Origin of the sequence: Streptococcus sp. HMSC076H09, assembly GCF_001811765.1 — a bacterium.
Lineage (GTDB): Bacteria > Bacillota > Bacilli > Lactobacillales > Streptococcaceae > Streptococcus > Streptococcus agalactiae.
Genome location: NZ_KV806590.1, coordinates 1 through 52,377 on the forward strand (window position 1 = coordinate 1; position 52,377 = coordinate 52,377).

Sequence of the window (52,377 nt, forward strand, 5' to 3'; positions counted from 1 at the left end):
AGACAACTAAGTGAATGCGATCAAATTGTGACATTATATCTTCTTTCTAAGGAGGTTACGGTTAGCTCCTAAAACCGATTATTTAAATAATTATTTTTCAAGTATGTCAAGACCGTTTTTGCCTGCTACTATAACTTTATTAACCATACTATTAAATAAACCATGTTCAACAACACCAACTGTATGGTCAAGTTCATTCGCTAACTGCTTTGGATCCTCTATTTTTTTCAAATCTAGGTCGATAATGTAGTTCCCCATATCAGTGATAAAGCGGTCACCTTCTGTTTCACGGAAAGAAGGACAATAACCTTTTGATTTAAAAACCCGAAAAAGACGCTCAGAACCATATCTAACAACCTCAACAGGCAATTTAAATGCACCTAACGTTTCAACAAGTTTGCTCTCATCGACAACCCAGATATATTCTTTAGTTGGAGTAGCTACTATTTTTTCCATGAGCAGCGCACCACCGCCACCCTTGATACCATTAAAATCAGGGTCTACTTCATCTGCTCCATCCACAGTGACATCAATGACATCAATATCATCTGCTGATTTCAACGGAATACCTAATCCTCTTGCCTGCTCAGTCGTACGGTTTGACGTTGTAACGCCTACGACTTGCAATCCCTCTTCTTTGACACGGCGTCCAATTTCTTCAACAAAAAAATATGCTGTAGAACCTGTCCCTAAACCTACAATCATACCGTTTTTAACGTATTTTGCAGCGGTCACTCCAGCAAGTTTTTTTAGTTCGTCCATATTTTCCCCTTTTAAGTTAATGTTATCTAATATTTTTGATAAGTCTATTCAAAACACTATCTCAAGACACATTATACCATTTTTTAAGTGATTTTTGAAAACATTTTCTTTGTTCTTTATGCATTTTAGTTAGTAGCGATAGTCAAATTCTTTATTTTTAATAATCTATTGCTAACGCACTTATATCACCTAAAATAAGTGTTCAAACAAAAAAGATGAGTTTCTTAGCTCATCTTTTTATGCATATAAGTTTTTTAGCGTTTGAATATCAACTTCTTGAATGCCATAATGCGAACCTTTTGACTGCATAACGGAATGTTGTTGATCATTATGTCCTAGACCTAAAGCGTGTCCTAATTCATGTTCGACTGTATTAACAATCCTAGTGTGGTCATAACCAAACTGTTTATTCTTAAGGTAAAATGTGTTTAATTTAACTGTTACCTTTGAAATACGATTAGTTAAAGCATTTTTCTCGGTTTCAGCTACACCCGCAGCTTGTGTTTTAGCATCTGAGTAATCCTTAGCAATAATATCAGCATTAGGATTGTCTGTTGTTTGTAACACAAAAGCACCTGTTGCATTCCAATTGGAGATTGCTTGCTTGTAAGCAGAGACCAACTCAGAATCTCTAGTTGCTATATAGATAGTTGCCTGATTTTTATCCCATCTGGTATTTTCTGAATGATGAACACTATCCGTAGCTAGATTAGTAAAGGAATTTTTGAGCTGATTAGTGTCAGCAAAATTTAAAAATGTTTTTCCTGTCTGAATAATGTCACTAAGTTGATTAGCAAATTCTGATTGACTGTGATTCGCATAGTAATACAAGCCAAATAAAATAATCGCAATAACAAGAACTGTCTTGAATATTCCCCAAATGATATTCCAAATCAATCTAAAGATAAACTTTGGAATAGCAAATATCATTCTAAATAGTGTTCTCATTTTTTATCTCACCTTCTGTGTCTAATTTCCCAAAACTTAATGATTTAGTATAACAAGACTTTACTTGGATTTCAACGATTTAGCTAATACTACGAAAGGCGCTCTTCTTTGACATAATCAATAGGGAGCCATTCTAAGACTTTTTCTAATTGCTGATTCCAGTAATACCATTCATGTTTACCATGATCATTGAAATAGTCAATAGTTAAACCTAATTGACGAAGTTCATCAATTGCGACTTCATTAGCTTCAAAAAGAAAATCTTCATAACCACACCATGCATAAAATTTAGTCTTCATATCAAAAGACTCAACGCAACGCCTTAGTGAATGACGCTCTATGTTATCAGTGTTATTCAAATCACCAAAAATTCCCGACCAATAGTTAATGTTATCGTTGCCATTATTGAATAATAAATCAAAGTCAAAAGAAAGTGCACCTGACAAAGAGGCAGCATGAGAAAAACGATTAGTCAGTAGAGCTATTTTATATGCTCCATATCCCCCCATAGATAATCCAGCAATGAAATTTTTCTCTCTCTTATCAGACATATTAGGAAAGAAACGTTTCAAAACTTTTGGTAACTCGATAGCTATTGCATCAAAATAATCCAACCCATACTTTGTGTTGGTATACCATGCTAAGTCTGTTGATGGCATCACGACGATAAGATTAGTATGACGTAAAAGACGCTCTATATTTGTGCGTTTTTGCCAAGAATTCTCATTTCCCCCCATTCCATGGAGAAGATACAAAACAGGAATGTCACAATCATCAATTTTATCATCAGATATCTCAAAAGCATCTGGGTAAATAACATTGACTTGACGTTCCGTTCCTAGTACCTTAGAGTGATATTCAATATTAAAAAATGCCATAAAAACCTCCATTCTAGCAAGAAAGGCTACCAAAATTTGGTAACCTCTTAACACTATCAACGAACTTCCATAACCACAGGAAGGATTGCTGGGCGACGTTTCGTTTGGTCAAATAAGAACTTGCTGACCTCATCACGCACTTTCCCTTTAAGTTCACCCCAGTCAAATGTATCTTTGCTTAAGTAATCTTCTACCGTTGTATTAACTAATTCTGCGCTCTCACGCAAAATATCTCTGCTTTTTTTCACATACACAAAACCACGCGTATTAACACGAGCTTTAGAAATGATTTTCTTTTCTTTTTTGCTGACAGTTATAACAACAATAAAAATTCCATCTTCAGATAATACCTTGCGGTCACGAAGTACAATATTACCAACGTCACCAATAGCATTTCCATCAATCATAACATCTCCAGCAGGAACAGATCCACTATGGAAGAAGCCATCTTTTTCAAGAACCATGATGTCACCACGCTTCACAATATAAATATCATCTGCTGACATTCCTACCTCTTGAGCTAAGCCCGCATGTGCTGACAAATCCCTATACTCTCCTTGAATTGGGAAAAGGTATTTAGGTTTCAATAGATTCATTAATAATTGTAATTCGCGACCATTTGCATGACCTGATACGCGCAAATTCTGTGTTATCAATTTAACTGAGCCACCAGCTTTATAAATCAGATTTTCAACACGCGCTACAACTGCCTCTTTTGCAATACTTGGTGTTGTTACGATAAATACTAAATCACCATCTTTAATTTGAACATAACGATGACGTCCGATTGCCATTTTTTGGAGACCATTTATCGGCTCTCCCATACGTCCAGTTTCAAGGATTAATAATTCGTTATCTTCGTAACGTGTCATATCTTTAGGTTTGATAATCATATTTTCATCAGCAATATGAATGCGTTTCATACGAATGGCCGTACGAACAATATTTTCAATATCAAAACCAGTCAAAACTACTCGACGACCGTTTTCTGCCGCTGCATCAAAGACTTGTTGAATACGAATGAGATTACTTGCAACTGCTGCTACGATGACTCTACCTTCTGCGTCTTCAATAACGCTCTTAATTTCATCACCGACCTCATATTCGCTAGCAACTTGGTCATTGCTTGTAGCATTTGCAGAATCTGATAAAAGTGCTAAAACACCATCACGACCAATTTCAGCTAAACGTGCCAGATCTGTTTGGTAATATTTCCTTGCAGCTTGATCAAATTTAAAGTCACCTGTGTAAACGATATTTCCCTCTTTTGTCCCAATAACGATTCCCATTGACTCTGGAATTGAATGAGTCGTTTTAAAGAACGAAATCACCGCATCTTGAAATTCAATTTCCGTTTCACTATCAATCACATGGAAATTATTGAATTTCTTGACTGCTGTACTATTTTTAACGAATAACTTAGCTAATTCAATTGTGAGAGGTGAACCAAACACAGGTGCTTTGACTTCGGCGATAATATAAGGCAATGCACCAATAGCATCCGCATGTCCATGGGTTAAGAAAATCCCCTGAACACGTTTTTTATTTTCAATTAAGTAATCAAGATTTGGAATAACAACATCAACACCCAGTTGTTCATTTTCAGGATATTTGAGTCCAGCATCCAAAACAAAGATAGAATCATTGACTTCTACTACATATAGGTTTTTTCCGTTTTCACGAACACCTCCAAGAGCCATGATTTTTATGTCGCTCATAATGAGTTTTCTCCTTAAATTTTGTTAATTCTTTTTTATAAAGCAGACAAGAAATTGTCCAATTATTATCATTAGTAATTGATTTATCGGTAACTTTTCTTGGGTTTGAAGAAAAACCTTATTAATCAATAATAGGAATATGAATTAAAGAGTGTGTCCTTACTTTCATTCCATTTGTACTTACGGTCCTTGTCTCTACAAGTCGATTTACAGCATTATTAGTATATCATATTTTGAAAATAATTTCTTGCAAAGTGTATAGAAAAAGAAGTGAAACACTCCCATTTCACTTCTTTTTAATCAAATAATTGATAATAGTCAGCTATAGCCATCTCGTTTTTTTGTGCCTGATTTAAATCTCTGACAATCTTGCCATCTTTCATTACTAATATACGATTTCCATATTTGAGAGCATCTTCCATATGATGTGTAATCATTAAGGCAGTCAACGAATCTTGTTTGATAAACTCATCAGTCAAGCCCATAAGCGAAACACTTGTTCTAGGATCAAGCGCTGCTGTGTGTTCGTCCAATAATAACAGATTTGGTTTTTTCAAAGTTGCCATTAATAAACTAAGTGCTTGTCTTTGTCCACCTGATAATAAACCTGTAGGTGTCTCTAAATGGCGATCAAGTCCATTACCAGTTCTAGCAATCAATTTTTGAAATTCTTCGGTATAGTTAGTAATCTTTCTAGGAACTAACGGTCTCTTTTCACCTCGAAATTTAGCAACTAATAAATTTTCAGCAACTGTCATCCTAGGTGCTGTTCCCATTTTCGGATCTTGAAATACCCGTGATAAATATTTAGCTCGTTTTTCTGCTGGTAAAATAGTAACATCTTGTCCCATGATGTAAATATTTCCACCGCTTAACATCAAGGTACCTGCAATTACATTAAAAAGCGTTGATTTTCCAGCTCCATTTCCACCCAATATTGTAATGAAGTCATATTCATAAATACTCAAATTAACATGGTCTAATATCGTTTTCATTTCTGCTAAACCATTACTGACTTGTACGGTTGCTTCTTTTAACTCTATGATTTTCATCACCATTATAAGCGTACTCCTTTCAAAATCTTCGTTTTTAGGACAGGAACCATTAAACAAATTCCAAGCACTATTGCACTAAATAATTTTAGGTAATTCGTATTAAATCCTAAGGCGATTACTGCCGTTATTAAAAATTGATAAAGAATAGAACCCACCACTATAGCAATTAAACGTTCAAAGAGAGTTAAACCAGTAGAGTAAAGTACCTCTCCAATAATAATACTAGCTAACCCAATAACAATAACACCTATACCTTTTGATACATCAGCATATCCATCTTGTTGACTTACTAAAGCTCCTGATAAAGCAATTAAGCCATTTGATACAATTAAGCCAAGCATTTCCATTTTGTCGGTATCAATGCCGAAGCTCTTTGCCATATCAGGGTTGTCTCCTGTTGCAATATAAGCTTGCCCCAAGCGTGTATAGAGAAAATAAATTAAGGCAGAAATCACCAAGAGAATAGCTATCAAACCTAATACGAGAAGATTTAAATCATTTGAAAACGGAAGAAAATCTTTCAATGTTTGAATCTCATTTAAACCTAGATTTGCTCTTTTCATAACCATTAGCATAATGGAGTGGCATGAGGTCATTACTAAAATTCCTGCTAAAATCGTCGGTATCTTTCCTTTAGTATAAAGTAAACCAGTAACAAATCCCGCTAACATCCCTGATAGCATGCCTAGAATCGTCGCCAAAATAGGATTAACCCCCTGATTCATTAAGGTAACACAAACCGCTCCCCCTAGAGGGAAGGAGCCCTCTGTTGTCATGTCTGGAAATTTTAAGATTCTAAAGGTTAAGTATATCCCTAATCCTAATATCCCCCATAATAAACCTTGTGAAACTGATGAAATAATCATAAAACCCTCTTTCTAATCGTCAACCTTAACGGTAATTTCTGCCTGTTTCATAATCTTCTTAGGAATTTTAATTCCTAAGTGTTTGGCTGCTTTCAAATTGAGGCTTGGCTTCCCTGTATCAATAACTTTGACTGGTACATCTTTAACCGGCTTCCCTCTTAGGACTTTAATGGCCTGTTTTGCAGTTTCTAACCCTAAGCCATATTGACTCTGCGCTACTGATGCTATACTTCCTTGTTCAACCATAGTATCAACACTGGAATACACAGGTATATTAGCTTGGTTTGCTGCTACGATAACTGTTCTAAAAGCACTCGCAATAGTATTATCTTGTGGAACAAAGACAGCGTCTACTTTTTTGGTCATGACTGACATACTTGTCTTAATTTCATTTGTAGATGGTACAGAATATTTAAGAACTTCTAGTCCTGCTTTTTGAGCATATTTTGTAAACTCAGTTACTTGTGACACAGAATTATCTTCGCTACTAGCATAAAGAATTCCTATACGTTTAACATTGGGAGTTATATCCTTGATTAATTGCACAGTTTGCTTGGTCGGAACAACGTTTGATAATCCTGTAACATTAGTTGTTGGTTTCTTCATATTCGTTACTAACTTGGCCCCTAAAGGATCAGAAACAGCTCCCATGATTATAGGAGTATCCTTAGTCGAAGCTGCTAAACCTTGTGCTGATGGTGTCGCAATTCCAATCAAAATATCATTGTGATGATTAACTAATTGTTTACTCATCGCTTGAATTTTACTTTGATCAGCTTCGGCGTTTAAAACGGTTAATTTAACTTTTTTCCCTTTATATCCTTCTTGAGCTAGACCATCTTCAACTCCCTTTTCAATAGCATCCAAAGCATCATGGGTTACATACTGTAAAATACCAATTTTAACAACTTGCTTTTCTGATAAATTAAGATGTTTTTCTGATTTGTTATAAAATAATTCCCCAACCACTAATATGGTCAATAGAATTAGCGTAGCTATCAGTCCTTTATTTTTCATATTTTCTCCTCACTTTAATAATACTCTGACTTTCTGGAGTTTAGCGCAAAAGAAAAAGCGCCTGATAAATAACTTACCTTGCGCTCTCTATTGTTAGACTAGACCAGCGCATAGATACTTTTTTGAAGTACTCCAAAAAGTCGTATCTATGCACCCATAAACACAACTTTATCTACGCCAGTTTTGCCAATTGGTAAATAATGTTTTAGTCATTTACTAGTCATCCTTTCTCATGATTTTTTCTATAATTATATACTATATTCTGAAAATTGCAAGCCTTTTGCGTTATAAAAAATATTTTTAGCTCAGCCTATGGTATAATAAATAAACTATAATTTTTAGAATAAGGGGGACGCCATGTCTTTTGATGGATTTTTTTTACATCACCTCACAAATGAATTACAAGAACAGATTGAAAAAGGACGTATCCAAAAAGTTAACCAACCTTTTGACCATGAATTGGTATTAACAATACGCAATAATCGTCGCAACTATAAACTACTCCTATCTGCTCACCCTGTATTTGGACGTATCCAAACTACCGAAGCAAATTTCCAAAATCCTCAAAATCCAAATACTTTTACAATGATCATGAGAAAGTATTTGCAAGGTGCAGTGATTGAAACCATTCAACAAATTGAAAATGACCGTATATTAGAAATCATCGTGTCTAATAAAAACGAAATCGGTGATCACATTAAAGCAACACTTGTTGTTGAAATCATGGGAAAACACAGTAACATTATCTTGATTGATAAAAATGAACATAAAATTATTGAATCAATTAAGCATGTTGGTTTCTCACAAAACTCCTATCGTACTATCCTTCCTGGTTCGACTTACATTGCCCCACCCAAAACAAAAGCAATCAATCCTTTTGATATTTCTGATCAAACTCTATTTGAGCTGCTTCAAACCAATGATCTAAGCCCTAAAAACCTCCAACAGCTCTTCCAAGGTTTAGGACGCGATACTGCGCTAGAATTATCTCACTGTTTGAAAGACAATAAACTTAACGATTTTCGTCAATTCTTTTCGAGAGAATATTATCCCAGCCTAACAGAAAAATCCTTTTCCGCTGTCCAATTCTCAAGCAGTCACGAAACATTTCAGTCTCTTGGACAATTGTTAGATTATTACTACCAAGAGAAGGCTGAAAAAGATCGCATAGCACAGCAAGCTAGTGACCTCATCCACCGTGTTCAAAGTGAGTTAGAGAAAAATATCAAAAAACTAGCTAAGCAACAAGACGAACTTCTAGCTACTGAAAATGCAGAGGAGTTTCGCCAAAAAGGAGAGCTTCTAACTACCTATCTCTCTATGGTACCAAATAATCAAGATGTCGTTGTGCTTGATAATTATTACACCAACCAAACCATTGAGATTTCACTTGATCGAGCTTTAACACCCAACCAAAATGCCCAACGCTACTTTAAAAAATATCAAAAATTAAAAGAAGCTGTAAAACATTTAAAAGGAATTATTTCAGATACGGAAAATACAATCACCTACCTTGAATCTGTTGAAACATCGCTAAATCATGCTTCTATGGAAGATATCAATGATATTCGTGAAGAACTTGTTGAAACTGTATTTATTAAGCGACGCGCACATGATAAACAACATAAGCGCAAAAAACCTGAACAATATTTAGCATCCGATGGCAAGACTATTATTCTGGTGGGACGTAATAATCTCCAAAATGACGAGTTAACATTTAAAATAGCTCGTAAAGGGGAGTTGTGGTTTCATGCCAAGGATATCCCCGGAAGTCATGTGTTAATTCGGGATAACCTCAATCCAAGTGACGAGGTTAAGACAGATGCCGCCGAGTTAGCTGCTTATTACTCTAAAGCTCGTCTCTCCAATCTTGTTCAAGTAGACATGATTGAAGCAAAAAAACTCAATAAACCAAGTGGTACTAAGCCAGGTTTTGTAACTTACACTGGTCAAAAAACCTTACGAGTCACTCCCACACAAGAAAAAATAGATAGCCTTAAACTAAAAAAATAGACTGGGACATATCCCTGTCTATTTTTAGTGTTATTAATTATTTATAGGTATTCTTATTCACTTAAATCAATATCTTCTCTAAGCTTTTGTAGGTCAAAGTTAGCTTCCAAAAATTCTTGATCTTGAGTTGGGAAACATTGGTCAAGTTGGTCAACCTTCCCAATTTCAACTTTTCCTTGTGTGAGCGAGTAATCCATAACATGCCCACCGAAAGTTAAATCGTCTGAAATAAAGTGGACATGGAACCCTTTTACCCCCACACCATGAAATAATTCCGGCGTCCAAATCCCAACCAACGTACCAGATACATTCTCTCTGGTAAATTCTGGCTGATTAGATGCAATATCTGCAAAACGTTTATGTTGTGGAGATTTTGGAATCATACGAACGTGCATTCTTGAAAACGTTCCTTTGATTTTTAAAGACTTAAAGAGATTTTGACCTTCAAAGTTTTTTAGAATCATCTCTTCCAAATCCTTATTATCTGTCTCAGCATTGATATCAAATTGTTTTTGGATATAGTGTGGTAAAACCGCTGCATAGGGTACTGTCACATCATCTGATAATTGGATAATCTCTGCTTTACCATCTGTACCAATAGCTTGATAAGCTTTCCCATCCAATACAATCAATTCACCATCAATCATATGAACAGTACCGATTCCTAAGTCACCGTGAGTTAATAATTCTCCGATAGTTAGACTGCCTTTGTACAATCCTGCCATCAGTGAACTCAAGGTGCTGTATTGAAATAATTTAACTGTTTCTGACATATTAGACCTCGTCTTAGTAGAACTCGTCAGGTAAGATTGTTTCACCTAGTGTCACGTTATCTTTATAGTCGATAGGCACATCAATCAACACTGGTCCATTTTCAGCATCGATTAGAGCTTGTTTGAGTGTTTCTTCAAAACTGTCTTTGCTGTCTACACGGTAACCTTTAGCACCGAAACTTTCAGCGTATTTTACAAAATCAACTGGTCCAAAGTCAACACCTGAAGAACGCCCATACTTCATTTCTTCCTGGAATTCAACCATGTTATATTTTCCATCGTTCCAAATAATGTGAACAATTGGTAGATGAAGACGAACTGCAGTTTCTAACTCTTGAGCTGAGAATAAGAAGCCACCATCACCAGAAACTGAAATAACTTTTGTGTTGGGACGCAAAAGAGCCGCAGAAATTGCCCAAGGTAGAGCAACTCCTAATGTTTGCATTCCGTTTGAGAAGAGCAAGTGACGCGCTTCATATGATTTAAAGTAGCGAGCCATCCAAATATAATGACTCCCCACATCAACTGTAACAGTCATATCATCGGTGGTATTTTCTTGGAGTACATCAATGAGATCAAGAGGATGAACAAGTCCATGAGCTGAGTCACGATCAAATTTAACATCGCTAACATTTTCAATGTTATTACGAAGCCCTTTCAAATACTCTTTTGAACCTTCAGGCAATTCATATCCTTTAATAGCTGGTAAAAGTAAATCAAGTGTATGTGCCATGTCTCCAATCAGTTCTCGCTCGGGTTGGAAATACGTATCAATTTCTGCTTGTTCAACGTCAATAACAATAATACGAGCAGAAATTTCAGCATTCCAGTTACGCGCTTCATATTCAATAGGGTCATACCCGATAGCAATAACTAGGTCTGCACGCTTCAAAAGCATATCTCCAGGTTGATTACGGAAGAGGCCTACACGACCAAAGAATGTTTCATCCTCGAGCTCACGTGACACAATACCCGCACCTTGGAAAGTTTCTACTACTGGTAGTTTAACAGCATCAAGAAGTCGACGTACGGCAGCAGTTACTCCCTCTGAAGATGCGCCATTTCCTAATAACAGTACCGGTAAAACAGCATTGTTAATAGCTTGCGCTAAATAATTAATATCTAAAACAGATGCCGAACCCAATTTAGGTGCACTAAGAGGTTTGATTGCTTTTACTGAGACTGGACTGTCTGTAACGTCTTGAGGAATAGAGATAAAACTTGCTCCTGGTTTACCAGATTTAGCAAGACGATAGGCGTTTGCAACAGTTTCTGACAAAGTATTAGGGTCATGAACCTCAGCAGAATATTTTGTAATAGGTTCTAGCATAGCAACGTTATTCATTGATTGATGAGCACGTTTCAATAAATCTCCTCGCTTAACCTGTCCACCAATTGCAAGAACAGCATCACCTTCATCTGTCGCAGTAACTAACCCTGTTGCCAAGTTCGAGATCCCAGGTCCACTAGTTGCAATAACAACTCCTGGTTCTCCCGTAATACGCCCGACAGCCTGAGCCATAAAAGTCGCGTTCTGCTCATGACGAGCAACAATTAACTCTGGACCTTTATCTTCTAGAGTGTCAAATACGCGGTCAATCTTAGCTCCTGGGATACCAAAAACATATTTGACATCATGATTAATGAGGCTATCGACAATTAAGTCAGCCCCATATTGATTATGTGATTCTGTCATTTTATCTCCCTCTTTTCACAAGAATGGTTCAATTATATCACAGTTTTTACATCAGATTGTGAAAATTTACTTGTGAATTTTTTATTTTTTTCTGTAAGTGTTTTCCTATTTAAATGTTATTCACCCATTCTGACATCTCTATATCATCTGGAACTAATTTTAAATAAGCCTTTCCTACTTCTTGTGCCTTATCAAGGTAACCAAATTCTCTCAAAATGTAAGCATAATCTTGTAAAAATTCTGGATTATCTTTTAAATCATTATACAAAGATTGATAATAGTCTACACTATCATCCATTTCTAAAGCCTTGTGTGCTTTAGCGATATTCCATTTTGCAAGGATATTTTCTAAATCATCATTGTCTAATTCCAAGACTTCCTCAAATCGCTCTTCTTCAAGATACAAATTTGACAATCTCATAACAATTTCATCTTGGTTTTCAGAAACTTTTTCAGCTTGTTTCAAATAAGACTCCGACGAAGAAACATCATGTAATTCATACGATAATTGTGAGGCTAGTAAGAGAAGTTGACCATCAAAACTATTTTTACGAAGACCTTGCTGAACTAGACGTAAAGCTTCTTCAGATTTATGCTCCTCACGAAGAGATAAACCATAGATATATTCATAGCCATCAAAGTCTGGATTAATAGTATCCAACTGTTTAAAATAAAGGTTAGCTTTTTGATATTCTTCTTGATCATAAAGGATTGTTGCTAACTCAAAAACTGTTAAATCATCATACTCAATGTCAACGGCTTTTTCTAAAAATTCGATAGCTGCATCAAATTTCCCCATAATAGCGTAGGATTTACCAATACGCTGATAAGTTGAAACCCCAGTCGTTTCTAAGATTTCTCGATTGTCAAGTGAAGCATATCCTTCTATCGCTTCTTGATAATGTTCCAAACTAAGGTTCATTTCAGCTAAACCAAATGTAACCAATGGGTCATCGCTAAGTTTGCTGGCTAGCAAAAGCTTTTCACGCGCAACATCAGTCAAGCCTTCCATATCATATAAGTCAGCCATAACAAGGAGGGCTGAAACATACTCTTGACTGTCTTCTGAGATATAATCTAAGTATAAGAATGCTTGTTCAATATCTCCATCTTCGGCAACAATTTGAGCTAAATTGATAGCAACTTCTGGATAATTTGGTCGGATTTGATCATAGAGACGTTTTGCTTGGGGTAAAAAACCAATACTCTCCAAATAAGCTCCTAGTTCCAATAAGACTTCCTCAGGATCATTTTTCAACGCTTTTTCGAAATACTTGTTAGCATGTTCTAAATCCTGATTTTGGATAGAAACAATCATTTTTTCACTATTCAACATTTTTAACTTCTTCACTTCTTTCTTCAGTAACAACATCTACTGTATATAGCCCACTGACAGCTTTGTACCAATCAAACAATTCTTTAACAACAACTTTGATAGATGCATAAATCGGAATACTGAGGAATACTCCCCAAACACCAAACATCGCTCCAGAGGTTAATAAAATAAACATAATTGTAATTGGATGAATGCTAAGTTTATTACCTAAAACCAAGGGTGAGACAAAGCGTCCCTCTAGAGTTTGCTCAATAACAAAAACAATCGCAACTTTAACAACCATAACAGGTCCTGCGACAAGCGCTAAGATAAACACTGGAATTTGGGCGACAAAACTTCCCAAATAGGGAACCATATTTAACACACCGGCAATAATCCCTAATGTCACGCCATATCTAAGGCCTATAATACTATACATTATTGAAAAAATAATACCAACAGTAATAGCAACAATGATTTGTCCTTGCACATATCCTGACATTTGACTATTCATTTCTCGCAAAATACGATCAGTTGGTTGGCGTAGTTTGGTTGGTAAAACCATTAAGAAACCATTCTTCATGTTGCGACTATCTCTTAAAAGATAAAACAAAATAAAGGGAGCCATGATTGTTGCTACTGTCACACGTGCAACTGTACTAGCTAAATTTCCTGCCCACTCTAAAACATTCTTTGAAAATTTTTCAGCATAAGAGACCGCTTGGCTACTGATATTAGATAACATGCTCGATATTTCCCCTTTATAAGATTTTAACCAAGGGTTGTGATCTATAAACGAACTTGTTTCCATTTGCACTTTATTCACATATGAAGGGAGATCTTCCATAAAATGGCGTAATTGATTACTCATCATGGGAATAAAACTAGACATTGCCCAAATTAACAGAAGGATTATAATAGTAAAAACTGATAATATCGCTGTTACACGCTTAATTCCCCGCTTCTCTAAAAATGTAACCATAGGTTTTAATAGGTAATAAAGCAATCCAGAAATTACAAGCGGCAATATCAGCACAGCAAGAAAATCAAACACAGGTTTAAACATAAAAGAGATTTTGGTAAAAATAAAAATCGTTAAAAATACCAAAAAGGTAATCATGAGAGCAATAACTGCTTGATTATTTAAGATCCATTTAAAAAACAAACTATTTTTAAATTCTTTTTCTGATGGTCGATTCATTCACATATCCTTTCAAGATGAATTCTAATTTTAATTCTCATTTATTATAACACGTTAAATTAAATTAAACTCAAAACAAGAGTGTAAAAAGTTAATTTTGAACGATTTTATGCACAACATGACCTGGCCATTCTATCAAATCCTGTGCTAAAAAATTAGGATTACAATCAATTTTTGTTAATTCTTTTATTGGAAGCCATACAAAATGTCGCTTATGCGTTCCTTCTTTGATAGATTCTGGCGCCTGACCCAAGAGATTAACAAAATATAAAAATTCAACTGAGTGATAATGATGTCTCTTAATATTAAACTGATTCTCAACAATATAGGCTAAATCACCAACTTGGCTGTGAAGACCTATTTCCTCAAGTACTTCTCTCGCAACAGCCTTATTGCTATCTTCTCCAACTTGAAGCGCCCCACCTGGCAAATAGTATTTATCGAGATGAGGAGCATATATTAATAGCAGTTTTTGATTTTCTATGATTAAAGCAGAAACTCTGACTCCGAATGTTTCGAGCTGGTCTCTAACCCTAAAATCTCTATTTTTCATAAAAATTAACCGTCTTTTCAATTAAATTTTGGTGTTCATCATAAACAAACTTAGCAGAAAAGAAAGGAACATCTTCTAAAATCCATTTAAAAATTTCGTAATCTCCTTGCCACGTTGGCTTAGAGAGAACTTGATCATATGGTACCCATTCTAAGGTTCCTTCTCGTGATTCATCATCTGAAATTAACTCTCCTTCATAATCTGTTACTTTAAAGACATAGGTATACCAATCATGACCTGGCGTAAATTCAGGAAAAGTGATGACTCCTTTAAAATCCATTTTTTTTACTGTTAAATGGGTTTCTTCTAGAATTTCACGCTTAGCACATTCATCCGGAGTTTCACCTGCCTCCAGTTTACCGCCTACCGAGATCCACTTTCCCTCATGAACATCATTCTCTTTTTTGTTGCGGTGCAATAGAAGTAATTCCTTGCCATTGTCAATGTAACAAATTGTTGCTAATTTAGTCATTTCAAACTCCTCTCATTCTCATATTATAACAAAAAATAGCCTTTATTTAGGCAATTTACTATCAAAGTAGCACACAAATGATTAAACAAATTATTTTGTTTACCAGTTATTTACTTTTCACTTTGATGACATTTTAAAGGTTCTTTATTATAAACCTTTAAAGCATGCTATAATTAGGAAAAACCGGTTTACAATTTTAAACCCTAAGGAGTAAAAATGGAAATCAAAAAGAAACATCGTATTATGCTTTATTCAGCCCTTATTTTAGGAACAATATTGGTTAACAATAGTTACCAAGCTAAAGCTGAAGAGCTTACCAAAACTACCTCAACGTCCCAAATAAGAGATACTCAAACTAATAATATTGAAGTTCTCCAGACTGAAAGTACCACTGTCAAAGAGACTAGCACCACAACCACACAACAAGATCTGTCTAACCCCACAGCTTCAACCGCAACTGCAACAGCCACTCATAGCACAATGAAACAAGTAGTAGATAATCAAACTCAAAATAAGGAGCTGGTGAAAAACGGAGATTTTAATCAAACTAACCCTGTATCTGGAAGCTGGTCACATACAAGCGCTAGGGAATGGTCTGCTTGGATTGATAAAGAAAATACTGCTGATAAATCACCTATTATCCAACGTACCGAACAAGGCCAAGTAAGCCTATCCAGCGACAAAGGCTTTAGAGGTGCTGTAACACAAAAAGTGAACATTGATCCCACTAAAAAATATGAGGTCAAGTTTGATATTGAAACAAGTAACAAGGCTGGACAAGCTTTCCTTCGTATTATGGAGAAAAAAGACAACAATACGCGACTTTGGCTTTCTGAGATGACCAGCGGTACTACTAACAAACATACCTTAACAAAGATATATAACCCAAAGTTAAATGTCTCCGAGGTGACACTTGAACTTTATTATGAAAAAGGAACTGGTTCTGCTACTTTTGATAATATATCAATGAAAGCAAAAGGCCCTAAAGACTCAGAGCATCCACAACCCGTCACAACACAAATTGAAGAAAGCGTTAATACGGCTTTAAACAAAAATTACGTTTTTAATAAAGCTGACTACCAATACACTCTAACCAATCCGTCTCTCGGGAAAATTGTTGGTGGAATATTGTATCCAAACGCTACTGGTTCAACAACTGTTAAAATATCTGATAAATCTGGTAAAATAATTAAAGAAGTACCGTTATCAGTTACAGCTTCAACAGAAGATAAGTTTACAAAACTCCTCGACAAATGGAACGACGTGACTATTGGTAATCATGTTTACGATACTAATGATTCGAACATGCAAAAGATTAATCAGAAATTAGATGAAACTAACGCCAAAAACATCAAAACTATCAAACTGGATTCTAATCACACTTTCCTTTGGAAAGATTTAGATAATCTCAATAATTCAGCACAGTTAACCGCTACTTATCGTCGTTTGGAAGATTTAGCTAAACAAATCACCAATCCCCACTCTACTATTTACAAAAATGAAAAAGCTATTCGTACTGTAAAAGAGAGTCTGGCTTGGCTTCATCAAAACTTCTACAATGTTAATAAAGATATAGAAGGCTCTGCCAATTGGTGGGATTTTGAAATCGGTGTCCCTCGCTCAATTACAGCTACCCTAGCTCTCATGAATAACTACTTCACTGACGCTGAAATAAAAACTTATACCGACCCAATTGAACACTTTGTTCCTGATGCAGGATATTTCCGTAAAACGCTTGACAATCCATTTAAAGCCCTTGGTGGTAATCTAGTCGATATGGGGCGCGTTAAAATCATTGAAGGTTTACTTCGTAAAGACAATACTATTATCGAAAAAACTTCTCATTCTCTAAAAAATCTTTTTACTACTGCTACTAAAGCTGAAGGTTTCTATGCTGACGGTTCTTACATCGACCATACGAATGTTGCTTATACTGGCGCCTATGGTAATGTTCTGATAGATGGTTTGACACAATTGCTGCCTATCATTCAAGAAACTGACTATAAAATCTCTAATCAAGAACTTGATATGGTTTATAAATGGATTAATCAATCATTTTTACCTTTAATTGTAAAAGGTGAGTTAATGGATATGAGTCGTGGACGCTCAATTAGTAGAGAGGCTGCTTCTTCGCATTCGGCTGCAGTTGAAGTTCTCAGAGGTTTCCTCAGATTGGCTAACATGTCTAATGAAGAGCGAAACTTAGACCTCAAATCAACTATTAAAACGATTATCACTTCAAATAAATTCTACAACGTCTTCAATAACCTCAAATCGTATTCCGATATTGCCAACATGAATAAGCTGCTTAATGACAGTACAGTCGCTACTAAACCTTTAAAAAGTAATTTATCAACCTTTAATAGCATGGACCGCTTAGCTTATTATAATGCCGAGAAAGACTTTGGTTTCGCGCTTTCATTACATTCTAAACGCACCCTCAACTATGAAGGAATGAATGATGAAAATACACGTGGTTGGTATACCGGAGATGGTATGTTCTATCTTTATAATAGTGATCAATCTCATTATAGTAATCATTTTTGGCCAACCGTCAATCCTTATAAAATGGCTGGAACAACTGAAAAAGATGCTAAGCGTGAAGATACAACTAAGGATTTCATGAGCAAACATAGCAAAGACGCTAAAGAAAAAACCGGTCAAGTTACAGGAACATCTGACTTTGTTGGTTCCGTCAAACTTAATAATCACTTTGCTCTTGCCGCTATGGATTTTACTAACTGGGATCGCACCTTAACAGCACAAAAAGGTTGGGTTATCTTAAATGATAAGATTGTCTTTTTAGGTAGCAACATCAAGAATACTAACGGCATTAGAAATGTTTCTACAACAATTGATCAACGAAAAGACGATTCTAAAACACCTTATACTACATACGTCAATGGAAAAACTGTTGATTTAAAGCAAGCAAGTTCTCAACAATTTACAGATACAAAGAGTGTCTTTTTAGAATCAAAAGAACCTGGTCGCAATATTGGTTATATCTTCTTTAAAAATAGCACTATTGATATTGAACGCAAAGAGCAAACAGGTACTTGGAACAGCATTAATCGTACTTCTAAAAATACCTCAATCGTTAGTAATCCTTTTATCACTATAAGCCAAAAGCATGACAACAAAGGTGATAGCTATGGTTACATGATGGTTCCAAACATTGATCGCACAAGTTTTGATAAATTAGCCAACAGCAAAGAAGTAGAATTACTAGAAAATAGTTCAAAACAACAAGTTATCTATGATAAAAACAGTCAAACTTGGGCTGTTATCAAACACGATAATCAAGAGAGTCTCATTAACAATCAATTCAAAATGAATAAAGCGGGACTTTACCTAGTACAAAAAGTTGGTAATGACTATCAAAATGTCTATTACCAACCTCAAACCATGACAAAAACAGACCAATTAGCTATCTAACTAGTCGTACATAAAAAACCTATCATCAAAATGATAGGTTTTTTGGTTCAATTACTTAATGACTTCTTGAGTTTTAGCATACTTGGCTTCTACAGCATCTTTTTCTGCTTTCCACCATGTCTCATTTTCTGTATACCATTTAATAGTTTCTTCCAAACCTTCTGAAAAGTTTGTAAATTGTGGTTCCCAACCGAGTTCTTCACGCAATTTTGTAGAATCGATAGCGTAACGAAGATCATGACCAGCACGGTCAGTTACGTGATCGTAAGCGTCTTTTGGTTGACCCATTTTCTCAAGGATAAGTTCAAGAACCTCCTTGTTGTTTTTCTCACCGTCGGCACCAATAAGGTATGTTTCACCAATACGACCCTTAGTCAAAATAGCCCAGACACCTGTTGAATGATCATTTGTGTGGATCCAGTCACGGACGTTTTTACCTTCACCATAAAGTTTCGGTTTGATTCCTGCCAAGATATTTGTAATTTGACGTGGAATGAATTTTTCGATGTGTTGGTATGGTCCATAGTTATTTGAACAGTTCGAAATGGTCGCTTTTACGCTGAAGGAACGTACCCATGCCTTAACGATAAGGTCAGAAGCTGCCTTAGTTGATGAGTAAGGTGATGATGGATTGTATTTTGTTTCAGCAGTGAATTTTTCACCTGGTCCTTCACCATTTCCTGGAAGGTCTTCACGAAGTGGAAGATCTCCATAAACTTCATCAGTTGACACGTGGTGGAAACGGATATCGTATTTACGAGCTGCTTCAAGCAAAGTGTAAGTTCCGATAAAGTTTGTATGGATAAATGGACTTGGATCTTCCAATGAGTTATCGTTGTGACTCTCAGCCGCATAGTGAACAATAGCATCCGCTTTAGCAGCCAATTTGTCTACCAATTCAGCGTCAGCGATGTCACCAACAACTAACTCAACACGATCACCAAGAATGGCTTCAATGTTAGCACGATTACCTGCATATGTCAATTTATCAAGGACAGTTACATGAACATCTGGGTGGTTATTGTAAACATAGTGTACAAAATTTGATCCGATGAAACCAGCTCCACCAGTTACGATAATGTTTTTATACATTTTTTTCTCCAATTTTTTATTAAGACTTGCTGTTATCCAGAGCAAACCTTTTTAGTGGTTCGCATTACGAACCATTTTATTACTTAATAATTTTTCTAAATAATCAATTTTTGCAAAGTCTTTGTGATTATTCTTATCTGATCGATAAGAATCTTTTGAGGATGCTTGGTATATTTTTAGGTATTGATCTAAAGTTGGTAGAAAATAGTGAGCGCCATTTGTCTCAATTTCTTCCAAGTCATCTATAGGTATACCTGCAAATTCTGGAAGTGAGTGGAGACCACCAAACTCAACAGAAAGGCCTTCTTTCTGGTATTCATGCTCATGACGATCTACAAGATTAAATCCTAGTTTTTCCATTATCACATTTATTTCAGCGAATTGGAAAATACGCCCCTCATCAGGTGCCTCCCATCCTCTAGGGTCACTAGGAACATGAATATCTAAGTCTCTAGCTTTCCAATCTCGACCTGTACGTACTTCTAAGCCAACCGATCCCATCAACAAAGGCGTAATCCCTATTAGATTCAATTCATTGGTGATAGTCAAAAAAAGATCAAACATTACAAATCTTCCTTCTTCAAAGGTTTTACATCTTTGAGAAGTGGGTGATTCTTATCTGCTTCTGAGACTTCTGCTTCTTCAAGGTTTTCCCACTGAATGCCTAGATTTGGATCTGCATAGTTAACGAAAGCATATTTTGGTTTGAGTTCAAGTGCCCAATAATCGTTAACGAGATAAGTATAAGCTGCTTTATCTGAAAGAACTTGGAAACCATTAGCAACGCCGCGTGGAACAAAGATACCCTTTGAGGCATCGATAATCGTTTGGTAAACGTTACCAAAACTGTCACCTTCACGGAGGTCAACCCAAGTACCGATCACACGTCCTTCATCAGCGATCGAAACATATTTATCCCAAGGTTCTGCATGGAGACCTCGCAAAGTATTTTTTTTGTTAAACGAAATATTATTTTGTAGTTTGTCTGCCTCAAAGAAGCTTTCTGGGAAACCAAGCGGTATCATTTTTTCTTTTTGAAAGTTCTCTTTGAACCATCCACGGTTGTCTCCACGAACGGGAATATCGAATTCCAACAATCCAGGAATGACTTTAATTGGACGACAAGTTAATTCTTTATCAAAAAATTGTTCAGTCATTAGGCTTCTCCAATCAAACGAAGTAGGTATTGACCATACTCATTTTTCTTAAGTGGTTGTGCCAACTCAAGGACTTGTTCACGAGTGATGTAGCCCATGCGGTAAGCAATTTCCTCAAGGTTAGCAACTTGAACGTTTTGCATGCGTTGTACTGTTTCAATATATTGTGCTGCTTCAAGAAGGCTTTCGTGAGTTCCAGTGTCTAACCACGCAAATCCACGTCCCATTAACTCAACTGATAAGTCACCTCTATCAAGGTAGGCTTTGTTAACATCAGTAATTTCAAGTTCTCCACGAGGGCTTGGCTTAATATTTTTAGCGATTTCAACCACATCGTTATCATAGAAATAAAGACCTGTGACAGCATAATTAGACTTAGGTTGCGCTGGTTTTTCTTCAATAGAAATGGCATTCATATCAGTATCAAACTCGACAACACCAAAACGTTCTGGATCTTTTACTTGATAGCCAAAGACGGTTGCTCCACTTTCTTTACTAGCTGCACGTTGTAGCATTACAGATAAACCTGGTCCATGGTAAATATTATCACCTAATACTAAGGCAACGTGATCATCGCCAATAAATTCTTCACCGATAATGAAGGCCTGTGCTAACCCATCTGGGCTTGGTTGTTCAGCATAAGAAAGAGAGATTCCTAATTCTGAACCATCTCCAAGCATATCTTCAAAGCGAGGCAAATCTTGTGGAGTAGAAATAATCAGTATTTCTTTTATTCCTGCCAACATCAAAACTGACAATGGATAATAAATCATTGGTTTATCATAAATCGGCATCAATTGTTTTGATGCAGCACGAGTTAATGGGTACAAGCGAGTACCTGAACCTCCCGCTAAAATAATACCTTTCATAGTAAGGTCTCCTTATTTATATTAATCCTACATATTATAACACTTTTTTTAAACGCTATCATCTACTAATCTTTTTCACGTATTTCGTAATATCGTAATCCTCTAAATTTAGCTGATTTTCTTTATTTAAGATTAATTGACATAATTCATAACCAATTAATGGGCCCACTGTTAAGCCAGTTGATCCTAATCCACTTGCAGCATACGCACCCTCCATACAAGGGACAGGGCCAAAAAATGGAGAAAAATCACTTGTATAGGCACGAATTCCAACACGTTCAGAAGTCGTATCTGCTTTTTTTAATTGCGGAAAATAGCCAATAGCTTGCTCTTCAAACTTGTCTAAGACTTTAAAATCAATGTTTAAATCAAAAGCCATATCATTTTCGTGACTTGCACCTACAGAGACTTTACCATTATCAAATGGGATAATATCTAGCTCACCTTCTGGCATTACAACAGGATATTTTCCTGTATTAATATTGCTAAAATAATAGTCTCGCAATTGCCCTTTTTGAGGGCGAACATCTACCTGATAGTTGTGCTCATCTAATATCTTAGCTAGCCAGGCTCCACTCGCTAAAACAAGTTTATCAAAATCAATTCCTTGAACACGAAAGCCATTATCAGTTATCGTAAAGTGAACTTCATCCTTGATGACATTAACACCACTTGCTTCTAACAATATTCGTGTTAAGTCCGCCCCTTCTACTCGTGCTCCTCCACTCGCATAAAGTAACTGTTCATAGCCATCTAACTCAGGAAAGTGAGTATTTGCTTCACTTTTATTTAGTATTTGTAAATCGCCTATTAGAGGAGATTCTAGTCGACGTTTATCTGCTAGTGCAAACAATGACTCTAACTGACTCTCGTCCTTTTTTAATAAGAAAACACCAGTTTGCTGATAAAATTTTATTTCAAAACCATCTTTTTGTAAATCCGTGACTAGATTTGAATAAAAATCAGCCCCCAACCTCGCCATGCGATACCAGGATTTATTACGACGTTTTGAAAACCATGGGCTAATAATCCCCGCAGCAGCCTTAGTTGCTTGTCCAACTCCATAATCAAAAACAGTAACCTGAATATCCTTTTCTTTTGATAAGTAATAGGCTAGTGTCGCTCCGACTGCTCCTGCACCAATAATTGCTATCTTTTTCATAATAGCTCCTACATATGGTAAAAGGGATTTGTTGGAGCTTTACTCTCTAAAACTGAAATATCCCAGTCTTTTTCAAGTTTCCACTGCTCAATCATAGTAGCTATTTTAGAAACAAATAAAACCTCAATATGATGACCTGGGTCAATCGCAAGCAAACCATTTGTGATCATTTCTTGTGCAGTATGATAATAAATATCTCCCGTTACAAAAACATCTGCTCCTTTTGCAATAGCTTCTTTGTAGAAACTTTGCCCACTACCCCCGCAAATAGCAACTCGTTGAATTTCAGGATTAGACTTATCATATGAAACTAAACGAACGCTATCTAAACCAAACACATCTTTAATTTTCCATGCAAAAAATTCAAAACTCTGGGGTCTAACATCACCAATGCGACCAATACCATAACCATTACTTGTCTCAGATAGTATATCGGGATATTGAATATCTAATAATTCACAAAACCAGTCGTTAAGTCCATTAGGAACGATATCTATATTAGTATGGCTCACATAAACAGCAATGTCTGATTTAAGAAGGTCTATATAAATCTTATTTTGCGGTGTTGCTACCAAATCCTTTAATGGACGAAAAATAGGAGCATGCTTTACAATCAGAAGATCTACTTGACGTTCAATTGCTTCAGCTACTGTGGTCTCTCGAACATCTAAAGCTACCATGACTGTCTTTATTTCTTTATCTAAAGATCCAATTTGAAGACCTGAAATATCTCCTTCCATAGATAATTCCTGTGGACAATAAGTTTCATATACATCAATAAGTTCTCTAGCTTTCATCAAGAACCTCCTTTATATCCTGTATTTTATCTTCCAAAATAGCGCGTTCTTCAATTTTACTATTAGGAATAGAGTTTAAAGCAAAAGTTAATTTATTAAGCTCGTTTTGCCATTTTTCTTTAAAAACCGTTGTGTTATTGGATAATAAAAATGGACCAAATCGCAATTCTTTAGCAGTTAAATTCATATGACCATGCTTAACAACTAAAATTTCATAGCATTTGTCATTTTCAGTCAAGATATCTTCTGCTACTATTTCAAAATCATTTGCAGCTAACCATTTTCTTAAATCATCTTCCCGATTATTAGGTTGTAAGACTAGTGTTTTAACGTGCTGAAGTTTGTCTATATCGTTATTCAAAATATCAGCAATCAAACGACCACCCATTCCACAGATAGTTATCGTATCAATATTATCTGCTTCTTCAAAAGCTGACAAACCATTTGCTAAGCGAACATCTATCTTTGAAGTGAGACCATGTTCTGAAACGTTTTTCAACGCAGACTGATACGGTCCATTCACCACTTCACCAGCAATGGCAAAATCACAGTATCCCATCTGCAACAAAAAAATAGGTAAGTAAGCATGATCACTTCCTACATCTAATAACCGAGCTCCTTTTGGAACGTAGTTTGCAACTTTTTGTAATCGTTTTGATAATTGTAAATCCATTGTATTTCCTTCAGTTTTTCTCTGTTAAAAGTATAACATCATTAACATCAAAAGAAAAGGAGCAGACCTAATGTATCAACCATTCTGTCTCCTCCTAGTAAACTTATTCCCATAAATTCATTGCATTTTTAAAATCATCCGAAATCGCTAAATCTTTCATTTGGTTATCTTCACGTGCTTGTTTTCTCTCTTCAATTTGTCGAAGTGTCGTCAATCCTTCACGCCGCCAATTGCGAAGGATAGCATTGATATAATTCCAACTTGTTTTCCCATTGAAAACCGCTTCTCTAAGAGCTGCCCTAACAATATCAGGATCTGTCTGATCTTCTTGCAGTGTCTTTTGTAAATCTTCTAATTCAAAAGGACTTAATAAGCGACCTAATTCACGTTCGAAGTCTCCTACTAAATCTTTCAGACGATTCGAATCAGAGGTTTTATTGTCTATTATTACTTGATTATCCTCTTCGAAAAGTTTATCTAATTTAGCAAACACAGGGCTTGTATCAAAGATAATCTCGATTTCATGATTCAACTCAATTGTTTTGACATCTAATAAACCTTGACTTGTTAAATTCGATATAGAACGATTGATATCTGCCACTGTTTTATCAAGTGATGTCGCAATACGGCTCGGTGTTAGATCGGATAAATTAGTTGTATTTTGTAAATAGAAAAATTGCCAAACTAAAAAATCGTCTGCTGTCTTAAAAATAGATTTAAAGTGAAAAAATAAAGCACTTGGTAGAGTCAATTGCCCTGACTGATATTGTTCCAAATAAGTCATAACCTTTCAAATCCTCTCTATCGTCCTAAAATTATGAAATGTGTAACAAAAAGCACCTCTCAACTATTATCATAGCACTTAGAGGCGCCCTTATCATTCATCTATCTTGAATAGGCCTTATCCTGGAAAGTTCATCAATACCTTAGTATCATAACCTTCAATAGCTTTACGACCATTTAATCCATCTAGTTCAACTAGGAAAGCACAGCCTGCGACAACGCCACCGAGTTTTTCAATCATTTCAATTGTCGCTTTTACTGTTCCACCAGTAGCTAAAAGGTCATCAACAATTAAAACACGTTGACCAGGTTTAATAGCATCTGCGTGCATTGTCAATGTATCAAGACCATATTCTTTTTCATAGTCAGCTGAAATAACTTCGCGTGGTAATTTACCTGGTTTACGGACTGGAGCAAAACCAATACCAAGAGCATAAGCAACTGGGCAACCAACAATAAAGCCACGAGCTTCTGGTCCAACAATCATATCAATATCTTTATCAGCAGCATATTGTACAATTTCACGAACAGCATAGCTGTATGCTTTACCATCAGCCATTAATGGGGAGATATCACGGAAAGTAATTCCTTCTTGAGGATAGTTTTCAATTGAAGCGATGTAATTATTTAAATCCATTTCACTTGTCTTTCTAAGGGGAAACCCCTAAAATGTTTTACTCTTCATTATATCATAAAATTAAATAAAATAGTACTGGAAACTTTAAAACCATATGCTAGTTTTGCATATGGTTTTAAAAATTAGGCATCTGTTACCTTGACAAAAGGTGCTCCAATATCAATTCTATCCTCACTATAATAGCTCTGTTCTTTCCAAAGTTGTGAAATTGGATACCAACCAGACAAGGACGGTGTGTAAGGGTCAGAGACATGTGTCAGTCCGTTATTATATCCTTTGAGAACGATTTCATGACTTCCATGAAGAACAAAAACATTATTTTGTACTGCCGCTAGGACATGATAACCATCCTTCAACGCTTGTACAAGGTTAGCTTGAGTTCCTAATGCAGTTGCAGTTACACCCCATTCTTTGGCTGCTTTTAAAATTCCTCTAGAAGTTGTTCCTTGAACACCACGATTAAATTCAACTGTCTTATGGTAAAGGTAATCTGCAATTTGCGTTGGTAAAACAGTTTCTCCTTTCAAAGAAGACAAAATCATAGCTAGAGAAGTTGGTACACAACCAGTTTCTCCTAAAGTTGCCATACCATATCTTCGACTTGCCCACCTTCCATCACGTTGGCTAAAGTAAGGAGTATTATAATTTGAATGTGCGACTTGTAGAGAAGTTTTTACCAATAATTGTTTTTGATTAGAAGCATTTTCCTGATAAACATGGATAAAGTATTTACCATTGTCTCTATGATTTGTAACATTAAATGTCAATGTAGCTTCATGATTTTTGGGTGTGACGGTATACCACTTAAGGTCATCCTGATTATTTTTATCTGACCAAATAGCAATTTTTAAATTCCCAGGACTAATAACATTTGTCACTCGTACATTATAGTTTCCAGTTCCCTTATAGGTCGTTTGGACAGTTACCGGTATTTTAGCAGTCTCAACTAATTTAATTTCGATTGCTTCAATTCGTTTTCCTTGATTAGTACTACCAGCGATGTTATTGTTATAAGTCCAATCCTGCCAACCATAATCTTGCATGTGAACTCGATACATCACACTATAGGTTTTCGATAGCAGACCTGTCAATCGCATCTGAATAGCTTCTACTTGTTGAGATTCATTTGGTACATTACTTTCTCTCCCTGAATTAACAACAGTTTGCCAACCTGAACTATTAAGAAAAGTTCTATATTCTATATTTCCTAGAGCTGTACTACCTAAGTTAAGTTTGATGGCTTTTATAGATTTTGAAAGTCCAATACTACCTCCTAATTGGCCTTCCAAAACCGTTGGTTTCCAACCATCTTTTTGAAGATAAGTTTGATAACTTAATCCAGGATGCTTCATTTCTAAGAATGAATGATCTGTTTTGGAACTAAAATCTGAAGCTTTAGCTACTAGTTTTACTTCCAAAGCCTCTAAACGTTTCGATTCTCCGACTGTACCTGCTACACTATTATTTTTTTGCCAAGCCATCCAACCTTTATCTTGGACGTGAGCGCGATAATAAATATCATAATTTTGTTTTAAATTCCCACTTAAGTCCAATTGAATAGCTTCTAGTCTTTTTCCTTGATAATCCTTACTTGTTTGACTACCTAAAATTTCTCCCCAACCTTTATCTTGTACATGAGTACGATAGAGAATGTCCCCATACTTCAAGGTGCTAAGAGTGAATTTTACTCCATCTAGGGCTTTGGATTCTCCTAAAGTTCCCGCCATTTGTCCTTCAAGTTTATTAGATTGCCAACCATTTTGGCCTACCTTAACCTGATAATTTAAGACAGGTCTCTCTTCCTTAGGTATAGTTGGTGTTAAAACAGATTGTCCTTTAAGGGTAAATTTTACTTCGTAAGCTTCAAGGCGCTTTGACATTCCCAAAGTTCCAGCGTAAGCTCCATTTTTAGCCCAAGCCATCCACCCTATATCTTGAACATGAACACGATAATAGACATCATATAATTTTTGTAAATTATCAGTAAGGTTAATGCTTAGTGCTTCAATAGGTCTACTCTGACCAACAGTACCACTAACTTGACCACTCTCTACTGAAGGTTGCCAACCTTGTCCTTTAACATAAGTTTTATAGCTAAGTTTTCCTGTTATTCCTTCAGGTGCTTTAATAGACAATTTTATTGCCTCAACCTGCTTTTCTTGTCCTACTGTTCCTGAAACTGTTGCATTATCAACCGACTTTTGCCATCCAATATCTTGAACATGAGCAGAGTAAGTCACTGTTGGTAATTGCTTTGTTGAATTTTGTTGAGTAATAACTTCACTATCATTAGCTACTTGATTAACATTAGAATTTGTTTGATTTGCTGAGTGCTCAGCAGTACTAGCTTTTACAACAACTTTTGAGCTAGCATCAAAGGTTTTGACTGGGGTAGCTGCTATCTCTCTAGGATTAGATGAAACAGATGTAGCAAAGCCTGTTTTTATTAAAGGCTCTGCACTATTTTTCATAGCCTCCGAGGAATTAACAGGTAACGTTAACTTGGAAGTATCCGAAATAGTCTGACTGCTATCAGTTTTCTCTGAGATCGTTGAAGTTACTGCTTCTGCCTGTTCTGCCTTGACATCTTGACCAAGAATTGCACTACCACCTAAAATAGTAACGATACCTGCAACGACCCAAAATTTACCTTTTTTGTACATCTTTTTTCTAACGATAGGTCTCATAGATTTTATCCTCACCTTTAATATTCTTTATCAAAAATTCCATTATCTTCTTAATTTTATTACATTTTAATAATATTTGCAATATTATTATTGAAATAACTTATTTATATGCTAAAAAAACCTCTTAAAAAGTGGCTTCTTTAGTATATTATCAACTCATCATAAAATCATATATTTCTTTAGGTGTCCCTAAAGTCATTAATTCTTGAAACTTAACTGTCTCTTTTAATTCTTGATAAATTTGACTCTCAGAGATATCTCGCTTTTCTGCTTCTTTATTGACTGTCATAATCCCCTCTGTAATCGTAACAAAATGTAGTTCTTCAAAAATTTGAATCATTTTAATTAATAAAATATCAGGGATATGAAGGTAGGAACTGAGCTCTTTTAACTTATAACGAACGTCAAATTCTGGGAATTGATATATTGTTTTATATAAACCAGCAAACTGATCACGTGTACCATAACCAGATATAAAATAATTTTTTGGTATCTCATTTTTAAAATAGATGGCATCAAACTGTTTACCTTGAGTCATTTGTTTTAATTCTTGTGGATGATCGGGAACAGTCAAAAGAATAACTTCTTTGCTCTGCTCTTCTTGAGACAGGATTGGCACTCCATGAGGTAAGCTACTTGCTTTGCTTCTAATATCAAATAATTGAATACCGTCTACACGCGCATCCTCCAACATTAATTGTAGGGTTGTGGCACCATTCCATTGATTAACAGATAAAGTGACAGCTAACTCCAAATGTTGTGCTTGTTGGAACTCTTGTAGTTGACTCCCCATATTAAATGCTACCAAATCAAGTGCTTGTCCATCTTGTTCTAGTTTTAATTTCAGATGAGCACCGTTTTGCCCCATGACTCTAGCTTGACTCACTTTAAAATCTTTTAACAAAAAGACTGGCTTTTTATTATCCATTCCAAATGGCGCTAACTTTTCAAAATCTCTAACAGTGTCTAAACTAAGTTCGTCAAAACGTAGCTCACTATCAATTGTCAGAGTTTTTTTCTGACTCATGTCCAATTGTTTTTTAGAGATATAGTCACATAAAACTTGAGAAAGATCACCCACCTTACTTTCCTCTAAAGTCATGCCTGCTGCTCCGCTGTGACCTCCAAAAGCAATGAATAATTCTCGATGCTGGTCAAAAGCTTGAAAAATATCAAGTGCTTCTACACTTCTGGCACTTCCTTTAGCAATACCATCTTCAATATTCAAAACAATAACAGGTTGTCCAGTTCTCTCTAAAATACGACCCGCCACAATACCTAAAACCCCTGGATGCCAATTTTCTTTTGCTAAAACTTGTACAGGCTTTGTTTGATCAAGCATTTGCATAGCTTGGTCAAAGATAGTTTGAACGATTTCTTTTCGCTCTTCATTTTTTTGATCAATCATTTGGGCTATTGCTTGAGATTCTTCATCATCAAACCCTGTCAGTAATTCAATAGCTGGATTAGGGTCATCAAGTCTTCCTAAAGCGTTTAATTGTGGAGCAATTTTAAATCCAATAGTTTCTTCATTTAGTGTTTTTAAATCAATATTTGATAGAGATATTAGCTCCTGTAAGCCTATTCTTTCACTATCTTTCATAACTTCAAGTCCAGCTTTTACCATGATACGATTTTCATCAGTTAGGCTAACCATATCTGCAATCGTCCCAATAGCAACCAAATCCAACATTTCTGTCGGGATTGTTTCTAAGAGAGCACAAGCTACTTTAAAAGCAACACCACACCCTGCTAAATAAGGAAATGGATAATTAGCATCAGGATGTTCTGGGTGAATAATAGCATAAGCACAAGGTAAATCTGCTGGCATACTGTGATGATCAGTAACTACCACGTCCACACCTTGATTTTGAGCATATGCAATTGCTTCATGCCCTGCCACACCATTATCAACCGTAATGATTAATGAAACATCTTGTTGTTCAATAAAATATTTATAAACACTTTCATTGGGACCATAACCATCTGTAAAGCGATTTGGGAGATAAACCTGGACTTCAGCTCCCATCATATTTAAAGCTTCTTTCATGATTGATGCTGATGTCATTCCATCAGCATCATAGTCTCCATAAACTAAAATAGTTTCATTATTTTCAATAGCTCGTCTAATACGATTAACAGCTTTATCCATATCATTTAACAAATAAGGATCATGGAGATTTTCCAAATTAGTTTGTAAAAAATGATGTAATTCCGCTGATGTCTTAATACCTCGCGAATAAATTAAGGAAGCCACCGCTTCACTTATCTTTTCTTTTTTTGAAGCCTCAAAAAAGCCAGCGTCTGGCTTTTGGTTATTGAGGACCCAACTATACTTAGCAGATATCATTTATAATTGAATACCTTTCTAGCAAAATAATCAGCTGTTTTTGGAAATAAACTATAACATTTATGCGCAAAAGCTAATATAAAAGGAAGATTTAATTCTCTCTTATTTTTTCCAAGAATAGAAACTAGTTTTTTAGCTACTTTTTCTGGTGTTAGAGCAAAACGACCTATACTTGCTAAATAATCGCCACTTGGATCAGCCTGAGCAAAAAATCCTGTTTTGATTGGTCCAGGGTTTACACTTGTCACATAAACATTTTTTTCTGCTAATTCTAAACGAAGAGCATTCGAAAATCCAACGACAGCAAACTTACTAGCCCCATAAACGCTAGCTTTACTTGTTGCTATGAGGCCAGCCATGCTTGCAATATTAACGATATGACCAGATTTTACAAGAGACATCTTATGTCCTATCTGACGAGCTATAGACATCGTTGCAAATGTATTCACAGCAAACATGTCTTTGACTTCTTCACCACTATAATCCCAAAATTCTTTAAAAGAACCAAATCCAGCATTATTAATTAAAATATCAATTTGACCAAATTCACCATAAATTTTTTCAATCGTATTCGTTACAGCATTGTCATTAGTTATGTCTAGTGATAAACATAAGGTATTTGGTCTCTTTCCATAAAGCTTTTCAAGTTTTTCTCTTGATCTCCCTGTGACAATTAAATGGTCGTCTTGAGGTAATTGGTTAATAATTGCCTGTGCTAAACCACCAGAAGCACCTGTAATCAGTATCGTTCTTGCCATTTTATATACCTACTTCTTCCAAATCTCTAACAAGATGGGTATTTGAAAAAATCGTCTTTGCATCTTCTTCCATTTGCCAACAATCTCGCCCCATAAAACGAGCACTAACATGATTTAATAATAGTCGTTTAGCATTTGCTTGTTTAGCGATATCAGCTGCTTGCATATTGGTTGAATGCCCATGCGATTTAGCAATTCGCTCATCACCCTTACCATAAGTAGATTCGTGAACTAAAACATCAGCGCCCAAAGCTAACCTAATACTTGCATCTGTTTTTCTAGTATCTCCCAAAATAGTGATTACTTTACCCTTTTTCGGTTCAGAAATATAATCTTTAGCAATAATTTCTCTACCATCTTCTAAGGTAACATTCTCACCATTTTTGACTTTCCCAAAAAGAGGACCAAATGGAACACCTGCTAGTTTCAATGCTTCAGCATCTAAAGTGCCCTCAAGATCTTTTTGCACAACACGATATCCCATACAAAAGATAGTATGATCTAGCTTTTCTGCATAAACGGTAAATTTATCTGTTTCCATAATTTTTCCGAGTGATGATTCATCAAACTCGTGAAAATGGATTCGATAAGGTAAACGTGAACCTGATGTCCTTAAGGCAGTCATAACAAAACTTTTTATACCAACCGGTCCATAAATATCTAAATCTGTCTGCTCTTCATTGGCTTGAAAAGCCCGACTGGATAAAAAACCTGGAAGACCAAAAACATGGTCTCCGTGCATGTGCGTGATAAAAATTTTTTTAACTTTACGAGGTTTAATCGTAGTTTCTAAAATTTGACGCTGTGTACCCTCTCCACAATCAAACATCCAAACCTCGTTAATTTCATCTAATAATTTCAAGACTAAACTTGAAACATTACGAGCTTTCGCTGGTTGACCAGCTCCAGTTCCTAAAAATTGAATTTCCATACTTGTTGACTTTTTTATAATCCTTCCATAACTTAATAAATTTAATTAGTAGATTTAGTATCAATATAAATAACTGACTCACGTCCTTGACTAGAATAATAGTATTTACCTGACTTTGTTTTAACCAACTCTAATAGCTCTTCTTGATTGAAACTAGTTATTTTAATAATATCTTTTTTAAGTTGTAAGACATTCCCTAGTAAACTTGTTTCTGGTGTAATATTTTGAGATTCTGTTTCGTCAAAATCTATTTTTGCCATTCTGATACCAGACCGATCTCGATAGACTTTATATTGAGGAAAAATCTGTGCAATTTCTAAGAGTAACTGCGGTGTAATGACTTCTTTAACTTCAGAAAAAACACTCGCTTCTTCTTGATCATTTAGGTAAGCAAAACCAAATGATTTTCCTGATAAATTCAAACGAATAAAAGGTTTTTCTTCATCAAACGATAAATGTTTTGGAAACAAGCCCAAGGCTTTGGAAAGATCAAAATAGTAATCAGTTGCAGCTTCTGGCCCTTGCTTTTGATATATTTCAGCAAAATAAGCATTAATCACACTAGGAGGTGGGGTGATAAAATCAAGTCGTTGTTGCTTAGAGAGGCCATCTAGTTTTTTCTCTAGATAAACTTTATCTAAGCTCGTAAAACCACCATAAGTCAAAGCTAAATCAATATAATCAATCATAAAATTCTTCCAGCTTCCATTTTTGTTTAGGAGAAATATAGCCTGTAATATTCTCGTATTCTTCTTCAAAGGTGTAGGTATCAAGCAATGCTATTTTATTGAGATCATAGAGCTTATATGCTTGATTTTGATGCACTCTAATCGAAAATTCGTCAAAGATATGTCGTATTTCATCCACAATAAGACGGCGTAATAAATCCTTACTCCCTTGTTTTTTGGCTGCAATTCTCACATTAGGAAAAGTTGTTGCATTCAGCTGCTCAGTGACATCCATCTTGTTGTATATCGCTAAACGAGGAATATCTATCATATCTAAGTCTTTAAGAATCTCCATAACAACTTTTTCGTGTTCTTCATGATTAGGGTCACTAGCATCAATAACATGAAGTAATAAATCGACATGTCGACTTTCTTCTAAGGTAGACTTGAAAGCCGCAACTAACTCTGTAGGTAAATCTTGAATAAAACCAACAGTATCTGTTAAAGTGACTTGAAATTGATTTTGTAAATAGATCTGCTTGGTTGTAGCGTCTAACGTTGCAAATAATTCATTGGCTTCATATTGCTTATCATCGGTTAAAACATTCATAATAGTTGACTTGCCATCATTTGTATATCCAATTAATCCAATTTTAAAGGTTGTCGAATCAACACGTCTTTCTCGAACTGTCTCGCGATTTTTTTCTACAATCTTCAATTGTCTTTCGATATCAGAAATTTGATGACGAATGGAACGACGATTCAACTCTAACTGAGATTCTCCTGGACCTCGGCTTCCGATTCCTCCTGCTTGACGACTAAGCATAATACCTTGTCCAACTAAGCGTGGTAACATATATTTCAATTGCGCTAGATGAACCTGTAATTTTCCTTCATGACTTCTAGCACGCATAGCAAAGATATCTAAAATAAGTTGCATACGGTCAATAACTTTAACACCAAGTTCAGCTTCCAAATTAGAGTTTTGTCGCGGAGTCAAACGATTATTAACCACAACGGTATCAATCTCATCTGCTTCTACAATAGCTTTTATCTCCTCTAATTTACCAGATCCGATAAATGATTTACTATCATATTTATCTCTTTTTTGATAATAATGATTAACAACATTTGCTCCTGCTGTCTTAGCTAAGCTAGCAAGTTCTTCCATGGACATTTCAAAATTCTCAGTATCTTGAAGTTCTACCCCAACTAAAATAACACGTTCTTGCTCTTCTTTAGTTTCTATCACCTATAATCTCCTTTCAATATTTTTTTCTTGTTCTAAATACGTAATCTTTATTATAACATAATGCCCTTTAAATGCGAGAAACGGCTTTATTTACTTTGATGATAAAAAATCACTGACTTTTCGCTTGATTTTTTGTTGATAATTTTCCTCACCAACCATAATAAATTCGACATTCATACGGTTTCTAAACCATGTTAATTGGCGTTTTGCAAAACGTCTGGTATTTTGTTTTAGTTTATCAACAGCTTCTTCTAATGGTATTTGCTTTGAAAAGTAAGGAAATAATTCTTTATAGCCAATTCCTTTACTTGCTTGAACACTCGGGTAGTTATCGTATAGCCATTTAGCTTCATCTAAGAGACCATTGTCCATCATCAAATCAACTCGTCTATTGATACGATCATAAAGCACCTGACGATCATCATTCAATCCAATTAATAAAACATCATACGGACTTTCACTATTTTGCAAATTATTCCCAAACTTCGCCAATTCTAATGCACGAATGGCACGTCGACGATTAACTTGTGGTATAATAATGGATTGTTCTGTCAACTTTTCAAATAAATCTTCATCACTTAGAGACTCTAATTTTTCACGATAGGCCATAAGAGTTTCTTGATTGACTTCGCCTCCTAAATGATAGCCCTCAAACAAACTCTGTAAATATAGGCCAGTACCTCCAACAATAATAGGAATTTTCCCCTTAGAAATAATCGTATCAATAGCTACTTTTGCCTCTTTGACGAAATCATAAACCGAATAGTTCTCATTTACTTCACGAACATCAATCAAGTGATGATAAGCTTGTTCTTGCTCTTCTTTACTAGCTTTAGCCGTTCCGATATCTAACTTCTGATAAACTTGCTGACTATCACCACTAATGATTTCGCCATTGAAAGTTTTAGCTAATTCAATTCCTAATGCTGTCTTCCCAACCGCAGTTGGACCAACAACTGCTATAAGCTTGATTTTTCTCATGATACTTCTCAATTCTATAAAGGTTTTTACTTGAAATTTAACTAGTATTTCGTTACCATAATTATATCATAGATAGAAGCAGAGTCTTCATCATAGATTGGAGAATTATTATGGTTAAAAAATTCGCATTTGCTAAAGGAATAGCAACAGGAGTCGTTGCAACAGCTGCTACTCTTGCAGGTGCTGCATTTGCTATCAAAAAAACAATTATTGAACCTGAGGAAGAAAAAATAGCTTTTATCGAAGAAAATCGTAAAAAAGCTGCACGTAAACGTGTCTCTCATTAAACAATAACTCCCTTACTAGCTAGTAAGGGAGTTATTTTATATTAAATTGTTCGCCTTAAAAAGAAAATATAACGTACCATTACTATCATAACAATAAGAGTTGTTGTCCCAATTTCAAAGTGGACTAGCCCCTGTATATCAACTGGTAATGATAGATGCTGAATACTTAATTTAAGTGAGGTAGCTGAGATAACAAGGGGGAAAGTAAAGGCTGAGAAACCTGGTGTAAAATCACCAATCAGTAATTTAGGCACCTGAAAAAGAATGAAAAAATAAAGAAATTGTGCCATTACGATTAATAGCAGTAATAAACCTCTATTTGGTGACACAAAACTATTGACATATCCCGCTGTGATTAGCGACATTGGAGCGCAAATAGTAGTTATATTAGGCTTAACTGCCGAAGGTAGCCCGATTTTATATGCTTTAATGAATAGAAATGGTAATAATACTAAAGTTGCAATAAAACCATACCAAAAGACTATTTTCCCAATAGTGAATTGTCCACTAATTGGTGCTGTCAGGCTAGCTACCCCTATACCAACATAGAGGACAGACCAAGAAGGAAAAAGATTAGCCATCGAAAAGTGTCTCAAATATTTCCATGAAAAAATAGCCATATGAATGATTAACGCAATAAATGACAACCACCATACACCTTTTGACAGAACGGCTACCCATATTCCTAAACTTCTAAATAATAAGATATAGGTTGATAAAATCATACCTGCCATAAAAAAAGTAGTAAAGACAGAAGCAATCAAAGGATTGCTTAACTCCTTCCTGCTTTCTTTTTTATTTTTTAATATTCCTTTGATTAAAAAATAAAAAAAACAAGTGCTACTAGCCCTAAACAATAGCGAACATAGGTGCCATATCCCTCTAGAAGGTTCCCCAAAGCTAATAGCCCTAATACTAATCCCGCCATCACTAATGGTGGTTTTTCCCAATTTTTCATCATATACCTCATAAAAAAACGTTTACATCTATTAAAACACAATTAGATTTTGCTGATAAGTGATTTTATTAACTTAATGAAAAGAAGCTAGTCCATTGACTAACTTCTTTTTTAAGCTCTTCTAAAGTTTGCTTTTATTTTAAGTGACGATTCCTCTTTAAAGAGAGACCTACTAGAGCAAGTAGACTTGCTAGAATGCTTATTCCTACTACACTTAGTATTTTTGATGACTTATCTCCAGTTTTTGGCAAATTAGCTTCATTTGTCAGATATGAATCGGCCTTCTTAGAAACTACAGGAGTTATTGAGGTCTTATTAGCTATTCTATTTACTTTTTCTACCGTTTTAGATTCCTTGAAAGATTGTGTTTTGGGATAATCTGCTTGCAATTCCTCCTTAGGGCTAGGAGCAACTTTGCCAACTTTAATCACAATTGCTGTTAATGGATCAATCAGCAAACTATCTTTTTCAAAATGAACACCTCTAGGAGTTGAGATTGGTTTAATCCCCGCTTGATCAGCATCAACAATTACTTGCCCTTTTAAAAGGTGTTTATATTTTTCACCTAGTAAAACGTTTCTAGCTTTACTATCAGCATTAACAAATACTGCGTAAATATCACCTTTAGAATCTATTGTTTGGTAAGCAATAACCAAATCTTTTTCTTTAATATCACCTTGACCTACCTCTGTAATCAAGCTAACCTCACGATCAATTTCTGCTTTGCTCAATTTCCGGAAAGCATCTGTTGAACGCCTTAATGTGATTAAACCTGCTGTATAGGCCTGTGTTTTCGTTGAAATTGGGTGTTTGTTATTATCTGTGGCTGCTGCCCAATCAAAATGATTAATGGCATCTGAAGAATCATATGAATCATGAATAAAATATGGATATTCTTTAACAGCTTCAATAAGTGTTGCTTTATTAGGCAATTTGTCATCTGAAACTTTTGTCATGTAATCAGGGTTAAGTAAACGCTTCGTACGACCATACTCTTGACCAGAATGAATGAATGCTGTCCCTTGAGATGTTAAAATCATTACATTTCCTAAACGCAGACGTCTATGAATCTCTTCTTCAGCTACCTTAGGGTCTTTATTAATTGATTTTGCAATCACATCATGCAAGGTAAGGTTATCATGTGCAGCAATATACTGCACCACATCTCCTGGCGAATCTGCTTCAAAATTCCCAGGTTGTGCTTTGATATTTTTAAAAATACCTTGTAAAGATTGTGGGCCACCTGTGATGAAAGCTGGAGTACCTTCATTTGGAAAACCAGATTTCAAGCTATTACGAATATCATCTGAAAAGACGCCAACTGTATCGGTTGACTTCATCCAATCTTGGTCAGCTGGTTTAACCGGCTGACCTTGATCGCCTTGGAATGTTCTCCAGCCCTCACCAATCATAATCATATTAGGATTAATAGCTTTAGCTTCTTTATAAGCTAATTCAATCGCAGCCGCATCATGATCTCCCATCATATCAAAACGGAAACCATCAACTTTAAATTCACTTGTAAGATATTTAATGGAATCAACCAAAACACGACGACTCATTGCATGAGTGGTTCCTAAACGTCCCCCTCCAAAACTTTCTCTTGGTGAACCATCTTCATTCATAAAGTGATAATAATTAGGTTCTATATCCTCAAAGAGATAAGTTTTTGCAGTGTGATTATAGACGACATCAAGTATAACCCCCATGCCACGTTTATGAATATCATGTATTAATTGTTTTAATTCGGCGATACGTGCTGATGGATCTTTTGGTTTCTCTGAATACATCCCAGAAAGAGCAAAATAGCTCTGTGGGTCATAGCCCCAATTGTAATTATTGTCTGAGGAAGTGTAAGCTGTTGAGCGTGACTTATCCATTTCATTAACATAAAAATAACTCAATACCGGTAAAAGCTGAATGTGTGTAACTCCTAATTTCTGTAAATAATCTAGTTTCTCTGAAAAGGCTGCAAAGGTACCAAATTGATTTTTTAATTTTCCATCCAAAGATCGATCAGAAGTGAAGTCTCTTACATGTGCTTCGTATATAACAGCATCTTGTCTTCCTTTAAAATTAGCAATTTTAGCAAAACTTAAATTTTGAGGTCCAAGTTGACTTGGATTTACAAAAGCTGCTTTAGCCGTTTTAATATCATCATTAACAGTATTACTATCCCACTCTGCTAATGACTTTGCATAAGGATCTAAAATCTTAACCTTATCCTTACCTCTTTTTATTTCGTAAAGATAATAGTAACCAGTATAGTTTTTAATACCTAATTTAGTATCAAGTATCGTCTGCCAAACACCTTTATTATTTTTCACAAGGGGGGTAGTCGCTACAACCCTGTTTTGGTTATCTTTGTCATAAATAATCATAGTGACACTATCAGCACTCGGTGACCAGAGGCTGGCTTCAACTTTTGAACCATCTTGATTGAGAACTGCACCTAAATTTCCACTATAAGCATAAAGTTGGTCTTTAAATTCCCAAGATTGCCTTGTCATGACATTGTTACCATTATAAGATATGTTGAAATGACCTTGTTTAGGATTAAAGTCGCCTTTGATTATTAAAAGAGATTTACTAGTATCGAGAGTGATATCAGAAATTTGTATAGCATTTTGATTTTTATCAGTCACTTTCAATTCTTTTAAAATTTCAGTTTTATCTACCCCATCTAGAGTTGTAAAACTTGCTTGAATACTTGTTAAATCAATTTGTTGGGCATCCTTTAGCTGCACTTGATCAATGTAATAAGGATTATTATAAACCTTTGGATCCTTATCTTTTACAAAAATTTGGTTATGGTTAGCTAAATCTCTAAAAACATAGTCGTTGGGTTGAACTTTCACTGCATCTCCTGTCTTACTTTCATCTAAGATTAGAAAACCAATCTCTTTGGCGTTAGTTTTTAGTGATACATCAATATACCTTCCATATAGTCCTTGATTCACAAAATTACTACCATCTGGCCAAGTTGTTGAGGGGGTTGCAACATCTTTAAAGAGCCATGCTGATAAGTGGTCATAGTTACTAGAGGAACTCAAATAGTTAATACGGACATACCCTTCTTTGAGGGGTTGATAAGTATGTATACCGTACTTTTCATCAATCCAAACTTGGTTCATCTCAGGTCGTAATAATGGAATATGATGATCGCCGCTTAAATTTGTCCCTGCTTTGTTATTAATTAAAAAAGATATTTGTTTTCGTTGTTTTTCAGATAATTTAAAATCAACATAATAACCGTAATCATCTTTCTTAGCATCAGTCATAGGGATAGCACCATTTGGCCAATTACTAGACGGTTGATCAACATCTCCCCATATCCAAAGTCCAGTGCTTTCTACAGGATGACCTTGAGGCAATTCTTTAAGATGTAGCCTAAAGTAACCATTTTCAATCCGTGGAGCTTGATTAGCTACTTTCAAGGTAGGGCTTGGAGCACCTATAGCTTGAGAAGTTTTGTCGGGAGTATTTTGCAATGTAGATGGTGCTACTTTTAAATCTAAGGTATTTTTATCTGAAACAGGACCTTTATTTTCTTCAAGCAGGCTTGTCGCCTTATCCGGCTCTGTCACTCCCTTTTGAGTGTCAGTTTCATCTGATACTAATTGCTTGGTATCCGGCATATCTGAGGGTGTCACAACCGTCTCAGAGTTTGAGTTTATGTCATCTTTTAAATTAGTAGATTGTTGGTTGTCAACCTGATTAATATTCGACTCTGCAATCGCTGTAGTTGCAGGAGAAACACTTACTTCTTCAGCAAATACCTGTGGACTATGAAGAAAAATACATACCCCTGTTGTAACTGAAGCTACTCCAACACTTAACTTTCTAATCGTGTATTGAGTTTGTTTATCACCAAATAAGTCTTTTCTTTTCATATCATTCTCCTTTTTTAATGAATTGTTACCAATAAAATCATAACAATTTACGCAAGCGCTTGCAACAAGTAAATGATTTCTTTATTTTTTTGAAATTTTCACTAAAACTATCAATAGCATTACAAAAAAGCTAAGCAATATTGCCTAGCTTTTTTATCAAAAATTTCCTCATATCAAATGATTTTCATCAATTTGATAGTCCTTTAGCAGACCTTGAAGTCTATCAAATTCATAACAAAAATGTTCAGGAATATGACCGTCAGAGCCTATAGAGTATTGTTTACAACCAAGCTGTTTGAGTATCTCTAAAGCATAGCGATAAAGTTTTTCATTCCCATATAGATAAAGGGATTTGGTATTTAGTTCAAAAGCTAACCCCTTAGATAACATCTTTATGAAAATGCGCTTCAATTGCGTTTCAAACGGTTTTAAATCTTCTACATCTAAGTTTAACTTACGAAAACCATAATCAAAGTGAGCTAAAACGTGCGCTTCCACACGGCCTATGGCAAATTCCATACGATTAAAGTAATCTGCTAAAAGCTCCTTTGTTGGTACTTTCAGAGCTTCTTCTTGCAGATAATCATACCTACCATTATGATGGATTGACAATAGTTTTAAATCAAATTCTTTATTTTTTAAATAATCTAAAATATCTGATTCCCTATCTTTAAAATAACCGATTTCAATTCCTTTTTTAAATCGATTTCCATATTTCTGATTAAGATAATCTATTTTTTGACAATAAGCACTATAATCAGGAACATCGTCTTGACCGGTGTAAGGATTTGATAAATCAAAATGTTCTGTCGTGATAAATTCACCTGTAAAACCATTAATATAGTCCTCAAATGCCGTTTGACAATCATAGGAAAAATACGTGTGTAGATGATTATCTCTCATACCAACTCCTATCCTTAATCTTTTAAAATATCTGCTACTATCTTTTGTAAATCAACGATTAGATCTTTTTCAAACCATGGATTCTTCTTTAGCCAAATTTGATTTCGCGGTGATGGGTGAACCAGGGGTAAATAATCGGGTAGATAGTCTTTGTAAGCTTTAACTGTTTCTGTTAGATTTTTATGTGCGGAGCTTCCAAGATAATATTTCTGAGCATACTGACCAACTAGCAAGGTCAATTGAACATTAGGCATTTCTTTTAAAATAAGAGGGTGCCATTTCTCCGCAAAACCTTTTCTAGGGGGTAAATCTCCTGATTTTCCTTTGCCTGGGTAATAAAAATCTAAAGGTAAAACAGCAAATTTTCCAGAATGGTAAAATGTCTCTTCATCAACTCCAAGCCACTGGCGTAGACGATCTCCAGATTTATCTTTCCAATAGAGTCTTGCTTCTTGAGTTTTTAAACCAGGTGCTTGGCCAACAATATTGATCCTAGCTGTTTTAGGAGCAGCAAACAAAGGATCAATACCATTTTCTGTATAATTTTGATTCTGTAAATCACTTTTTATTGCTTTAATAATTTTTTCCAAGTCAGTCATAAAGTCTCCAAATCTAACCTTATGAAAAGAGGCAAAGACACTTTCATGTCTTCACCACCCTTTATCATTGATCACATATTTAGTTTAAGGATTATTTTATTTGATTAATTCATAGATAGCTTCTGCGTAGATAGCAGCCGAACGGAAAATATTTTCTAAAGGCATGTACTCATTAGCTTGATGCATAGTGTTTTCATCTCCTGGGAACATGGCACCGTATGCAACACCCCGTTCAAGTAAGCGACCAAATGTCCCACCACCAATAACCTGTTCATGTCCTTTAAGACCAGTTTGCTTTTCATAGACAGCTAGTAAGGTTGATACTAATTCATCGTCCATAGGTACATAGTGTGGTGTGTGTTCATGGTCAGAAAGAGTCACTTTTTCAACTCCGTTAAGTTTCTCAAGCTTAGTTTGGATAGTTTTAGCATCTGTCCCTTGTGGGTAACGGAAATTAAGAGCGATAGTATTATCATCATTAGTTTCATCAAACTGGAAGACACCTGCATTCATGCTCAATGGTCCCATACAGTCATCTTCATAAGCTACTCCAAGTTTTTCACCTGAGAAGTCTTCGTGAATAATGTTGGCTGTAACATCTAAGAAAGCACGAGCAGGACCTTCAAAATCAAATTGACTTAGATAAAGAGCTAAATAAGTCGCCCCATTAACACCTTCTTGTGGTGTTGAACCATGAGCAGATTTACCATAAACTGTTGCTGTATATTGCTCATCTTCTACAGATAATTCTGCTTTCAAATTATGTTTACTTGCAAAATCAGCTAGACTAGCCCCAAGTGTTGTCTGATCTAAATGACTTGTGAAACGTGCTGTGGCTGATTCTGGAACCATGTTTTCGCGAAGTCCGCCAGAAAAGCTATGCAGTCTAACAGCTCCCTTATTTTCTCCTGAAAAATGTAAATATTCAGTAATATTACCTTTTTCACCATTTATAATTGGAAATTCTGCATCTGGAGAGAAACCAAAATCAGGTTTTGGAAGACCAACATGTTCGAAGTAGTAATCCATATCTCCCCATCCAGATTCTTCATCAGTTCCTACAACAAAACGAACTTTCTTAGATGTTGGTAGCCCAAGCTCTTTAATAATTTTTAGAGCATAATAACATGCCATTGTTGGTCCCTTATCGTCTGATGAGCCTCGAGCATATAAACGGTTATCCTTGATAACTGGTTCATAAGGGTCTGTATCCCAACCGCTGCCTGCAGGAACAACATCTAAATGCCCAAAAATACCTAGTTCTTCTTCGCCTTGACCAAATGTAAAGTGTCCCGCATAATTATCTACGTTTTTTGTTTCGTAGCCATCTCGCTCAGCCATCTCAAGGAAAAATTCCAAGGCTTTTACAGGTCCAGGACCAAATGGATGCTCTGCATCAGCTTGTGAATCATCACGCTCCGAGTTAATGCGAAGAAGATTTATTAAATCGTCCATCAAAGCGTCTTTGCGTTTGTCTACTTCTGCTCTAAAATCAATTGTCATTACGGCAACTCCTTCTATAAAATATTATGTAGTTTGTGCTTAAAAATTAACGTTTTTCAATAATATGATCAACTGGCAAACGATAACTAGGTTCAACCTTTTCATCACTATAACCAACAGTAATTAATATTTCTGGTCTAAAACGTTTATCTATCTCTAAGACATCATTAGTAATCGCTTTATCGAACCCTAAAATCATATTAGAACTAATACCTTGATCTGTCAAGGCAAGTACTAAATTCATAGCAACGATACCTGCATTTAAAGAGAGATACTCTCCAGTTTGTTTTTCACTATATAAAGCATAGCGTGGTGGTAGAGTTTCCATGTAATAACCAATTAAATCATCAGGAAGAGATCTACGACCAATACGAGCTATTTTCCGTGATCTCTGTCCTAAATCTGTATCTGTAAATAAAGCAATAACATACTGCGCTTGATTAATTTGGTTACAATTACTTTCCGGTAAACCTTCTGCTAGAGCAGATTTTTTTTCTTGGACAACGACAAACTTCCAAGGCTGAATATTATTAGCAGATGGCGCTAATGTCGCAATTTCAATAGCAGTTCTAACATCTTTAAAGTCGACTGGTTTATCATTAAAATGTTTCACAGCATGGCGCTTCTTATTTAATTCTAGAAATTTCATAAAAACCTCCTATTCTATTTGATTTTCCCTACTATTCTATCACTTTTTAAAATGCGTTTCAGCTTTTGAAGGCAAAATTGATAAAAAAGTGAAACCGGTTTGAAAACTACCATAAAAAACAAACAAACTTGTGGTACAATATCTAATGACTATAAAAAAGGAGCTATTCATGCTACGAGCATTAAAAGAAGATTTTTTTCTAACCTTAACCTCTTTAAAAAATCAATTTTGGGTTTACATTGGAACTGGTATCTTAATCCAAACTTTAGTTGCTTATTTAGTAAAAGGAATTCTGAGTTTTATCTTTCGTCGGATATTGATATTGTCAAATACTCCCGCAGTGACTAAAGACAATTGGACTTTACTTTTTAATCATCCCTTAGCTTTATTACTCTTTATACTTTATATCGTAATCCTAATTGGGTTCATCTATACTGAGTTCGCTATCTATACTATTGCCATACTGAAAACTGAATTTTCTCTCAGTATCAAAAAATGGCTAACAATCTTTCCTAAAAAAATAAAATCACTTTTAGGACCACAGCTAATTTGGGTATCAATCTACTTACTTTTGACAATTCCTCTAGCTAACCTTGGTCTAAGGTCAAGTATACTAGAGCATCTTAAAATTCCTGACTTTATTTCTGGCGAGTTAACAAAGACAGTCTTTGGAAAGATAGGTTACTCTACCCTTTTACTGCTTATTTGTTACTTAAACCTTCGATTAATTTATTTTCTCCCGCTGACCATTTTAACTGACTACAATGCTAAAGAAGCACTTTTAGAGAGTTGGAAACTTAGCCGCGGAAAGCATCAGTGGCGTCTTCTAAGTAAAATTATTTTAACCAGTTTATTTATATCTGTAATTGGAACAGTTGCACTAGCTGTTGTTGCTGGTACATCTTCATTCATTGATCATTCTGGAAACAATTTTCCTCTTCAAGCCACTTTCTATAACCTTTTAAAATCAATACTTTTTGCCGTAACACTTCTTATTAAATGTTTAATCATAAGTCACCTATTAGCAGATATTAAACAAAATAAAAGTATTGTTCAACAATGGAGAGCTTGGAAAGGCGTCCAACATAAGCAAAAATTTAAACACATTGCTTGTGTTATCCTAGCTCTAGCTATTGGTACCACTGCCTTAAAAAATGCTATAGCTCTGGCTCTCCTACAAGATAACATTTCAATTAAAAAAGAATTAATAGCCCATCGTGGTGATACATCACATGGCGTTGAAAATTCTATTGAAGCATTAAAAGCAGCCCATAAAGCAAAAGCAGATTATTCAGAGATGGATGTTATCATGACAAAAGATCATAAATTAGTAGTCATCCATGATGATAATCTCAAACGACTCTCTGGTATGAACAAAGATGTTTCTAAACTAACTTTAGATCAAGTTACAAAAATCCCAATTCACCAAGGGCGTTTTGCTAGTCACATTCCATCATTTGCAGAATTTATGAAGACCGCTCAGTCACTAGATCAAAAAATCATGATTGAATTGAAACCGTATAATCAAAACCTCGATATCTATGCGGATGAATTTATCAAAGAATTTAAAGAGCTTCGTCTATCAACCAAGCATAAAGTAATGTCTCTCAACTTGACACTCATTGAAAAAGTTGAGAAAAAATTGCCACAACTTGATACAGGTTACCTAATCCCACTACATTGGGGAACGCTTCAAAATCATAACGTTGACTTTTATGGGATTGAGGAATTTTCATACAATGATTGGATTGCATATCTCGCCCAAGAATATAATAAACAGCTCTATGTTTGGACTATTAACCGTGATAACCTTATGATACGTTATTTACAAAGCCCAGTTAATGGAATCATCACAGATGAACTCAACCTTTTCAAGGTCATTAATAAAGATATCAAAAATAGCCCTAATTATTATCAAAGAGCTCTCCAACTTATTGATAGCGAGGGTTAAATTAAATAAAAAGCTTAGTAGAACAGTATCTACTAAGTTTTTTATTTAGGAGGATCATTAAGAGAATCTCGGAGACTTTCTGCAACAGTCCTAGGAATACCACACATAATAATGTCCTCAATCTCAGCTTTTTGGATATTAGGTAAGCTTTTAAAATGTTTCATTAGCAATTGTTTACGTTTTGGTCCCAACCCAGTGATACCATCTAATTTTGAAGAAAAGGAATTTTTGGAGCGTAATTGACGATGAAAAGTAATAGCAAAACGATGTACCTCATCTTGAATACGGTGAAGTAAGAAAAATTCTTCTGAATTACGCGGTAATTCTACTACTTCTAAAGGATCTCCAAAAAGTAATTCATGTGTTTGGTGTTTATCATTCTTTTGCAAACCTGCAATAGGTATGGCTAAACCTAATTGGTTCTCAATAACATCACGCGCTATATTTACTTGCCCCTGACCACCATCAATTACAATCAAGTCCGGAGGTGTCAAGCCATCTTTTAAAACCCTACTATAACGCCGATGAATGACTTCTCTCATACTAGCATAATCATCTGGTCCGATAACAGTCTTAATTTTAAACTTTCGATAGTCTTTTTTACTTGGCTTTCCATTCACAAATACCACCATAGCAGCTACTGGACTTGTCCCTTGAATATTGGAATTATCAAATGCTTCTATGCGTACTGGTTTAGGGATATTAAGAAGATTACCTAAATTTTCAATTGCCCCATGAGTTTTACGAATATCTTTTTCCAGTAAGTCAAACTTCTGTTGTAAACTGACACGAGCATTTTTTATTGCCAGATTTACTAACTGTTTCTTTTCACCACGTTGTGGTTTAACAATCTTACAGCCTACAATTGTTTCAACCGACTTAGCATCAATATCCTGTGGAATAAAGACTTCTTTGGGTAGAAAATGTTTTGTATCTTGATAAAATTGCCCTATGTAAGTTAGAAAATCTTCCTCTGGTTCATTATAATAAGGAAACATATTCACGTCACGCTGAATCAATTTTCCATTTCGAACAAAAAAGACCTGTACACACATCCAACCCTTATCAACGAAATAACCAAAAACATCTCTATCCTTCATATCTTGATGAATAACACGCTGCTTAGTACGCAACAAACTAATTGCTTCGATCAAATCTCGATATTCAGCCGCACGCTCAAATTCCATAGTCATAGCAGCGCTCTTCATTTTTTCAGTTAATCCGTTAACAATTTTATTATCTTTACCATTAAGAAACTGTTTTACATCTTCTCTCAGACTATCCCAATAAGCTTTATTAGTTTGACAAACTGTATGTGCATTGCATTGCCCTAAATGATAATAAAAGCATACTTTATTTGCTGGATTAGTACATTTCTTAAAAGGAAAGAGCCTATCTAGTAACCGCTTAATCTCAGTTGCTGCCCCAGAATCCGGATAAGGTCCAAAATAAGTGCCATCTGATTTTTTTACTTGACGTGTAATCATAAGACGAGGATAACGTTCATTTGTTATTTTGATATATGGGTAAGACTTATCATCTTTCAATCGAATATTATACTTCGGCATATTTTCTTGGATTAAATTAATTTCCAATAATAGAGCTTCGGTATTAGATGTTGTCACAATGTATTCAAAGTCTTCAATCTCAGAGACCAAAAGTTCTGTCTTAGTATTATGACTCCCATGAAAATAACTTTTCACACGATTCTTAAGATTTTTAGCCTTACCTACATAAATAATTGTCCCATTCTTATCTTTATGAAGGTAACAACCAGGACTGTCTGGTAACAATTCTAGCTTATGTTTAATCAGTTCATTCATAGAACTATTATAACAAAATGTACTGTAATCTTTACGAAATAAATACTATTCCCCAACATCTATTGTATCTTCCAATACTTGAATAAAACCCCAATACTCCTAGTCTAAGCAATTATTTTATGTTACACTTTAAACAAGTGAATTATTGAGGAGTTTTTATGATAGACGTTGAGAATATTCTTGAAAAAATGAAACCTAACCAAAAAATCAATTACGATTGGGTCATGCAACAAATGGTTAAGCAGTGGCAAGCTAGTGATATCCGTCCGAAAATTCTGATGCATGTTTGCTGTGCTCCTTGTAGTACATATACCCTTGAATACTTATCACAATGGGCAGATGTTACCATCTATTTTGCTAATTCAAATATCCATCCTAAAGATGAATATTATCGCCGCGAATATGTTACTCAAAAATTTGTTCATGATTTCAACAAAAATACTGGATATTCTGTACAATTCTTATCAGCACCATATGAACCAAATGAATTTTTCAAAATTGTTCATGGGTTAGAAGAAGAACCTGAAGGTGGGGATCGTTGTAAAGTTTGCTATGATTTCCGTCTTGATAAGACAGCGGAAAAAGCCGTTGAACTAGGTTTTGATTACTTTGGCAGTGCCCTAACTATTAGTCCTCACAAAAACTCTCAAACAATCAATACTATTGGTATTGATGTCCAAAAAATTTATGATACTCAGTATCTTCCTAGCGACCTTAAAAAAAATAAAGGTTACCAACGTTCCGTTGAGATGTGTAAAGATTATGATATCTACCGACAATGTTACTGTGGGTGTATCTTCGGTGCTAAAGATCAAGGGATAAATCTTCTCCAAATCAAAAAAGATGCGAAAGCTTTCGTGAGTGATAAAGACGGCAAAGAAGAATTTCCTAATATACGCTTCACATTTAATGGCAAGTCAATGTAAATGATAAAAAAAGACTTAGTAAAGAACTAAGCCTTTTTGGTATAAATCTTGTCAAACTTTAATAATACAACTTCTTAATCTTTTGCAGACGTTGGTTTAGAAATAGACCACAAACAAAAATACCTGTGATTAAACCAATCCAATAGGCAAACGGACCTAACTGGCTATTTTTTTCTAAGATAACCGCTAATGGCAAAGCACATAACCAATAAGAGCCCGCACCGATCATAAATGGTTTTGTTGTATCCTTATAGCCTCGTAAAATCCCCTGTACAGGAGCTGCATAAGCATCTGCAAACTGGAAAAAGAGACTATAAGTTAGGAATTGAGCTGTAATAGCGACAAAGTGAGGGTCACTATTATACATTGCTGCTACATTCTCACGAAATAGAAATAAAAATAGTAAGGTTCCTGATGTAATCCCTACCGCTGTTAAGCGTCCTATCCTACTATAAGTGTTTGCGTCCTGAATGCGCTCTGCCCCTACTTCAAACGATATTGTAATAGCTAGAGCAGTGGAAATACTTAAAGGAAAGGCATACATTAATGATGAAAAATTCATAGCAGCCTGATGTGCTGCAATAATGATTGAAGAAAATTTTGCCATGAATAAGCCTACTACTGCAAAAATTGCAACTTCTGCAAAAATTTGTAAACCAATCGGTAATCCCAATCGAATATCTTCAATAATCAAAGGAGCTTTTATTCTTTCCAGAGTCCATATATGATATGTTTTAATTTGAGGATGAAGTGACATCACAATAATAATAACAATAAAAATAGCCCAATAAGTTAAAGAAGTTCCAAGACCTGCCCCCGCACCTCCTAGTCTAGGCATACCAAATTTACCGTAGATAAGCATATAATTAAAAAATGAATTAAAGGGTAGAATTAAAAGCATCAGATACATAGATAACCTTGTTAACCCCAATGCATCAAAGAATGAACGGCAAATGCTAAACAACACCAGCGGCATGATTCCAATCAACATATAATTTAAATAACCACGACCAACTGCTAGAACTTCATCTTCTAAACCCAAACTCCCCAAGACAGGTTGAGCAATAAATTGCATGATTAAAAATAATATTAAGGACAGTATCAAACCTAAATATAGAAATTGATGAAATTCTGTGCGAATTTGTTCTTTATTTCCTCTACCCAAATGTTGACCAACTACTGGTACTAATGCTGAAATCATACCTACTAATAAAGCGAAAAACGGAGTCCATAAATTACTAGCAGTTGACACACCTGCCAAATGTAGCTGACTATACTGTCCAGTCATAACCGAATCAATAAAAGTAGCTGAAAAATTAGCAAATTGATAAATCAATACTGGGATAAATAATTTCAAAAATAAAACAAATTTTTCCTTATTTGTCTGAGTTTGATACATCTTTTTTCTCCTTTTCACCTTAATCAATTTATTTTAGCTTAGCTAGGATACTCTGTCAATGCTATTTAAAAAGGTTGAGAAATAATCCTCAACCCCATTTTAGCTAAGCTCAGTATTGATTTGCCATGTCATACCATATTTGTCAGTCACATTTCCATAAGCTGGACTCCACGGAACTGCTTGTAGAGGCATTTTAATGTTCATTGCATCTCGAGAAAGCTTATTGAATAACTCTTGCGCTTCTTCTACAGATTCCACAATTAAAGCTGCTGTCATATTTTGTCCAATTTGAAAATCAAAAATAGGATTATTGTCAGAAAGTTGCATTCGAATACCATCAATATTAAATTGAGCGTTCATAATTAAATGTTCAAGTTCTGGCGAACAATCTGGCCAACCCTGTGCAAAAGTTGTGACGTGTTCTGCTTTTGTATTAAAAGCCTCTTCATAAAATGTAATAGCTTCGGCCCCACGACCATTAATATTCATATAAATTTCAATTGCTTTCATTACCATACCTCACTTCATATTATCCAACCAACGCTGCATCAGAGTTTCATTTTCCCCTTTTAGGGTAAAATAAGAACCACGTATTATACCTGCGAGTTTTGACTTTTGACGAGCAAACTTAAACTTGTCCGCTAATTCAATAGGAATATCCATTCCATCTGATAATTTTAAACCTACAGCTCTCTTTTTAGGATTATCTAATTCATATAAAATATTAATGGCTAAACCATCCTCATAGAAAACATGTGTCCATAAAATACGATTCTCTAAAAAAAGCTGTGAAATCTCTAAAGGCTTTGCAGCAAAAACAAGGTTACGTTCATTTTTTAGAAGGTGATTAATATCTGCCATCAATTCTGGATAGTCTGATACTGGAAATGTTTCGTAGGCTACTTTGAATTTATTCCAGAAATAGCGAGCTTCATTTGCACGCAAACCAGCCAAGGCTTCTGCCACTGGAGAAGTCTCCAAACCTTTAGTTGAAACGGTTTTAAAGTCGATAATCATGTTCTTTCCTTTTTGATTAAAATCTTCGATAATTTAGTATACTCTTTTTTGAAGAAAAAGTACATTCTAATCACTTATAAAAAGTAGTACATTTAGAACACTACCACCTCAGTAATTTCTTGACCTTTCTCTACTTAATACTTATAATTAATCTAGACTTAATGTCAAAGCATCAATCAAGGTGTAAACCTGATTCACCTAAAAAGCTGATGGAGCTAAACATGACCAAAAAGATATTCTTATTTATCTGCGCTACTCTTTTAGTAGGAATAGCCTTATATACACCAACAACTTCTATTTTTAATCATAACAACGTTTATGCTGCCACCAAGAAAGCAAAAATTAAATTTAATAAAACTCAAAAAAAAATTGTCAAAAAAGCAAGAGAATATGCTAAGTCTGGCCATATGTCTAAAGATAGTATCATTGAAAAATTAAAAAAGGATTCTAAGAAATATCGTCAAGAAGACATCAACTTTGTGATTAATAACCTCAAGGTTGATTACAAAAAAAATGCCTTGATTTCTGCCAAAATTTATTCAAAGACCATGAATTTATCTAAACAATCTATCTTTGAACAGCTCTATTCGGAGTCTCCAGATAAGGCAACCCACTCTGATAAATTTACAAAAGAAGAATCCCAATATGCTATAGACCATCTCAAAGTAGATTTCAAAGAAAATGCTCTTGAGACTGCTAAAAGTTATCAAAGTAGTTCTTCTTTATCCAAAGAAGAAATCTATAAACAATTGACATCTACGCTGGGCGATAAATTCACAAATGATGAAGCCCAATATGCTGTAGATCATTTGAAATGATGACATACCAATAGTCTATCCTTATGTAATAGAATTGATAGCTTATGCTAATATTCCAGCTGTAAAATAGCAAGAACCCTCCTAAGTTCATTAAGACTTAGGAGGGTTTTTATCAATATGAATAGGTTACACTAAACTAGACAGAAATTATA

44 protein-coding genes and 1 pseudogene are annotated in these 52,377 nt (G+C 35.2%); 6 read left to right on the forward strand and 39 right to left on the reverse strand.

Annotation, left to right across the window (positions count from 1 at the left end; translation table 11 throughout):
* Positions 1-90: 90 nt before the first annotated feature.
* From rpiA to trpX, 7 genes are all read right to left on the reverse strand, one after another.
* Positions 91-762 carry a ribose-5-phosphate isomerase RpiA gene (gene rpiA, locus HMPREF2818_RS01145; RefSeq protein WP_000343883.1) on the reverse strand — a complete coding sequence of 224 codons (672 nt, stop codon included), beginning with the start codon at positions 760-762 and terminating at the stop codon, positions 91-93.
* 237 nt (positions 763-999) lie between these two features.
* Positions 1,000-1,710 (reverse strand): matrixin family metalloprotease, encoded by a 711-nt coding sequence (locus tag HMPREF2818_RS01150; protein WP_001259489.1) that lies wholly within the window; start codon positions 1,708-1,710, stop codon positions 1,000-1,002.
* A gap of 89 nt (positions 1,711-1,799) precedes the next feature.
* A complete protein-coding gene (locus HMPREF2818_RS01155) occupies positions 1,800-2,588 on the reverse strand; it encodes an alpha/beta hydrolase (protein ID WP_000863782.1) in 789 nt (262 codons plus the stop codon).
* A 56-nt stretch (positions 2,589-2,644) separates the two neighbouring features.
* Entirely contained in the window at positions 2,645-4,306 is a 1,662-nt protein-coding gene (locus tag HMPREF2818_RS01160; protein ID WP_001280071.1) for a ribonuclease J, read from the reverse strand.
* 296 nt (positions 4,307-4,602) lie between these two features.
* Positions 4,603-5,364 (reverse strand): ABC transporter ATP-binding protein, encoded by a 762-nt coding sequence (locus HMPREF2818_RS01165; protein ID WP_000245088.1) that lies wholly within the window; start codon positions 5,362-5,364, stop codon positions 4,603-4,605.
* Positions 5,364-6,227, reverse strand: coding sequence for an ABC transporter permease (locus HMPREF2818_RS01170; RefSeq protein ID WP_000587303.1), 864 nt, complete (start codon positions 6,225-6,227; stop codon positions 5,364-5,366). The genes HMPREF2818_RS01165 and HMPREF2818_RS01170 overlap by 1 nt, the downstream gene beginning before the upstream one ends.
* Positions 6,228-6,239: 12 nt before the next feature.
* On the reverse strand, positions 6,240-7,244 hold the full coding sequence (gene trpX, locus HMPREF2818_RS01175; RefSeq protein ID WP_000790858.1) for a tryptophan ABC transporter substrate-binding protein: 1,005 nt from the start codon (positions 7,242-7,244) through the stop codon (positions 6,240-6,242).
* Between the two features lie 357 nt (positions 7,245-7,601).
* Between trpX and HMPREF2818_RS01180 the strand changes: the two genes are divergently transcribed.
* Positions 7,602-9,257, forward strand: a complete 1,656-nt coding sequence (locus HMPREF2818_RS01180) for an Rqc2 family fibronectin-binding protein (RefSeq protein WP_000006721.1) — start codon at positions 7,602-7,604, stop codon at positions 9,255-9,257.
* A 53-nt stretch (positions 9,258-9,310) separates the two neighbouring features.
* On the opposite strand, the gene budA is transcribed toward HMPREF2818_RS01180, so the two are convergent.
* From budA to HMPREF2818_RS01210, 6 genes are all read right to left on the reverse strand, one after another.
* Entirely contained in the window at positions 9,311-10,030 is a 720-nt protein-coding gene (budA, locus tag HMPREF2818_RS01185; RefSeq protein ID WP_000005484.1) for an acetolactate decarboxylase, read from the reverse strand.
* A 13-nt stretch (positions 10,031-10,043) separates the two neighbouring features.
* Complete coding sequence (gene alsS / locus HMPREF2818_RS01190; RefSeq protein ID WP_000140344.1) at positions 10,044-11,726, reverse strand: acetolactate synthase AlsS; 1,683 nt, start codon at positions 11,724-11,726, stop codon at positions 10,044-10,046.
* 109 nt (positions 11,727-11,835) lie between these two features.
* A complete protein-coding gene (locus tag HMPREF2818_RS01195; protein ID WP_000934876.1) occupies positions 11,836-13,062 on the reverse strand; it encodes a tetratricopeptide repeat protein in 1,227 nt (408 codons plus the stop codon).
* The gene (locus tag HMPREF2818_RS01200; protein ID WP_001081540.1) at positions 13,052-14,242 is read right to left on the reverse strand and encodes an AI-2E family transporter; all 1,191 of its coding nucleotides are present in this window, start codon (positions 14,240-14,242) and stop codon (positions 13,052-13,054) included. Before HMPREF2818_RS01200 ends, HMPREF2818_RS01195 begins: the two co-directional genes overlap by 11 nt.
* 91 nt (positions 14,243-14,333) lie before the next feature.
* Complete coding sequence (locus HMPREF2818_RS01205; RefSeq protein ID WP_000796045.1) at positions 14,334-14,795, reverse strand: NUDIX hydrolase; 462 nt, start codon at positions 14,793-14,795, stop codon at positions 14,334-14,336.
* Entirely contained in the window at positions 14,785-15,267 is a 483-nt protein-coding gene (locus HMPREF2818_RS01210) for an NUDIX hydrolase (protein ID WP_000163512.1), read from the reverse strand. Before HMPREF2818_RS01210 ends, HMPREF2818_RS01205 begins: the two co-directional genes overlap by 11 nt.
* A 216-nt stretch (positions 15,268-15,483) precedes the next feature.
* Here HMPREF2818_RS01210 and hylB point away from each other — a divergent pair, with 216 nt between their 5' ends.
* Positions 15,484-18,702, forward strand: coding sequence for a hyaluronate lyase (gene hylB / locus HMPREF2818_RS01215; protein ID WP_000403403.1), 3,219 nt, complete (start codon positions 15,484-15,486; stop codon positions 18,700-18,702).
* A 51-nt stretch (positions 18,703-18,753) separates the two neighbouring features.
* On the opposite strand, the gene rfbB is transcribed toward hylB, so the two are convergent.
* From rfbB to miaA, 16 genes are all read right to left on the reverse strand, one after another.
* Entirely contained in the window at positions 18,754-19,794 is a 1,041-nt protein-coding gene (gene rfbB / locus HMPREF2818_RS01220) for a dTDP-glucose 4,6-dehydratase (protein ID WP_000277598.1), read from the reverse strand.
* Between the two features lie 51 nt (positions 19,795-19,845).
* Complete coding sequence (locus HMPREF2818_RS01225; protein WP_000459888.1) at positions 19,846-20,358, reverse strand: hypothetical protein; 513 nt, start codon at positions 20,356-20,358, stop codon at positions 19,846-19,848.
* A complete protein-coding gene (locus tag HMPREF2818_RS01230; protein WP_000139165.1) occupies positions 20,358-20,951 on the reverse strand; it encodes a dTDP-4-dehydrorhamnose 3,5-epimerase family protein in 594 nt (197 codons plus the stop codon). Before HMPREF2818_RS01230 ends, HMPREF2818_RS01225 begins: the two co-directional genes overlap by 1 nt.
* A complete protein-coding gene (gene rfbA / locus HMPREF2818_RS01235) occupies positions 20,951-21,820 on the reverse strand; it encodes a glucose-1-phosphate thymidylyltransferase RfbA (RefSeq protein ID WP_000676115.1) in 870 nt (289 codons plus the stop codon). Before rfbA ends, HMPREF2818_RS01230 begins: the two co-directional genes overlap by 1 nt.
* 58 nt (positions 21,821-21,878) lie before the next feature.
* Positions 21,879-22,982 carry an NAD(P)/FAD-dependent oxidoreductase gene (locus HMPREF2818_RS01240; RefSeq protein WP_000716842.1) on the reverse strand — a complete coding sequence of 368 codons (1,104 nt, stop codon included), beginning with the start codon at positions 22,980-22,982 and terminating at the stop codon, positions 21,879-21,881.
* Positions 22,983-22,990: 8 nt separating this feature from the next.
* Positions 22,991-23,779 (reverse strand): Nif3-like dinuclear metal center hexameric protein, encoded by a 789-nt coding sequence (locus tag HMPREF2818_RS01245; RefSeq protein ID WP_000647414.1) that lies wholly within the window; start codon positions 23,777-23,779, stop codon positions 22,991-22,993.
* Positions 23,769-24,452, reverse strand: a complete 684-nt coding sequence (locus HMPREF2818_RS01250) for a tRNA (adenine(22)-N(1))-methyltransferase (RefSeq protein WP_000365677.1) — start codon at positions 24,450-24,452, stop codon at positions 23,769-23,771. The genes HMPREF2818_RS01245 and HMPREF2818_RS01250 overlap by 11 nt, the downstream gene beginning before the upstream one ends.
* A 103-nt stretch (positions 24,453-24,555) precedes the next feature.
* The gene (locus tag HMPREF2818_RS01255) at positions 24,556-25,236 is read right to left on the reverse strand and encodes a DnaD domain-containing protein (RefSeq protein WP_000221657.1); all 681 of its coding nucleotides are present in this window, start codon (positions 25,234-25,236) and stop codon (positions 24,556-24,558) included.
* 117 nt (positions 25,237-25,353) lie between these two features.
* A complete protein-coding gene (locus tag HMPREF2818_RS01260; RefSeq protein ID WP_000365343.1) occupies positions 25,354-25,872 on the reverse strand; it encodes an adenine phosphoribosyltransferase in 519 nt (172 codons plus the stop codon).
* Between the two features lie 122 nt (positions 25,873-25,994).
* Entirely contained in the window at positions 25,995-28,559 is a 2,565-nt protein-coding gene (locus tag HMPREF2818_RS01265) for a GBS Bsp-like repeat-containing protein (protein ID WP_001247526.1), read from the reverse strand.
* 151 nt (positions 28,560-28,710) lie between these two features.
* Positions 28,711-30,909 carry a single-stranded-DNA-specific exonuclease RecJ gene (recJ, locus tag HMPREF2818_RS01270; protein ID WP_000622242.1) on the reverse strand — a complete coding sequence of 733 codons (2,199 nt, stop codon included), beginning with the start codon at positions 30,907-30,909 and terminating at the stop codon, positions 28,711-28,713.
* The gene (locus tag HMPREF2818_RS01275) at positions 30,906-31,667 is read right to left on the reverse strand and encodes an SDR family NAD(P)-dependent oxidoreductase (protein WP_000124588.1); all 762 of its coding nucleotides are present in this window, start codon (positions 31,665-31,667) and stop codon (positions 30,906-30,908) included. Before HMPREF2818_RS01275 ends, recJ begins: the two co-directional genes overlap by 4 nt.
* A gap of 1 nt (position 31,668) precedes the next feature.
* Entirely contained in the window at positions 31,669-32,598 is a 930-nt protein-coding gene (gene rnz / locus HMPREF2818_RS01280; RefSeq protein ID WP_000405386.1) for a ribonuclease Z, read from the reverse strand.
* A gap of 41 nt (positions 32,599-32,639) precedes the next feature.
* The gene (locus HMPREF2818_RS01285; protein ID WP_000568323.1) at positions 32,640-33,287 is read right to left on the reverse strand and encodes a cystathionine beta-lyase; all 648 of its coding nucleotides are present in this window, start codon (positions 33,285-33,287) and stop codon (positions 32,640-32,642) included.
* Positions 33,280-34,518 (reverse strand): GTPase HflX, encoded by a 1,239-nt coding sequence (gene hflX, locus HMPREF2818_RS01290; RefSeq protein ID WP_070508665.1) that lies wholly within the window; start codon positions 34,516-34,518, stop codon positions 33,280-33,282. The genes HMPREF2818_RS01285 and hflX overlap by 8 nt, the downstream gene beginning before the upstream one ends.
* 90 nt (positions 34,519-34,608) lie before the next feature.
* Positions 34,609-35,499, reverse strand: coding sequence for a tRNA (adenosine(37)-N6)-dimethylallyltransferase MiaA (miaA, locus tag HMPREF2818_RS01295; protein WP_001226483.1), 891 nt, complete (start codon positions 35,497-35,499; stop codon positions 34,609-34,611).
* 110 nt (positions 35,500-35,609) lie between these two features.
* On the opposite strand from miaA, the gene HMPREF2818_RS01300 reads away from it, so the two are divergent.
* Positions 35,610-35,786, forward strand: a complete 177-nt coding sequence (locus tag HMPREF2818_RS01300; RefSeq protein WP_000239229.1) for a DUF3042 family protein — start codon at positions 35,610-35,612, stop codon at positions 35,784-35,786.
* A 41-nt stretch (positions 35,787-35,827) separates the two neighbouring features.
* Here the strand turns inward: HMPREF2818_RS01300 and HMPREF2818_RS01305 are convergent.
* The 6 genes and pseudogenes from HMPREF2818_RS01305 to HMPREF2818_RS01330 all read right to left on the reverse strand — a co-directional run bounded on the left by HMPREF2818_RS01305 (position 35,828) and on the right by HMPREF2818_RS01330 (position 44,291).
* Positions 35,828-36,744, reverse strand: a pseudogene (locus HMPREF2818_RS01305) (TDT family transporter).
* 134 nt (positions 36,745-36,878) lie between these two features.
* Complete coding sequence (locus HMPREF2818_RS01310; RefSeq protein ID WP_000823039.1) at positions 36,879-40,637, reverse strand: pullulanase; 3,759 nt, start codon at positions 40,635-40,637, stop codon at positions 36,879-36,881.
* A 168-nt stretch (positions 40,638-40,805) separates the two neighbouring features.
* On the reverse strand, positions 40,806-41,540 hold the full coding sequence (locus tag HMPREF2818_RS01315) for a PHP domain-containing protein (RefSeq protein ID WP_001205495.1): 735 nt from the start codon (positions 41,538-41,540) through the stop codon (positions 40,806-40,808).
* Positions 41,541-41,554: 14 nt separating this feature from the next.
* A complete protein-coding gene (locus tag HMPREF2818_RS01320) occupies positions 41,555-42,139 on the reverse strand; it encodes a uracil-DNA glycosylase family protein (protein WP_000130586.1) in 585 nt (194 codons plus the stop codon).
* 96 nt (positions 42,140-42,235) lie between these two features.
* Positions 42,236-43,642, reverse strand: a complete 1,407-nt coding sequence (gene pepV / locus HMPREF2818_RS01325; protein WP_000150956.1) for a dipeptidase PepV — start codon at positions 43,640-43,642, stop codon at positions 42,236-42,238.
* Between the two features lie 46 nt (positions 43,643-43,688).
* The gene (locus HMPREF2818_RS01330) at positions 43,689-44,291 is read right to left on the reverse strand and encodes a nitroreductase family protein (RefSeq protein ID WP_000670189.1); all 603 of its coding nucleotides are present in this window, start codon (positions 44,289-44,291) and stop codon (positions 43,689-43,691) included.
* Between the two features lie 169 nt (positions 44,292-44,460).
* On the opposite strand from HMPREF2818_RS01330, the gene HMPREF2818_RS01335 reads away from it, so the two are divergent.
* On the forward strand, positions 44,461-46,242 hold the full coding sequence (locus HMPREF2818_RS01335; protein WP_000942620.1) for a glycerophosphodiester phosphodiesterase: 1,782 nt from the start codon (positions 44,461-44,463) through the stop codon (positions 46,240-46,242).
* Positions 46,243-46,283: 41 nt separating this feature from the next.
* Here HMPREF2818_RS01335 and uvrC read toward each other — a convergent pair whose 3' ends face one another.
* A complete protein-coding gene (gene uvrC / locus HMPREF2818_RS01340; RefSeq protein ID WP_001003953.1) occupies positions 46,284-48,065 on the reverse strand; it encodes an excinuclease ABC subunit UvrC in 1,782 nt (593 codons plus the stop codon).
* Positions 48,066-48,223: 158 nt separating this feature from the next.
* Here uvrC and HMPREF2818_RS01345 point away from each other — a divergent pair, with 158 nt between their 5' ends.
* The gene (locus HMPREF2818_RS01345; protein ID WP_000567585.1) at positions 48,224-48,991 is read left to right on the forward strand and encodes an epoxyqueuosine reductase QueH; all 768 of its coding nucleotides are present in this window, start codon (positions 48,224-48,226) and stop codon (positions 48,989-48,991) included.
* A 58-nt stretch (positions 48,992-49,049) separates the two neighbouring features.
* On the opposite strand, the gene HMPREF2818_RS01350 is transcribed toward HMPREF2818_RS01345, so the two are convergent.
* From HMPREF2818_RS01350 to HMPREF2818_RS01360, 3 genes are all read right to left on the reverse strand, one after another.
* Complete coding sequence (locus HMPREF2818_RS01350) at positions 49,050-50,390, reverse strand: MATE family efflux transporter (protein WP_000285046.1); 1,341 nt, start codon at positions 50,388-50,390, stop codon at positions 49,050-49,052.
* A 99-nt stretch (positions 50,391-50,489) separates the two neighbouring features.
* Positions 50,490-50,906 (reverse strand): VOC family protein, encoded by a 417-nt coding sequence (locus HMPREF2818_RS01355; protein ID WP_000245057.1) that lies wholly within the window; start codon positions 50,904-50,906, stop codon positions 50,490-50,492.
* A gap of 3 nt (positions 50,907-50,909) precedes the next feature.
* Complete coding sequence (locus HMPREF2818_RS01360; RefSeq protein WP_000582587.1) at positions 50,910-51,407, reverse strand: hypothetical protein; 498 nt, start codon at positions 51,405-51,407, stop codon at positions 50,910-50,912.
* A 221-nt stretch (positions 51,408-51,628) separates the two neighbouring features.
* Between HMPREF2818_RS01360 and HMPREF2818_RS01365 the strand changes: the two genes are divergently transcribed.
* On the forward strand, positions 51,629-52,225 hold the full coding sequence (locus tag HMPREF2818_RS01365) for an Ltp family lipoprotein (RefSeq protein WP_000162275.1): 597 nt from the start codon (positions 51,629-51,631) through the stop codon (positions 52,223-52,225).
* Positions 52,226-52,377: the final 152 nt, after the last annotated feature.

Excerpts from the sequence above, each read along its gene's own strand:
- rpiA (WP_000343883.1), bottom strand. The coding sequence starts at position 762 with ATGGACGAACTAAAAAAACTTGCTGGAGTGACCGCTGCAAAATACGTT.
- HMPREF2818_RS01150 (WP_001259489.1), bottom strand. The coding sequence starts at position 1,710 with ATGAGAACACTATTTAGAATGATATTTGCTATTCCAAAGTTTATCTTT.
- HMPREF2818_RS01155 (WP_000863782.1), bottom strand. The coding sequence starts at position 2,588 with ATGGCATTTTTTAATATTGAATATCACTCTAAGGTACTAGGAACGGAA.
- HMPREF2818_RS01160 (WP_001280071.1), bottom strand. The coding sequence starts at position 4,306 with ATGAGCGACATAAAAATCATGGCTCTTGGAGGTGTTCGTGAAAACGGA.
- HMPREF2818_RS01165 (WP_000245088.1), bottom strand. The coding sequence starts at position 5,364 with ATGGTGATGAAAATCATAGAGTTAAAAGAAGCAACCGTACAAGTCAGT.
- HMPREF2818_RS01170 (WP_000587303.1), bottom strand. The coding sequence starts at position 6,227 with ATGATTATTTCATCAGTTTCACAAGGTTTATTATGGGGGATATTAGGA.
- trpX (WP_000790858.1), bottom strand. The coding sequence starts at position 7,244 with ATGAAAAATAAAGGACTGATAGCTACGCTAATTCTATTGACCATATTA.
- HMPREF2818_RS01180 (WP_000006721.1), top strand. The coding sequence starts at position 7,602 with ATGTCTTTTGATGGATTTTTTTTACATCACCTCACAAATGAATTACAA.
- budA (WP_000005484.1), bottom strand. The coding sequence starts at position 10,030 with ATGTCAGAAACAGTTAAATTATTTCAATACAGCACCTTGAGTTCACTG.
- alsS (WP_000140344.1), bottom strand. The coding sequence starts at position 11,726 with ATGACAGAATCACATAATCAATATGGGGCTGACTTAATTGTCGATAGC.
- HMPREF2818_RS01195 (WP_000934876.1), bottom strand. The coding sequence starts at position 13,062 with ATGTTGAATAGTGAAAAAATGATTGTTTCTATCCAAAATCAGGATTTA.
- HMPREF2818_RS01200 (WP_001081540.1), bottom strand. The coding sequence starts at position 14,242 with ATGAATCGACCATCAGAAAAAGAATTTAAAAATAGTTTGTTTTTTAAA.
- HMPREF2818_RS01205 (WP_000796045.1), bottom strand. The coding sequence starts at position 14,795 with ATGAAAAATAGAGATTTTAGGGTTAGAGACCAGCTCGAAACATTCGGA.
- HMPREF2818_RS01210 (WP_000163512.1), bottom strand. The coding sequence starts at position 15,267 with ATGACTAAATTAGCAACAATTTGTTACATTGACAATGGCAAGGAATTA.
- hylB (WP_000403403.1), top strand. The coding sequence starts at position 15,484 with ATGGAAATCAAAAAGAAACATCGTATTATGCTTTATTCAGCCCTTATT.
- rfbB (WP_000277598.1), bottom strand. The coding sequence starts at position 19,794 with ATGTATAAAAACATTATCGTAACTGGTGGAGCTGGTTTCATCGGATCA.
- HMPREF2818_RS01225 (WP_000459888.1), bottom strand. The coding sequence starts at position 20,358 with ATGTTTGATCTTTTTTTGACTATCACCAATGAATTGAATCTAATAGGG.
- HMPREF2818_RS01230 (WP_000139165.1), bottom strand. The coding sequence starts at position 20,951 with ATGACTGAACAATTTTTTGATAAAGAATTAACTTGTCGTCCAATTAAA.
- rfbA (WP_000676115.1), bottom strand. The coding sequence starts at position 21,820 with ATGAAAGGTATTATTTTAGCGGGAGGTTCAGGTACTCGCTTGTACCCA.
- HMPREF2818_RS01240 (WP_000716842.1), bottom strand. The coding sequence starts at position 22,982 with ATGAAAAAGATAGCAATTATTGGTGCAGGAGCAGTCGGAGCGACACTA.
- HMPREF2818_RS01245 (WP_000647414.1), bottom strand. The coding sequence starts at position 23,779 with ATGAAAGCTAGAGAACTTATTGATGTATATGAAACTTATTGTCCACAG.
- HMPREF2818_RS01250 (WP_000365677.1), bottom strand. The coding sequence starts at position 24,452 with ATGGATTTACAATTATCAAAACGATTACAAAAAGTTGCAAACTACGTT.
- HMPREF2818_RS01255 (WP_000221657.1), bottom strand. The coding sequence starts at position 25,236 with ATGACTTATTTGGAACAATATCAGTCAGGGCAATTGACTCTACCAAGT.
- HMPREF2818_RS01260 (WP_000365343.1), bottom strand. The coding sequence starts at position 25,872 with ATGGATTTAAATAATTACATCGCTTCAATTGAAAACTATCCTCAAGAA.
- HMPREF2818_RS01265 (WP_001247526.1), bottom strand. The coding sequence starts at position 28,559 with ATGAGACCTATCGTTAGAAAAAAGATGTACAAAAAAGGTAAATTTTGG.
- recJ (WP_000622242.1), bottom strand. The coding sequence starts at position 30,909 with ATGATATCTGCTAAGTATAGTTGGGTCCTCAATAACCAAAAGCCAGAC.
- HMPREF2818_RS01275 (WP_000124588.1), bottom strand. The coding sequence starts at position 31,667 with ATGGCAAGAACGATACTGATTACAGGTGCTTCTGGTGGTTTAGCACAG.
- rnz (WP_000405386.1), bottom strand. The coding sequence starts at position 32,598 with ATGGAAATTCAATTTTTAGGAACTGGAGCTGGTCAACCAGCGAAAGCT.
- HMPREF2818_RS01285 (WP_000568323.1), bottom strand. The coding sequence starts at position 33,287 with ATGATTGATTATATTGATTTAGCTTTGACTTATGGTGGTTTTACGAGC.
- miaA (WP_001226483.1), bottom strand. The coding sequence starts at position 35,499 with ATGAGAAAAATCAAGCTTATAGCAGTTGTTGGTCCAACTGCGGTTGGG.
- HMPREF2818_RS01300 (WP_000239229.1), top strand. The coding sequence starts at position 35,610 with ATGGTTAAAAAATTCGCATTTGCTAAAGGAATAGCAACAGGAGTCGTT.
- HMPREF2818_RS01310 (WP_000823039.1), bottom strand. The coding sequence starts at position 40,637 with ATGAAAAGAAAAGACTTATTTGGTGATAAACAAACTCAATACACGATT.
- HMPREF2818_RS01315 (WP_001205495.1), bottom strand. The coding sequence starts at position 41,540 with ATGAGAGATAATCATCTACACACGTATTTTTCCTATGATTGTCAAACG.
- HMPREF2818_RS01320 (WP_000130586.1), bottom strand. The coding sequence starts at position 42,139 with ATGACTGACTTGGAAAAAATTATTAAAGCAATAAAAAGTGATTTACAG.
- pepV (WP_000150956.1), bottom strand. The coding sequence starts at position 43,642 with ATGACAATTGATTTTAGAGCAGAAGTAGACAAACGCAAAGACGCTTTG.
- HMPREF2818_RS01330 (WP_000670189.1), bottom strand. The coding sequence starts at position 44,291 with ATGAAATTTCTAGAATTAAATAAGAAGCGCCATGCTGTGAAACATTTT.
- HMPREF2818_RS01335 (WP_000942620.1), top strand. The coding sequence starts at position 44,461 with ATGCTACGAGCATTAAAAGAAGATTTTTTTCTAACCTTAACCTCTTTA.
- uvrC (WP_001003953.1), bottom strand. The coding sequence starts at position 48,065 with ATGAATGAACTGATTAAACATAAGCTAGAATTGTTACCAGACAGTCCT.
- HMPREF2818_RS01345 (WP_000567585.1), top strand. The coding sequence starts at position 48,224 with ATGATAGACGTTGAGAATATTCTTGAAAAAATGAAACCTAACCAAAAA.
- HMPREF2818_RS01350 (WP_000285046.1), bottom strand. The coding sequence starts at position 50,390 with ATGTATCAAACTCAGACAAATAAGGAAAAATTTGTTTTATTTTTGAAA.
- HMPREF2818_RS01355 (WP_000245057.1), bottom strand. The coding sequence starts at position 50,906 with ATGGTAATGAAAGCAATTGAAATTTATATGAATATTAATGGTCGTGGG.
- HMPREF2818_RS01360 (WP_000582587.1), bottom strand. The coding sequence starts at position 51,407 with ATGATTATCGACTTTAAAACCGTTTCAACTAAAGGTTTGGAGACTTCT.
- HMPREF2818_RS01365 (WP_000162275.1), top strand. The coding sequence starts at position 51,629 with ATGACCAAAAAGATATTCTTATTTATCTGCGCTACTCTTTTAGTAGGA.